Consider the following 57,671-nt stretch of genomic DNA (forward strand, 5'->3'; position numbering starts at 1 on the left):
TTTTACACAAGCAGCTGGCTATATTTTAATAAATATTCATAAAGAAGGCACTCCAGTGTCACAAATAGCAAATCTAACAGGAGTGAAAACAACCAGTTTGTCTCGTGTGTTAAATAATTTAGAGAAGCTAGGATTTATTTATAGAGAAGCAAGTGCATCTGATAAACGATCAGTCAAAGTTTATCTAACAGAATTAGGCAAAGAAAAGAGAGAAGTTGCAAAAAATGTCGTGCGTAATTTTAATCAATATTTAGAAGAGAACTTATCAGAGAAAGAGCGAGTTCAACTGATGAAATCTTTAACCAAATTAAATGAATTAGCGACTGCTTATCAAGAAGAAAACAGTACCATCGATCAATAGTAGACAACCATTATTGATAATAAAACAATTAAATAAATGAGTAGAAACATTAGAAAAGTAGCAGTATTAGGTTCTGGAGTAATGGGCTCTAGAATCGCTTGCCATTTTGCTAACATTGGTGTAGAAGTATTACTCTTGGACATTGCTCCAAAAGAATTACTACCAGCCGAGACAGCAAAAGGACTTACTTTGGAAAGTAAGATCGTGCGCAATCGAATTGTCAATCAGTCTTTAGAAACGGCTGTCAAATCTAATCCATCTCCTATTTATAGTAAATCTTTTGTAAAAAGGATTGCAACAGGAAATTTTGATGATAATATGTCAGAGATCGCTTCTTGTGATTGGATTATTGAGGTTGTCGTGGAAAGATTGGATATTAAAAAATCTGTATTTGAACGTGTCGAGCAATACCGTAAACCCGGTACTTTAATTACATCAAATACGTCAGGTATTCCGATACATTTAATGACAGAAGGTCGTTCAGAAAATTTTAAAGATCATTTTTGCGGAACTCACTTTTTCAATCCTCCACGTTATTTACCATTATTAGAAATCATTCCTACGCCACATACCAAGGTAGAAGTAGTTGATTTCTTATTAGAATTTGGAGATAAAATGCTAGGTAAAACAGTTGTATTGTGTAAAGATACTCCTGCATTTATCGGTAATAGGATTGGTGTCTATTCCATGTTAGCATTGACACATTTAGTTGAACCGCTTGGTTTGACTGTGGAAGAAGTAGACAAATACACTGGACCAGCAATGGGGCATCCTAAGTCCGCTACTTTTCGTACCGCTGATGTTGTTGGTTTGGATACTTTAGTAAATGTTGCCAATGGACTTGCTCAAAATGCTCCCGATGATGAAGCCAAAGGTGTCTTTCAATTACCATCTTTCATAACCCAAATGGTTGAAAATAAATGGTTAGGTGAAAAAACTAAAAAAGGATTCTACGAAAAAGTAAAAGATGCTTCCGGAAATTCGGAGATTCAATCTCTAAATCTCAAAACATTAGCATTTGGACCACAAGAAAAAGTAAAATCAGCAACTCTTGAAGCAACAAAACAGGTAGAAGATATCCGCAAGCGAATGAAGGTATATGAACAAGGTAAAGATAAAGCAGGAGAATTATTTCGTGCCATGCATTACCCTTTGTTTGAATATGTTTCCAATCGTGTACCGGAGATTACGGATGATTTTTTCCGTATTGATGATGCCATGCGCGCCGGATTTGGCTGGGAGATAGGTCCTTTTGAAGTCTGGGATGCCTTAGGAGTTAGAGAGACTATTGAGAAAATAAAATCAGAAGAAAAGCGCCTCCCTGGTCAACGTGGACAAGTAGCACCATGGGTTCATGATATGTTAGCCAGTGGTTGCGAGTCATTTTATAAGATTCAAAATGGTGTACGCCACTATTATGATATTACCTCCAAATCATATAAACCTATTCCAGGAACAGAAGATCTGATTGTTTTAGATCACATTCGCGATAGTAAGACTATTTGGAAAAACTCAGGAGTTTCTATTATTGACTTAGGCGATGGTATTATCAATTGCGAATTCCATACCAAGATGAATACTATAGGTGGCGATGTGATTCAGGGAGTCAATAAAGCAATTGATTTGGCAGAAAAAGAATACCGTGGATTGGTCATTTCTAATGAAGGGAAGAATTTTTCTGCAGGAGCAAATATCGGCATGATCTTCATGATGGCCGCTGAGCAAGATTACGATGAGCTCAATATGGCTGTTCGTGCCTTCCAAAATACCTCGATGCGTCTCCGCTATTCTTCCATTCCAGTAGTTGTAGCACCATTTCAAATGACATTAGGTGGTGGTTGTGAATTTTCTATGCATGCTGATTTTGTACAGGCGCATGCTGAAACCTATATGGGCTTAGTGGAGTTTGGTGTAGGTGTAATACCAGGAGGGGGCGGTACTAAAGAATTTGCTTTGCGTGCTTCAGATGAATATAAAGACGATCAAATAGTTCAAAATACATTAAAAGATCGCTTTTTGACCATTGGAACAGCAAAGGTGTCAACCTCTGCTGTAGAAGCTTATGAACTAGGTTATTTACAAAAAGGTAAATATGCCATCACGATGAACAAAGCAAGGCTCATTGCTGATGCCAAAGAAAAAGCCTTAGAATTAGCTAATGCCGGATATATTCAACCTGCGCAACGGACAGATATTAAAGTGTTGGGAAAACAAGGTTTAGGTATTGTATATGTAGGAGCAAGTTCAATGCGTGCAGGTAATTATATTTCAGATCATGATAAAAAGATTTCCGAAAAATTAGGAACTGTTTTATGTGGTGGTGAATTGTCGGAACCAACAGAAGTGTCTGAGCAATATTTGCTCGATCTTGAGCGTAAAGCTTTCTTAGAATTATGTGCCGAACGTAAAACCCTCGAACGCATCCAATTTATGTTAACAAAAGGAAAACCGTTGCGAAATTAAAATTTAAATCTCACATCTAAAAAAATTATGGAAGCATACATTGTAGCAGGATATCGTACAGCAGTCGGGAAAGCTCCTCGTGGAGGATTTCGCTTTATGCGTGCAGATGATTTGGCCGCGGATGTAATCAAACATTTGGTCGCATCAGTTCCAAATTTAAATAAAGAAGAAATTGACGATGTAATCGTTGGTAACGCAATGCCAGAAGCAGAACAGGGATTAAACGTAGGACGTTTAATCTCCTTAATGGGCTTAGAGACAGATAAAGTTCCAGGAGTGACTGTGAATCGTTACTGTGCATCAGGACTGGAGACCATAGCTACGGCAGTAGCAAAAATAAAAGCTGGTATGGCTGATTGTATTATTGCAGGCGGTGTTGAAGTGATGTCTGGAATGCCTTTTGGAGGATGGAAAATTGTTCCAAATCCACAAGTGGCCAAAGAAAACCCAGATTGGTATTGGGGAATGGGACTCACTGCTGAAGCAGTTGCCAAAGAGTACCATGTCTCAAGAGAAGATCAAGATGCGTTTTCTTTAAAGTCACATCAAAAAGCAATTGAAGCAATAAAAAATGGACACTTAAAAGATGGTATAGTTCCGATCACAGTAAAAGAAAACTATCTGAAAGATGGCAAAAAAATAGAAACAAGAGAATATATTGTCGATACAGACGAAGGCCCTCGTGCGGACTCTTCGATTGAAGCATTATCTAAGTTACGTCCTGTTTTTGCTGCTGATGGTGTTGTTACAGCCGGTAATTCATCCCAAACCTCAGATGGAGCCGCTTTCGTCTTGGTTGTTTCTGAGAAAAAAATGAAAGAATTAAATCTAAAGCCTATCGCTCGTCTAGTTAGTTATGCCGTGGCAGGTGTTCCCCCAAGAATTATGGGGATAGGACCTATTTTTGCGATACCAAAAGCCTTGGAAATGGCGGGGTTGAACAAAGAGGATATTGATCTATTTGAATTGAATGAAGCATTCGCCTCACAGTCTTTAGCAGTAATTCGTGAATTAGGGCTCGATGAGGAAAAAGTCAATGTCAATGGTGGTGCCATTGCATTAGGGCACCCACTTGGTTGTACGGGAGCAAAATTGACTGTTCAAGTGTTGAATGAGCTGAAGCGTAGAAATAAGAAATATGGTATGGTTACTATGTGTGTAGGAACTGGACAGGGAGCCGCCGGTATTTTCGAATTACTGTAGACCAACAAAAATCAATAGAACCATAGTACGCATGCAGCAGCTTGTTAAAGATGGGATGGATTACAGATCTCAGCATCGATTCAAATAAGTTATTGACAGAATAAGTAAATTCAACAAGAGTAAAAACATTTTTTTAAAAATAGAAGCAAAGAAAGAGGATCAAGTTCTTTAACCTTTGCTCTTTAATCAGAAAAATTATGAGTAACACAATTAAAGGCGGAGAATTTGTCATCAAAGAAACCTCTTACAACGATATTTTTATACCAGAAGAATTTGACGAAGAAGCAAAGATGATCCGTCAGACCTGTATTGATTTTTTAGATACAGAAGTTTTAAATAAATTGGACCGTATCGATGCTCAAGAAGAGGGTTTGATGCCAAGTTTGATGGATAAAGCGGGCGCACTAGGTATGCTAGGTGTATCCATTCCAGAAGAATACGGTGGCTTTGGCAAAAATTTTAATACTTCGATGCTGGTAGCAGATGCAGTAGGAGGAGGGTTCTCTTTTGCAGTAGCATTATCTGCACATACAGGTATTGGCACACTCCCTATTCTATATTATGGTAATGCCGAGCAAAAAGCAAAGTATATTCCTAAATTGACTACAGGAGAGTGGAAAGCTTCCTATTGTTTAACAGAACCTAATTCTGGTTCAGATGCCAATTCGGGTCGTACAGCAGCAAAGTTAAATGCTGCAGGTACCCATTATGTCATCAATGGTCAAAAGATGTGGATTACAAATGGTGGCTTTGCTGATATTTTTATTGTCTTTGCAAAAATTGATGATGATAAAAATTTGACAGCCTTTATTGTAGAGAAAGATTTCGGAGGGATCAGTATGAATCCTGAAGAACATAAATTAGGGATTAAAGGGTCTTCTACCCGTCAGGTTTTTTTCAACGATTGTGAGGTCCCTGTTGAAAATATGTTATCCGAACGCGAGAATGGATTTAAAATTGCCGTCAATATCCTAAATATTGGTCGTATAAAATTAGGAGCAGCAACGATTGGCTCATCTCGAATGGTGATCACGCAAGCTGTTAAATATGCCAATGAACGTGTACAGTTTAATTTGCCTATCTCAAAATTTGGAGCCATTCGTTATAAGTTAGCCGAAATGGCCACCCGTTTATTTGCTACCGAATCAGCAGCATATCGTGCAGGACAGAATATTGATGATGCTTACGAAACTTTAGTTGCCGGGGGTATGGATGAAGCGAAAGCAAAGTTAAAATCGGTAGAACAGTTTGCTATTGAATGTGCTATTATTAAAGTATGGTGTTCAGAGATGTTAGATTATGTTGTAGATGAAGGAGTACAAATATATGGAGGAATGGGATATTCAGCTGAGGCTCCTATGGAACGAGCTTATCGTGACTCCCGGATCAATCGTATTTTTGAAGGTACAAACGAAGTAAATCGATTATTGGTCGTTGATATGCTTTTGAAACGTGCCATGAAAGGTGAAATAGATCTAATGGGACCAGCAACAGCTGTTGCTTCAGAATTGTTGGCTATCCCTGATTTTGGAGAAGAAGATGAAACAGCATTTGCTGCAGAGAAAAAAATTATTGCGAATCTGAAAAAAGCAGGATTATTGATCGCAGGTGCTGCAGTTCAAAAATTAATGATGTCTTTATCTAAAGAGCAGGAGATTTTAATGAATATTGCCGATGTGATTGGTTATGTATATATCGCTGAATCGGCCTTATTAAGGGCAGAGAAATTGTATCATACAAAGGGATCAGAAGTAAGTGCTGATGCTACCGATATGGCTAAGATTTACTTGTATTCAACGGTAGATAAAGTCAATGTAGCAGCTAAAGAAGCACTAAATTCTTTTGCTGAAGGTGACGAATTAAAAATGATGCTAGTAGGACTACGCCGTTTTACTAAGTCGGAACCATTTAATGTGAAAGATGCTCGTCAACGTATCGCTAAGAAATTGATCGATGCAAATAAATATTGTTTTTAGGTTAAACATATGATTATAGGTTTGCAAGTCGTGGTATTTTTACCACGGCTTTTTTATTTGGTAACTTTTTCGTTTGTCTGTTGCCCACAAGGATAATATTTCTAAATTTGGGGTTTCAATATTAAAACCTATTTACATGTCATCTTCGAAATCATTCTCCTTAGCTGAGGATTGGGTAGTTGTTATTTTAGGCTTAGGAATTATTTTCTTAGCTATCTTTGGAGTTATTGTACCCCAACCAAGCTTTAGCTGGAGCAATTTTTCAGAACTTAAAGATCTCGTATTTTCAAATCATAACCTGCAAGCAATTGCTACACAATTTGGACTTGTTTTTATAGTGGCTATTCTGGGAGCGACATTATTAGGCAAATCAGTGAAAAATTTATTAATCGTATTTCCTACCGTTTATATCTTGACTATGCTAGCATTGATCCTCGCAGGGAATGCATTTGTCAAAGATTATAACCTAGAAGCAGTTATTTTTAGTTTAGCCATAGGATTAGCGATCAGCAATTTGTTTAATCTTCCAGATTGGTTTAAGAATGCGTTAAGTACGGAGCTTTATGTCAAGATCGGTTTGATCTTACTCGGCACTACCGTCATTTTTGGAGATATATTGAAAGCAGGTTTTTTAGGACTGATTCAAGCATTAGTCGTTGTGATATCGGTCTGGTATTTTGCTTTTTGGATTTGTAAAAAACTAAAAATTGATAAAGAAATGTCTTTGATGTTATCGAGTGCTGTATCCATTTGTGGTGTTTCAGCGGCTATTGCAACCTCTGGAGCAATTAAAGGAGATAGTAAAAAACTTTCCTATGTCATTTCACTTGTTTTGATCACTGCGATTCCGATGATGATTTTTATGCCTTATCTAGCCGAGCTTATGGGACTATCACAGCAGGTGACCGGTGCATGGCTTGGGGGATCTATTGATACCTCAGGTGCTGTCGCAGCATCAGGTAGTCTAGTTGGAGAAGAAGCTTTAAAAATAAGTACGATAGTAAAATTCTCCCAAAATGTTTTGCTAGGGATTGCTGCATTTGCCATTAGTATTTATTGGAGTTATTCCAAATCTGTCGATGACGAAACTAAAAAAGAAAAACCAACATTGAAAATTATTTGGGAAAGATTCCCAAAGTTTGTGCTCGGTTTTATTTTCGCATCCCTGCTTTTTTCCTTTTTAATCTCTCCCGAAACTAATGCCGAGATTAAAGGAAGTTTAAAATTTATTCAAGGACTTTGGTTTACACTAGCATTTACATCCATTGGATTAGAAACGAATTTCAAAGATCTCTTCCAGCAAGATAATAAAAAGCCCCTCTATGCATTTTTGATAGCGCAAACTTTTAATGTTATTGTTACGCTCATTATTGCACTCCTGTTATTTCAATAAGGCAGATTGAAAAATAGTTTTTAAGATTTATAAAGAAAAAGGAGAACCGACATTCAAGTTATCCTTTTCTATACCTTTAAATCATGTCAACTTATTCACCGTCTTATTGAATTTCTTTACTAAAACATGTAATGACAAGCGAAATAAGACGAATTGTTCAAAAATAAAGATGAATATATTGTTGATGGCTCACCGATATATCAATTCAGAATTATTTATTTTTTAAATTATGATATTTTGTAGTCCAGTTAGATAATATAATTTGGAATGTTTTCTTAATTTTTTATGGAATTCAGTATCTTCAAGCATCAATTTATCAAAGTAATATCCCAAGTATGAGTGAAAAGGAATTATTAATACAATATCGTATAACAGGAGATTTGGATCTTCTGGGAAAATTGTATGCTCCTTATATGTCATTATTGTATGGGGTATGTTTTAAGTATCTGCAAGATGTAGACAAAAGTCAAGATGCAGTTATGCAAATTTTTGAAGAGTTGATTCGAAAATTGCGTATTCATGAAGTTGATAATTTTAAAAGTTGGTTATACACCTTCTCAAAAAATTTCTGTTTAATGCAGTTACGCAAAGGAAAAGGAACTCACTATGTTGACATCGATGAACAAGTTGCAATTGGCAATGATTATCTAGATGAATCAGATCCTAAAGAATGGAGTGAAAGTCAATTTGAAAAATTAGAAAGTTGCATGCTGACTTTAAAACCTGAACAGGAGCGTTGCATCCGTTTGTTTTACTTGGAACAAAAGTGTTATAAAGATATTGTCGCTTTGACGGGCCTCGACATGAATCAAGTGAAAAGCTATATTCAGAATGGAAAGCGAAATCTGAAAATTTGTATGGAGAATAAGTAAAATGGAAAATAATTATCAATTATCCAGAATTCAGAACTACATCAGTGGTTTGATGAATAAAGAGGAAATGTTTCAATTAGAAAAAGAAGCATTAGAAGATCCTTTTTTGCAGGATGCCATTGAAGGTTATCGCATGCAAAAGGGAGTAGATGTGCGACAATTGAGTTTATTGCAGCAGAGACTAAACCGTCGCGTTGAACAAACTAAATCTACACGCAATGCTCAGTTTTACACTTGGCAACGATTGGCTATTGGATCCGCTGCGGGCGTCATTTTTGTCGTATTGATCGCATTTATCTATTTTAGAAATTTTACTTCACCTAGCAGTCGTACGACTGAGGTCGAATTAATCAACCCAGAAAATAAGATTGCTATTGAACCGTTGTTAACTGGTGGAGATGCCTCTCCGATAGGAGGATGGAATGCATTTGAACAGTACCTGCAAAAAAATACACAGGTAAAGGATCTGGGTGGAAAGATTGTAGTTCAATTTAGTGTTGATAAAAATGGAAAACTTACGAATTTTATTTTTGATGGACAGCCAAATGAAACTTTAAAGAAAGAAGTATTAAGGTTGATCGAGCAGGGGCCTAAATGGCAAGGTAATCAAGGGAAATTAATTATTCTTTTTCCTGCTGATGAGCATAATTTCAGTCAAGTCATAATACCGCCACACTGCTTCGGTGTGAAAGAGGAAAGCAAGTAATATCGAAATCTTAACAAAGGTTCAAGAAGATAGTTTTTTATATCACGAAAAAGGAAAACATTTTTTTTAGGATATTAAAAAACTATCTTTTTATTGTTGTACTAACGGTTTTATTCTTCCCAACGTATTTTATCAGCAATAGGAGATCGAATAGGTTCTCTAGCTTCCGTTTCGTGGTGGCCTAAATAGAATAACCCAATGCATTTTTGATGTTCTTCCAACTTTAGGAAGTTTCCTAAATGATTGATGAGCCCCGGAGTTGCCCAATATCCACCTAAGCCCAAGGAATGTGCTGCTAGCCACATATTCTCAATAGCACAGGCCGTAGCAGCCAATTCTTCCCATTCAGGCACATCGCCAGTATAATTAACGATCAATGCAATAGCAACTTTTGATTGTGTAGCCTTCTCACCCATGGTGATTTCTGTTTTTTCCAAGTATTTTTCTGCGGGTGTGACCGCCTTATAAATACGCGAAAGTTCAGTGCCTAGACGAACAAGACCTTCGCCCTTGAAAATAGTAAAACGCCAAGGTTGCGTTCTTTTATGAGTAGGAGCAGCATTCGCCGCTTCTAAAATCGTTAAGATATCTTCTTTATTAACATCTTGATCCGTAAAATTAGCTTGAAAAACAGATCGTCGACTTTGTATTGCTTTTAAAACTTCATTTGATTGCATATATATTATTTTCTTAAGCTTCTGATATGAGTATCAAGTTAATTATTATTTTTCTTCCCAAAGAGCGGCAACATGTAATATTGTTAAAACTGCTTTTTCCATATCTTGTTCCGACACCCACTCTTGTTTTCCATGAAACGCATGTCCACCTGCGAAAATATTAGGACATGGCAATCCCATAAAAGATAAGCGTGAACCATCAGTACCACCGCGTATGCTTCTGCGTTCTGCTCTCATACCCGCTCTCGTAATTGCCTCTATTCCAATTTCCATGATTTGAGGAAATTGATCCAAGATCTCTTTCATATTGCGGTATTGCTCCTTTATTTCAAAAGTATAGCTACAGTTTGGATATTGTTCAACTATATTTTTCGCGATAGATTCCAATTCCGCTTCATGTTTTTGTAAATTTGAGGTTTTGTGATCTCGAATGATAAAGTGGATTTCTGCTTTTTCAACTGTACCAGAGATATTTGTAGGATGCACAAATCCATCTTTCTTGTTGGTACTTTCTGGGGAAAGGCGATCTTGAGGCAAGGCAGCTATAACGGCACTTGCAATTTTTATAGCGCTTTGCATTTTGCCTTTAGCAAATCCTGGATGTACTGAGACGCCATGAATAGTCAATATTGCTCCATCTGCAGAAAATGTCTCATCTTCTATTGTACCTGCTTTCTCACCATCCATTGTATAAGCAAAATCTGCGGCTAATCGTTTCAAATCGGCTTTATCAACACCTCTTCCGATTTCTTCGTCAGGAGTAAATAAAATTTTGATATCACCATGCTTGATTTCGGGATGTTGCATCAATAACCGAGCAGCATCCATGATTTCAGCAATTCCTGCTTTATCATCAGCACCTAATAAGGTTGTACCACTTGCCGTGATGATGTTATTGCCAATTTGATTAGCTAAATCAGGATGATCAGCATATTTGATTATGATGTTATTGTCATCTGGTAATACCAGATCCTGACCTTGGTAGTTTCGGTGAACTAAGGGTTTTACATCTTTACCCGAAGAGTCCGGCGATGTGTCCATATGCGAACAGAAACATATCGTCGGTACTTTTTTATCTGTATTAGAAGGTATAGTTGCGTAGATATAACCATTATCATCCATTGCAGCATCTACAATACCTAAAGCTAACAATTCTTCAACAAGCAATTTGCCTAGGTTTTTCTGCTTCGCTGTTGATGGACAAGTAGGTGAACTTGCATCTGATTGTGTATCTATTTGAACATAACGTTGAAATCTTTCAGATACTGAAAAATCGTTGATGTTGTTGATCTCGAAGTTACTCATATACTTTTATTTCATTAATGTGATCGTACTGTACAAAATTACAAAAAATGTAACCATTAGCGAATTTTGACTTTTATAGTTTAGCATTTGTTAAATCATAATTTATTTTGTAAATTTATAAAACTTAAATTTTGATTTTCAGTATGTTGCGTTTGTTAAGAGCAATGTTTCTTCTCCTCGTTATTGTGCAGTTATTTTTACTCTTGAGTATAGATGATTCCTATCGGGAATTGGTCTATATTGGTCAATTGATTTACTTATTTATTCCCTTATGGGCATTTAGAACATCAAAAAACCGAAGATTTATGAAGAAATCCTTTCAGATATATGTAATTTTTTGTGGGCTTTACAATGTTTTCTTTGCCTTGGTCTTAATGGCAAAACATGTGCAGATAACTCCCTACTTCGGAGCAAATTTGCTCATAAAGTCTATCCTGCTAATGATTGGACTCGTCAGCATATATCAGTACAAAAATTGGTCTAGACTATTTTTTAGTTACATCAATCAAAGACATTTAAAAATGTAAGCAGAACGTAGTGTTCTGCTTCATCTTAGTTTTGATTATCTGCCCAGCCAAATACTTTTGACAATAAATCTGTACTTCTAGATCCACCAATATTTTCTCTGATTTGCAGTTCTTGATCCGCTACTTTTACAAATAAGCCATCAATTGCTTTTTGTGTCACGTAACTCGTCAAATCAGTTTCTACTTTTTTCGAAAATGGAAGGTTATTATAAGCACTAGTCAATTGATTCCAATATCCGGATACATTATTGGCGCCCATTGCTTTGTCGATAACCGGTGAAAATTTTGCAGTTAATTCATTAGATGTATTCGTTTTGAAAAATGTTGTCGCCGCATTTTGATTGCCACTCAATAAGATGTTGTAAGCATCTGTTATGGTCATTTTTGATAGGGAATTAGCAAAAACAGTACCCGCTTCACTTACAGCTGTTTCTGCAGCTCTATTCATGCTGCTTATAAATTGATCACACAAGGAACCCATACCGACTGCTCGCAGTGCTTTTTCAACTTTTTGTGCCTCCGATGGCATTAATATTCTAACAGCAGCATCACCCAAAAAACCATCCTTTGCAGACAAAATATTTACACTATTTTTCAAGCCCTTGCTCAATGCTTCTTTAACACCTAAAGTAGCTTCTTTTTTAGTAATATTTATTGGAGCATTTGCTGTAGTTGTTTTGGTAGTTGTACTATCTGTAGATTTTTTATTTTGATCAGTTATAGCACTTAGGCTTTTTTTTAATTTCGAAAGCCCCTTCGATTGTGCTTGAGAGTGAGTCGCAAATAATAACCCTGAGGCAATCAAGGCGTATGATAAGATATTCTTCATGTCTATTTTTTTTGTAAACTTACAAATTAGAACCTGAAATGACTCAAACGTTTAATAAGGAGACTTATTATTTATATTAACGCTTATCAATAGCAAGCTGGAATAAAACCAAATGTAACTTTAAAAGGAAAGGTAAGTAGCCACCAAAGTGTCAAATTGTGTCAGGTTTTAATCTGACACAATTCAAATCATTTATAATATCAGATCAATCGTCACAGGAAAGTGATCCGACGGAAATTTTCCTTGATAGGTATCCGTCAGTATAGCATAGTCTAAAACCTTTATTTGAGGTACAACAAAGATATGGTCAATGCGTTCTTTAGGTTTGATGCTTTTACCCCAACCATTAAAAGACGAGCTAGGTTCGTAACGGCGAGGGCTCACGGTATAGCTATCAACAACTGTTTTACTGTTTGCCAACGTGAAATAGGCTTCATTATGTTCATCAACATTAAAATCTCCGGTTAAGATCAGTGGCAGATTTCCTGCCAACTCTTTTGCTTTAGCCAAGATTAATTTAGCACTTTCTTTTCTCGCTTCTATACCTACATGGTCAAAGTGGGTATTCATAAAAATAAATGATTTTCCACTTTTTTTATCTTTCAAGACCACCCAAGTACAGATCCGTGGTAATGCGGCATCCCATCCTTTATTCGGTTGCTTAGTATCAGTAGCTGACAACCAAAAGGTACCACTCTTCTTTGCTTCAAAGCGATTTTGATTATAAAATATAGAAGAGTGTTCTCCTTTTTCCGCACCATCGTCACGACCAACACCCACAGATTTAAAATCCGGTAGACGATCCTGTAGGTCCTTTACTTGTTCTATAAATGCCTCCTGTATTCCAAAAATTTCAAACTGATGATATTTGATCAGATTGGCAACAGCATCTTTACGCTCATCCCACATATTTCCGGTATCATGATCATTTTTCTGTCTGATATTATAGGTAGCTACACGCATTTGTTGTGCGATGGAATAGGATAAACCTGTAATTAAGATAAAGAATGTAAAAATAAGTTTTTTCATTAGCATATAGTTTTATGTGTGTAAAGGTCAGGAGTATTTTTATAAACATTTACACGAAGGTTATTATTCAGAAGTTGCGGTCAAGGCATGATAATTAGCCTCAGTCCATTTTAAGCAATGAATGGATCATAGTCAGAATTCATTATTATAAGTTAATGACTATGATCCTTTATACATATTACTTCAGTAAAGTCTTTAACAATTCAGGCTCGTTGGTCGTGATATAATCAATCTTTTGGTCAAGTAGTGATTTCATATCAGATTCCGCATTGACTGTCCAAGCGTTAGTGGTTAATTTCAATGCCTTTGCCTCTTGCAACCAAGTTGGATGTTTCGTGAACACACTCAGGTGATAGTCGATACCTGTCAGCCCATCTTTTTTGATTTGGTCAGGAGCAATATCGCCATTTAAATAGGATACTTTAGCTTTCGGATCCAATTCATGAATCTTTTTACAGGCATCATAACTGAACGCAATATATTCTGTTACTTTTTCAGCTTTTAATTCTTTTACTAACGCAACAGCCTTTTCAGTAGCTTCCAGTGTACGCTCTAACCCTAATTTGTTTGTTTTTAATTCCAAGATTAATTTTAGTCCCTTAAGTTTTAAACCAGCCTTAATAAATTCTTCAAGCGTAGGGATTTTTTCACCATTCGGATGTGTTTTAGCTAATAAATCTTGATATGTGGATGTGGCTATATCAATTCCATAAAAATCGTTGTCATGATTGACCACGAGAATATTATCTTTTGTTAAGTGTACATCGTATTCAGATCCCCAAAGATTAAGCTCTTTAGCTGCCTTTAAAGAAGCGATCGAGTTCTCTGGTAGCTTAGTGTTTTTAAATGCTCCACGGTGAGCAATAATTTTTGTTTGTGCTGTTAATTCGGAAATTCCCATAACGGCCATAGCGGCAAGGATTACTAAAACTTTTTTTTTCATCAGATATATTACTTCGTGAGCTCGTAAGCTCGGTTTGTGACTTAAAAAGGAACGATCATGTGTCTTTTATTTATCTAGACCTTTAAGCGTGATTAGCTCATGATGGTTTCATGCTATAAATCATTTGGCTATTGCCATAATGTTAAATCATGCACCATTCATGACAGATTAAGCAGATTTTTAGTTTGAAATCTCTCCAGTTTCTGGTGAACACTCTTACTTTATAGATTTTTGAAAATTAAATTTAAACAAAAAAAATGGTACCTAGATAATGATCAATCAATCATCTAAAGTACCATTTTTTTATAATCTCCTAATTAAGGAAATATTAAGTTTTATGTATCTTATCTTTTACCTTCCCACTCCGCGTAAAACTCATCTAAAAAAGAAAGCATAAATGCATGTCTTTTTTCGGCAATTGCTTGAGCAGCTTTTGTATTCATTTTATCCTTTAGCAATAAAAGTTTCTCATGAAAATGATTGATTGTAGGTGCTTCAGAATGTTTGTAGCTTTCTTTATCCTGATATTCTTGAACAGCAATATTAGGGTTGTACATTTCTCTGTTTTTGTGTCCGCCATAATTAAACGCTCTGGCAACACCAATTGCACCGATTGCATCTAGGCGATCAGCATCTTGAACGATTTCAAGTTCCTTTGAGTGGAAAGCGATTTCTCCTAGACTTGCTTTAAATGACATGTTTAAAATAATTTTTTGAACATGGTCAATAACCTCCTTATCTAGATCCAATGATGATAAAAATTCACCGGCAACACGCGGACCAATGGATTCATCTCCATCATGGAATTTACTATCCGCGATATCATGAAGTAGAGCAGCTAATTCACAAATTTGGTAATCCGCATCTTCCGTTTGAAGAATTAATTTTGTGTTGTTCCATACGCGTTGGATATGAGACCAATCATGACCAGATTCAGCAAATTTTAATCTGTCCTGTACAAATGCAACCGTACTTTCAATAATCTTATTCATAAATTACTTTTGGTTTTTCTCGAGTTCCCTCGTACAATTCGTATTCTAATAGACGACAATCCAGTTTACCGTTATAAAATTCTACCTTTCTGGAAGCACGTAATCCAATTTTCTTTGCAAGATCAGGATTTCCAGTAAAAATATAACCTCTATAACCCTTGCAGTTTTGTTTTAGAAAGTCACCTACACGTTTATATGTTAATTCCAGTTGACTATGATTACCAAGGCGTTCACCATATTCTGGGTTAAATATAGCAATTCCTTTTTCTTCTTGCGGTACAGTTGTATCTGCAAAATCACAAACTTGAAAATCAATCAGCTGATCTACACCCGCTGTCTTGGCATTCATGATCGCAATATCTACTGCCTGCTGCGAAAGATCCGAAGCTACAATTTTTGGATTTGCTTTTTTGTTGACCTGTTCTTTCAGATTTCTTCTCTCTTGAAAAAACACCTCTTCGTCATACCCTATAAAGTGCATAAACGAATAGTTCATGCGGTAAAGGCCTGGACGACGATTGGTCGCGATCAATGCCGCTTCGATTGCCAAAGTACCTGAACCGCACATTGGATTGACAAAAGACGACTGACCATCCCATTTAGAAGCTAAAATTGTGCCAGCAGCTAATGCTTCTAGCATCGGTGCTTTTCCGGGATGTTTACGGTAGCCATGCTTTGCTAATGTTTCACCAGATGAATCGATGAAAACCTCGGCACGATCATCTTTCCAATACAAATGCACAACAGCTTTATTACTGTCAGAACCTGAGTTAGGACGGATGTCTTTCTTTTCTTTGATACGATCTACAATAGCATCCTTAACCTTCAAATTTGCAAATAATGGCGTAGTGATTGTTTCATTATCCACATTCGAAGTCACAGAGAAATATCCATCAAAAGCAATCAGTTCTTCCCAAGCGATGTTTTTCAATTCATCGTATAGCTCTTGAGGGTTTGATGCCTTAAATTCTTTGATAGAATATAAGATCTGCGAAGCCGTACGCAAGTTTAAATTTAATTTAATCGTTTCATTCAAAGTGTTAAATAATTCTACACCAGTAGAGAATGAACGTTTGATCTCGAAGCCAAGTTCTTCGACTTCTTGTTGCAAATAAGGAGAAAGTCTCTTATTGCAAGTGATGATGATTTTATTGGGGGTGTTGAAAACTTCCATAATATTTGTACAAAGTTAGTTAATCTCTTACTCAAAAAATGCTTATTTTTACGGTTTAATATTTTTGATTATGGAAATTAGAGGAAAAGTACACGAAATAGGTGCTACGCAACAAGTAACAGAGTCATTTAAAAAGCGTGATATAATCGTGGCTTACGCTGAGAATCCGCAGTTTGTTGAATATATTCGCTTTGAAGCTACTCAAGATAGAACATCAATTTTTGATGGTTTAACAGTAGGTGAAGAAATTGAAGTTTCTTTCAATTTACGTGGTCGTCCTTGGACAAATAAAGAAGGTGTAACAACATACTTCAATTCATTAGTTGCTTGGAGAGTTACAAAATTGGCCAATACTGCCGCTTCAGCTCCTGCTCCAGGTTATGCTGAAATGCCAGCTCCAGTTGACTTGTCAGGTTCAAATGACGATGATGATTTACCTTTCTAGTCCTGCGACAATCTAAAATATAAAAAAGCTTCAATTGATTCAATTGAAGCTTTTTTATTAGCCTGAAACGTATTTACCTAGCGGTATCTTACGAATACTATAAGTGAGTAGTATACTGATCAAAAGTGTAATAAAAGTCGCTAATGGAATCTTTAAAAACGTTCCAACTGGTAATATCGGATGTACATAATTTAGTATAAGAATATGACAGAGGTATATACCAAAGCTATATTGGTCGATCCAAATGGCCCATTTAGGAAGTGTCCTACTTTTTGATACGGATTTGATAAAAATAAATAAACTAGCTGCTATAAGAACAGTATTAGGTGATAAGTACCCATATAAAAGAGGGCGAAACTCATGCGCATTCAAACTCATTGTATAGGTAAAATAGGAAGTACCCCATGCGGTAATGATAAAAATACCCAAAAACCACCATTTCAAGGAATCAAAATCTTTTATGTTCAAATAATAACCTAAAATTAAGTATCCCGTGTAGCTAGAGAAAAATGTGAGATCTAATTTAGGCAGATAAGTAGGTAAGTTTTTATTAAAAATAAACAAGGAGACAAACCATAAGATCAGAAATATTTCCAGTTCTTTTGTTGTTGCATGTTGCACTATTTTTTGAAGAAAAGGAATTGCTAGATAAAGACCTATGATCATGTATAGATACCACAAATGTGCATTTGCACCATTTTTAAGTCTATAGACAATCGTTTCAATCAATTCATCTTTCCCTAAATGAATTACATCCGTATTGTAAAAGATGTAAATTATAGTCCAGAAAATAAATGGATAGCAGAGTTTAAGTAATCTTTTTTTATAAAATTCACTTGTATTTTCCTCCTTTGTCAATAGGAGAGCTCCTGAGAGCATCACAAAAACAGGGACAGAAAAGCGTGTAAAACTATTGATTAGGTTGGCATATTTCCAATCAAAACCAGCTATATCAGAGCCATTGAGATAACCCGATGAGGCATGTATCGCAATAACTGCAATAGTTGCAATAATACGTAGGATGCTGATATAGCTGAGTTTGTGTGGCATCTTATCCGTTAGTCTGCAATTGGAATACGATTCTTTTGCACATACTGTACCAAAAATACCAAAGTAAGTAAAGCGCCAATTGTCGCCATACCAACACCTACCAAAGAGGGTGTATTGTAAGCCAGTCCATAGATAATCGGAATACCCCCTAAATAGGCACCTAAAGTATTTCCTAAATTAAAGGCAGCCTGACCACCTGCAGCAGCCAATGTCTCTGCTCCTTTAGCAGTTCTAATTAACATCATCTGCGTTGGAGGACCAATAGTAAATGAAACTAAGCCAGTAATAAAGGCCATGATATACGCAGACCATTGAAATGGAGAGATAAAAAAAACAATGACTAGACATATTGCCATGGAACTAAAACTAGCAATGGCCGCTTTTGTTGGAGAAATGGTATCTGCCAATTTTCCACCTAGAAGATTGCCAAAGAACATGCCAATACCAATTAAAACCATAATGAGTGGCACCCGATTCGCTTCAAGTCCAGATACATTGGTAACTAATGGAGCGATATAGCTGATCCAGGCAAAAAGCCCTCCAGTCCCGATGGAAATAATAGCCATCAGCAACCAAGCCTCACTCTTTTTAAAAAAACTGAGTTGTGCGATGATGTCATTGTGTTTAGAAGATTCAATTTTTGGCAACCACAGATATATCATCATAAATGTAAGCAGACCAAGAGCACTGATGACACCATAAGTAATGCGCCATGAGTAATGATGACCGATATATGTTCCGAGCGGTACACCAGCCAAGTTTGCAATGGTCATTCCCGTAAACATGATCGATATAGCTTGAGCCTCTTTTCCTTTCGGAGCTAATCTTGCAGCAACAACAGACCCTACACCGAAGAATGCACCATGGGGTAAGCCTGACATAAACCGAGAAAGTTGAATCGTAAAGTGAGTTGGTGAAATGGCAAATAATCCATTAAAAATGAAAAATAGAACCATTAAAAACAGCAATACATTTTTAGGCGGGTATTTTCCAGATAATAATACTAACGTTGGAGCTCCAACAACAACCCCTATCGCATATAATGCTATTAAATGGGCAGCGGTTGGAATGTCGATGTTCAAATCCTTTGCTATATCAGGTAAGATTCCCATCATCGAGAATTCTGTCATTCCTATAGCAAGACCTCCAAAGGCCAATGCAATAATTCCTTTATTCATATTTTTTGCTCAGATAGTGACGAGCGCGTCATTAATGATAGAAAAAGCCATTTAATGATTAAATGGCTATGTGTATGTTTAGTTTGTTTTATTGCCAACGCTTTTGCGGGACACAAATTACGTCTTTAGTTTTCCGTAAAATGATAGGGCGCTGATCATATTTATTTTCTAAGACCAAAGAGTCCTTTGAATGGGAAGCAACTTTAAACCGAGGTAGATACTGTCCCTGACGGTAGCAGCCCGATAATTTTTGTTTTCCATTTTCTTTAACATAAATACCGTCCACAATTACGCTGTCACCACGGACAACATAGAGACCTTTAGCATATTCAACCCAGGAACCGTTATTGTAGCAACTATCTGCAATTTGTTTTGTTTTCGAATGAACATACATACGCGCATAGATCGAATCACAGGTAAAACGAAATTCCGTAAGTGTGTATTGCAGCATTTGGTCCTGATGAGGAATACTATCTTGCTTCCATTCTCCTTGCAAATAACTTGCGCCTTCACTCTGCATTTCCGAATTAAACTTACAGCTCCCAAACAGCAAAAGCATACCTATTGTAACGAATAGGTATGCTTTTATATTTTTACTTTTAGTTAGATAGGACATCATAAGCTTATTTTAAGCTCCCGACCATATCTTCAGGTTTTACCCATTCATCAAATTCTGCAGCAGTTACATAACCCAATGCAATAGCTGTTTCTTTTAATGTTGAATTATTTTTATGCGCTGTCTGAGCAATTTCTGCAGACTTATAGTATCCAATTTTAGTATTTAAAGCCGTTACTAACATTAAAGAGTTATCTACTAATTCCTTAATACGAGCGTAGTTTGGTTCGATACCGCTAGCACAGTGCTCTTCAAATGATATACATGCATCACCGATTAATCGAGCAGATTGTAAGAAGTTAGCCGCCATCAATGGTTTGAAAACGTTCAGTTCATAATGACCCTGCGTACCACCTATTGTGATCGCAACATCATTGCCCATTACTTGAGCAGCAACCATAGTTAAAGCTTCACACTGAGTTGGATTTACTTTTCCAGGCATGATAGAAGAACCCGGTTCATTTTCAGGGATGATGATCTCACCAATACCTGAACGTGGACCAGAAGCCAACATGCGGATATCATTAGCGATTTTATTTAAAGAAACTGCTAATTGTTTCAATGCACCATGAGACTCAATGATGGCATCATGAGCAGCTAAAGCTTCAAATTTATTCTCAGCCGTGATGAAAGGATGACCCGTAAATTGTGCAATATATTTTGCTACCAGTACATCATATCCAGCAGGAGTGTTTAATCCAGTACCAACTGCTGTACCTCCCAGTGCCAATTCCGATAAATGTGCCAATGTGTTTTTGACAGCTTTTATACCGTAGCTTAATTGAGCAACATAGCCAGATAATTCTTGACCTAATGTCAAAGGGGTAGCATCCATTAAGTGCGTACGGCCAATTTTGACAACTTTCATAAACTCAGCAGATTTCTTTGCTAAGGTATCACGAAGTTTTTCAACACCTGGTATGGTCACCTCAACTACAGCTTTATAGGCTGCGATGTGCATACCAGTAGGATAAGTATCATTTGAAGATTGTGATTTATTTACATCATCATTCGCTTTTAAAACAGGCTCACCTTCTCCAATTTTGAATCCAGCTAATACCTGAGCACGATTTGCAATGACTTCATTTAAATTCATGTTCGATTGCGTACCCGAACCTGTTTGCCAGATTACCAATGGAAATTGATCATCCAATTGACCAGCTAAGATCTCATCACAAACAGCTGCGATAGCATCACGTTTCTCAATAGGTAATACACCTAATTCAGCATTAGCATAAGCTGCAGCTTTTTTTAAGTAAGCAAAACCTTCGATAATTTCATGAGGCATAGATGCTGCAGGACCGATTTTGAAGTTGTTGCGTGAACGTTCTGTTTGAGCTCCCCAGTATTTATCTGCTGGAACTTGAACTTCACCCATGGTATCTTTTTCTATTCTAAATGACATAGCGTTTGATTTTTTTGATGTAACAAAGTTAAGTAAAAATATAGAGAACAGCCATTCAAAGAGTTCATCTTAATTGAATTTGAATGTCATAATTTCTTCAAATCTCCCTAACCATTCAATCGTTTTGTTAATTGTTCATTGATATGGTGAAAAATTTGAATGGGTTTTAAAGTGCGCCAAGGAAGATCATTAAGATGTCCGCCAAAATTGATATAATAGTCGATGTTATTTTGCATAAATTCCGTAACAACATGCTGTCTAAAATTGACAGCAGCTATCCAGCCATCCTCAATATCCTGAAACCACTCTTCATAATAAGTGTCATCAGAAGCATGGAAATTAAGTAGATTTTCACCTATCAATATAAAATGATTGATTCCCTCGGCGATCATTAAATCAATCAATTCACGTTTCAAGATCATGATATCGTTGTCAATTGCATCATTCCATTCGCCGATAAGCTCGATGATACCATACTGCTTCTCATAGTCCACAAATAGTACTTTTAAATACAGCGTATGTGAACCAAAATCATCCCATTGGGGATGTAAAAGGAAATTATAAATCTGTTTATCGTATTCAAATTCATTATATATTGTTCCATAAAAAGGAGATTGTTCATCTTCCGATGCAATATAATCATGTCTCCAATTGTAAAAAGGTTCAATTTCGTGCATTTTGGCAGATTATTTGATTGTTACAAAGACAAAGTTGAGAAAACTTTCAGATATTAACCACTTTTAATAACTTTTGTTTTAACATAAAAATCACGTCATTTATTGTGGTATTAATGAATAAAACTTAGTATTTTTGAAGCATCTTTTCATATGCAAGGAAGTATAAAACGGAATATTTTTGTAGCAGCAACATACGCAGGAGTTTTACTCGTGGGTCTATTGCTTGGGCAGAAATATGCCGATGAACAAGGTAATAAACAATCGACTTCTATTCTAGCCGGTGGATTAACTGGAAATTCTGAGAAAGTTCAATATTTAGTTAACTTAATTTCAGATAATTATGTGGATAAAGTGAGTCTAGATACCATTCAAGATGAAGCCATTCAACATATCATCACCCGATTAGATCCGTTTTCTACATATCTTAAACCCAACGAACGTTTAGCGCAAGCAGAAGCCCTTGAAGGAACCTTTGATGGTATTGGTGTTGAATATTTTAATCTCAACGATACACTGCTAGTTGTGGGTATGATCGCTGGTGGTCCAGCAGAAAAATCAGGAATGAAAATTGGCGATCGTTTAATTAAAATAGCCAATCGAAATATTGCCGGTGTTCGTGTTACCGAGCACGTGGTCGATAAATTAATTCGTGGTAAGAAGGGTTCTACCGTTGATATCATGATCAAACGTAATGATGAAATTCTAACTACACCTTTAAAAGTTGTACGTGATCAAGTATCCGTAAGTACATTAGATGCCTCCTACATGATAGCACCTAAAATTGCTTATGTAAAAATCCGACGCTTTGGGCATCAGACTTCCGAAGATTTTAAAATTAAATTGCGTGACCTGAAAAAAAGTGGCGCCCAAGATCTGATTTTAGACCTTAGAGGTAATGGTGGTGGTTATGTACATACCGCCATTGAAATGGCCAGCATGTTTTTCAAAGAGAAACGCCTGTTGATGTATACTGAAGGAGCAAACGAGTTACGTCGTGACTACTTCTCTACCGAGCCGGGCAACTTTAGTGACGGTCGTATTGTTGTTCTTATTAATGAAGAAACAGCCTCGGCAAGTGAAATTGTGACCGGAGCTCTACAGGATTTGGATAGAGGTACCGTAGTCGGTCGCAGATCTTATGGAAAAGGATTGGTTCAAGAGCAGTTTGACTTTGCAGATGGATCTGCAGTCAACCTGACTGTTGCTCGCTATTACACGCCATTAGGACGGTGTATTCAAAGAAAGTATACTCGGGCAAATTATGATCAGTCTAAATATATGACCACATTTGATCTTTGGACATTGGATACAGAGTATAATACACATGAAATGTATACCACTAGCAAAGGCAAAATGTTATTTGGAGGAGGAGGTATACAGCCTGATATTGTAATCCCTATAGACTCCAATGAAATAAGTGCCAAGTATAGAGAGATTTATCATTCCAATAGTATACAAGAGTTTGTCTATGATCGTTTTACAAAGAAATTGCCAGCATACTCAATAGAAAATTTCTTAAGTGGTTATAATTTACCAGATCAAGAATTTAATGATTTTATTTCCTTTTTATCTAGAAAAGGTATTGCGGTCAATAAGTTAGAGGCAGATCGCCTTCATCAGATCATTCAGTCTGACATCGAAGCTTTGGTCGGGCGGTATTATTTTGGTAGAGAAGCTTATTTTAAGATCAAGAACAGGAAAGATCAATTTGTTGCAAGTGCCTTACGTGCATTAGGTATTCAGATCAGCTAGTTTTTCAATTTTAGATCACTCCAGATCGGATAGTGATCAGATAGCTTTCTTTTGACCACGTGATAATTTAATACCTCAAATGCAGGGCTGGCAAAAATATAATCAATCTGAAAGATCGGCAACATTTCATAATGTGTGACTCCCCAGCCGGCACCTTTTTCTTTAAAGGCATTATGAAGACCTTTGCTCACTAGATTTACAGAATAACTCATTGGTGTATCATTAAAATCTCCCATCACGATGTACGGAGAAGTACAGGCGTTCATATGTCTTTTTAAAGAACTAGCTTGCTCACTTCTGAATTCAAAAGCATTTTTTAGCTTTCTGCCCAAACGTCTTGAAGCTTGATTGTGGGTTTCATTTTTACTTGATGGATTTTGAATAAATTCTTTATCTTCATTTTGAAGCGCAAATGATCTGAGATGAACATTGTATACGCGAATTGTACTGTCATTTTTCTTAATATCAGCATAAGAAATTCGATTGATACCATAGTCATTGTCTAAAATATTTCCTGAATTCACAATCGGATATTTCGAAAAAATAGTCATACCATAAGCCTCATAATCATTCTTAGAACTTTCAGCAAAGTAATGATAGTCATACCCCAGTTTGATTTTAAATTCATTGGAGATGACGTATTTTCCTTTTATTTTACTGTAATATTCCTGAAAACATACGATGTCAGGTTTGATACTATCCAATATTGTCAAGGCATCATTTTTAAAGTTTTTCTTAGCATCGTGTATATCCTTAAAAAGATGAGCATTGAAACTTAAAACACGAATATAATCTGTTGTTTTTGCAGTAATTGGAGCGGTGGACCTGGGGTTCCAATGTTTGGTTAATAAAGGCCATCCGATTAGGATGGTCAGCAAAGAAAAGATTAGCATTTTTGGCTTTCGTAATAACCAATAAGCAATAAAACCGATGTTTATAAGGAGAATAGGCAGGTATCCTAGACCAAAAAAAGCAATTGGCCAAAATGTTTTAGGATTGATGAAAGCGGCTGAATAACTAATCAATAAGGCAACAATGGCAAGAATGTTGAAAATGAAAACCGTCCTGCTCAAATAACCCAATCTTTTTTTTACGAGTGCCCGCCTAGCCATCTATCTTATTGTTATTGCTTGCTTTAAATAGAATTTCTTTTTCGTGAGTACTTAAACTATCGTATCCGGATAAAGATATCTTATCCAATATTTGGTCGATCTGATCCTGATTGGGTAAATCATATCGGTGTTGAGGCATTGATCGTTCACCATGTCCGACTACTACTTTTAGTTTTGAACGTTTTTTATCTTTCTTTTTAAATATTTTAGACCAATCCATACCAGATTGCAATGCATAAGTGTACCCCATGCCAAATATAACAGCGCAAAAATAACTGATAGCAGCTGGTTTATTTGTCAGTATGAAGAATAAGAATTGTATGGCAAAATACACAATAGCAATGGTCTTTAATTTTACATTTCCAAATAATAGAAGCCTCAGTTCATATTTAGGAACTAAAGTCGCTATTGATGCTAAAATGGCCGCAATAGTGATCGAACCTGTATTTAAATAAGGATTAGGTAAATTAGAAAAAAGTGCAAGATGTGAAAAGATCAAAAAGATCAGTCCCGCAAGCAACCCAGAAAAGATATAAATAAACAGAAATTGTCGTTTATTTAGAAAATTGAAGAAAATATTCCCTAACCAATAGAGCCATAAACAATCAAAAGCAACATTAAATAGTCCCGTATAAAGAAAATTGTAAGTCAGTAGAGACCAAGGCTGTTGAATAAAAGCTTGAAAATTTGTTGGTAAACTTAATTGATCGACCGTCCATTGAAAAAGAGGTGTAGGTATAATCTTCAATTCAAAAAGAATATCAAAAAGATAGATCAAGATAAACAGAGCAACATTTCCACTGATAATAAATGGAATAGGGGATCCTGAACCGAAGGTTGTCCTGATAAAGTTTTTGAACGAATTTTCCCTCATGTTATAAAGATAATTAATATATTCCTTTTTTAATACCCCAAGCTTTTAGCAATAGGTAACCAAATAATGCTCCTCCAACGTGCGCTAAATGGGCAATAGACCCTCCTGAATTTGAAAATCCTAAATAGATTTCAATCAAGATCATGATTGGGATAAAATATTTCGCCTTTATCGGTACAGGTATAAAGATAAGTGCAAGCTTGAGATTGGGGAATAAGTAGGCAAAAGCTAACAACAAACCATAAATAGCACCAGAAGCACCTACCAATGGCGTATTATAGATTGAAACTAAAGTTCCTAAACCTGCCTGAGATATATTAGGGCTATCGCTATATACCATGCCCGAGATCATATCAAACTTTAGACTACTGCCTGGATTAACTACACCAGCGATTTGATACACTTCAAATGCCTGTACGCCAAATTGAAGAACCAGAGCTCCAATTCCAGTTAATAAATAAAAATTTAGAAAACGCTTTGATCCCAATACCTGTTCGATGATCGGACCAAACATCACTAGTGAAAACATATTAAAGAAAATATGTGTAAAACCTCCATGCATAAACATATAGGTAATGATTTGCCACACATTGAAAAAAGGAGAGTCAGGATAATAGACCCCAAAAAGTCTCGTTGAGTTTTCAAAGATCATCGAACCAACAAAACAAACCACATTTATGATAAGTAAGTTTTTAGTTACTGTAGGTAAATTTGAAAGAGGGTTAGCGCTATTCATAAATTTAAATTAGTTTTTACTAAACTTTTCTAGGAGTTCCTGTAAGGTAATGGTAATAACGATTGGTTTTCCGAAAATAGAAATATTTGGAGATTCGCAAGCAAATAATTGATCAATAAGTTCTGATATCGCATTGTTATCCAAGAAAGTTCCTGGTTTTATTGCAGCATTGCGTGCTAGGCTTTTCGCTAAATTTTCGCGTTTTTCAATTTTAAAATCGCTCAAATTGTTTTTATAGTCTTCTAAAATCTGTTCAATGATTTTACGTTCATCAATTCCAGTCCCTAGATCTGCAGGAATACCGTCAATAATGTAACTATTTTTACCAAATGAACGAATTTGAAACCCTAAACTTTGGATATCTTCCAAAAGATCTTGCATCAATTCATTATCTGATGGATTTAAGTCAATACTTTGTGGGAATAAACTTTGTTGGCTCAATCCTTTGTGTTGGTCGAGCTGTGATTTGAATTGTTCAAACAAAATACGTTCGTGTGCCGCCTGTTGATCGATGAGCATGACTCCAGAATGAATCTGCGAGACAATAAATCTATTGTGGATTTGAAAAAACTGCTTGGTAGTTACTTGACTATTAACCCCAGGTAGTTGATGAATAGAACGCTCTTGCTGCTCATGTTCAAGCGGCAACTGCATGGATTCATCTCGCTCTGTGATTTGATATAAAGTATCCCAATTTTGTGGAATGGCCGATTTTTTCTCAAAACCTGCCATATAGTTATCAGCACGTGAAAATGTTGTTTTAGTGACTTGATCCGGTTCAAAAGGATTAAAATCAGGGTTGAAACTAACGGTAGGCACAATGATTTCATCCAAAGGTTTTGGAGTAATCATGTTCGAAAAACCTGTTTCTTGCTCAAAATCCAGCGATGGTGCAATGTTATAGCGACCGAGGGATCTTTTGACAGCAGATCGGATGATGGCATAAATAGCTTTTTCATCTTCATATTTAATCTCGGTCTTCGTTGGATGAACATTAATATCGATTTTTGAAGGATCAATATCAATAAATAATACATACAAAGGAAAGGTCTCTGCAGGAAGAATTTCCTCAAAGGCATTCATAACAGCATGATTCAAATAATGATCTCTGATAAATCTTTTGTTGACAAAGAAAAATTGCTCACCCCTTGTTTTTTTAGCAAATTGAGGCTTACCGACAAAGCCATTCACCTTAATAATAGAAGTATCCTCTTCCACAGGTACTAATCGCTGATTGTATGTATTCCCAAAAAGATGAACAATACGCTGTTTTAAGGTCTCCGCTGGTAAATGAAACATTTCATTTCCATCACTATGTAGAGTCAAAAAGATCTCCGGATTAGCTAATGCTATCCGTTGAAATTCTTCTATAATATGGCGCATTTCTACCGAGTTACTTTTTAAAAAGTTACGGCGTGCGGGTATATTGAAAAAAAGATTTTTAATAGAAATATTGGTGCCTGCAGCTACTGCTTCAGGAGCTTGAGTGATAATTTTTGAACCTTCGATCTCGACAACAGTACCCAATTCATCCTCAAAGCGACGTGTTTTCAATGTTACATGTGCAATGGCTGCGATAGAAGCCATCGCTTCTCCACGAAATCCCATTGTACGAATGGCAAACAAGTCTTCTGCTTTACGAATTTTGGAAGTAGCATGTCGTTCAAAACAAAGACGTGCATCCGTCACGCTCATTCCACAACCATTATCAATCACTTGAATTAATGATTTTCCAGCATCTTTGATGATCAATTGTATCTTGTCAGCTCCAGCATCTATAGCATTTTCAATCAATTCTTTAATAGCAGCGGCAGGTCTTTGTACGACTTCACCTGCTGCAATCTGATTGGCAACATTATCTGGTAGTAATTGAATAATATCCGACATATGATGCGAAGTTACGAAATTAATGAGGAATGATTTTAATTCCGTTAGAAAGTTGTCGTATAAATTACATTACTTATCAACTTTCATGCTTTAAATTTGATACACCAACTAGGTGTATCAAATTTAATCTGGATTATTTCATTTCCAACTTTAGGAATCGGGCCGTTTCGCTATCCTTATTTTTGATTAAGCCTTCTGGTGTACCAGAAAATAATACTTTACCACCATCTTTACCTCCTTCAGGACCAATATCGATGACCCAGTCGGCGCACTTAATCACATCTAAATTATGCTCAATGATCAAGATGGTATTACCACGGTCAACCAAGCGGTTGATCACACCCATCAACACATTCACGTCTTCAAAGTGTAAACCAGTTGTTGGCTCATCCAAGATATAGAAGGTGTTACCGGTATCTTTTTTAGAGAGCTCAGTCGCCAATTTAATCCGTTGAGCTTCACCTCCAGATAGCGTTGTCGATGACTGTCCCAATGTAATATATCCTAAGCCAACATCCTGCAATGTTTTTATTTTACGATAGATAGAAGGGATGTTTTCGAAGAAAACAACAGCCTCATCCACACTCATGTCCAATACATCGGATATGGATTTACTTCTGAAGCGTACTTCCAAAGTTTCTCTGTTATAGCGTTTTCCATGACATGTTTCACAAGGAACCTGAACATCAGGTAGAAAGTTCATTTCAACGACTTTCATTCCCCCACCTTGGCAGGTTTCACAGCGTCCACCCTTGACATTAAAGGAGAATCTTCCGGGTTTATAGCCTCTTATTTTCGCTTCAGGTAGTTGAACAAACAAGGTTCTGATATCTGAAAATACACCTGTATAAGTAGAAGGATTTGATCGTGGTGTACGACCGATCGGACTCTGGTCGATTTCAATCACCTTATCAATATGCTCTAATCCATCAATACTCTTAAAGGGGAGAGGGATACCTTTAGCACGGAAAAAATGTTTATTTAGAATAGGATATAATGTACCTGTAATCAAACTTGATTTTCCAGAACCGGAAACACCAGAAACTAAAATCAATTTTCCTAATGGAAAATCTACAGAAACATTTTTCAAATTATTTCCTGTAGCTCCTTTAAGTGATAATGTTTTTCCATTACCAGTTCTTCTTTCAGAAGGGATGGCAACCTCTTTTTTACCGTTTAAATAAGCAGCTGTCAACGATTTTGATTTTAAAATATCTTTTGGTTTGCCCTCAGCCACCACCTGACCACCATTTACACCTGCAGCAGGTCCCATATCGATGACATAGTCGGCATTCAAAATCATGTCTTTATCATGTTCAACAACTAATACCGAGTTGCCAATATCACGTAAATTTTTTAAAGAATTGATCAGTCTTTCATTATCTCTTTGATGGAGACCAATACTCGGTTCATCCAAGATATACAAGACATTGACGAGCTGAGAACCGATTTGTGTCGCAAGTCGGATACGTTGAGCTTCTCCTCCAGAAAGTGATTTTGAAGAACGATCTATAGTCAGGTAGTTTAATCCCACATCCAATAAAAATCCTAAGCGCGACTGTATTTCTTTTAATATTTCAGTTGCGATGATCTGTTGGCGTTCATCCAAAGAAGCATTTACATTTGAAAACCATTCGTACAGGGATTTGATATCCATATGCGCCAGTTCATAGATGTTTTTACCTGCAAATTTAAAATGCAACGATTCTTTCTTCAATCGTGCTCCTTGACAAGTTGGACAGACTATTTTCGAACGGAAATCATCTAAAGAAGACATGTCGTCGCTAGATTTGCCTGATTGCTCTTCAAGCATTTTGAAAATACCAGAAAATTCGATCCGATAATCGCGCACATCATAACTACCATATGAAACAGCTACTGAAATAGGTTCCTCTGCACCAAATAGTAACGTATCGAGTTGTTCTTCTGTTAATTTCTCTAAAGGAGTGCTCAGAGAAAAATCAAGTTTTTTAGCAACCGCTTTTAAAACTTGAAAATTCCAAGTTTCCTTTGCAGGGCCTAATGGCGCTAAACCTCCTTTTTGAATACTTAATTTACGATCAGGAATAACGGTGTTTTTATCAATTTCAAAGATATAACCTAGACCATCACATTTTGGACAAGCTCCATATGGCGAATTAAAAGAGAAGGTATTCGGTTGTGGCTCATCATAAGAAATACCCGATTCAGCATCCATTAAGTAGCGGCTGAAAAATTGTTCATCATTTTCCTGATTAGCCACTTTGATAATTCCTTTCGCTGTTTTCATCGCTTGCATAACAGATGTCTGCAGGCGCTTTTTATCATCGGCAGTTACTTTAAGTCGGTCTACTACAATCTCAATATCATGTATTTTATACCGATCCACTTGCATCTTTGGCGTGAGATCTACAATTTCACCATCAACGCGAACTTTTACATAACCCTGCTTACGGATTTGTTCAAATAATTCGCGGTAGTGACCTTTACGGCCCTTGATAACAGGAGCCAAAATATTGAGAGCTTGTCCATCAAAATCAGTCAGAATGCGATCCACAATTTGATCATCAGACATGCGCTGCATGCGATTGCCCGTTATATAAGAAAATGCCTCACTCGCACGTGCAAATAGCAGACGCATAAAATCATAAACCTCAGTAATGGTACCGACTGTCGAACGCGGATTTTTGCTCGTCGTTTTTTGTTCAATAGAAATAACAGGGCTCAATCCGGAAATTTTATCGACATCAGGTCGCTCCATGCCACCCAAAAACTGACGGCTGTATGCACTAAATGTCTCCATATACCGCCTTTGACCCTCTGCATAGATCGTGTCAAAAGCTAATGACGATTTACCACTACCACTTAGTCCCGTGATAACAACCAATTCGTTTCTAGGAAATGAAATGTCAATATTCTTGAGATTGTGTACACGTGCTCCAAATACTTGAACTTCATTTTGTTCACCTAAATCTGGTGTGATTTTCTTTGTCATGTAACCCCTGTTTTCTTCCAAACGCAGATGAATTTCTGCAAACATGCAAAATTACTTATTTTTAATGAACTTTAACAGTGCTCATATCTTTATTATTGTCACGACATTGCAAATCTATAGCTTAAATAATGGGTATAATTTGTACTTTGCCATTTCACAACTTATATGAAGAAATTAGACGTAACTAAACAAGAAAAAGAATCCTTAGAAGAAGCGATACAATTTTGGGAAAAGGAGAAAATAATCGATGCATCAACCGCTAGTGCTATGGTCAATAGTATTGATGTAAAAAGCTTTGATTGGAAACGCTTAGCACGCTATGCTTTTTGGGTTGCGCTGGCTTCTTTGGTGTTTGCCGTATTTTCTTTGATGACAGATACAGCCTTTCTCAAATTTGTCGATACACTTTATGAAGCACCAAATATTTTGTTTTGCTTATTCTTTGCTGCACTAGCCGTTTTATTTTATACATTAGGATTTCGTTACAAAACAAAATTTCCCAATAAAAATCTATCTATTGAAACCATGATGCTCATCGGAGTATTCGCAACAGCAGCATGTATTGGGTTTTTAGGTAAAGTGCTGGACAAAAATAGCATGCATTATTCTTTACTATTTTTATTGTCGGTACTCATCTATGGATACCTCGCCAATCGCCTTAAGTCAAAACTGATATGGGTTTTTATGCTCATCGCTTTAGGGATTTGGTTTGCAACAGAAACAGCCTACCATAGCGATTGGGGATTTAAGTTCTGGGGAATGAATTATCCATTGCGTTTTACCATTTTTGGTTTTGTCTTAACATTAGTAGCTATATACATACAACCACGATTTAAGCAATTGATGGAATTTCAGTCCCTCAGCTATCTCATTGGGTTATTGTATCTGATGGTTTCATTGTGGTCCCTTTCTATTTTTGGCAACTATTCGGATTTTTATGAGTGGACATTAGTACGACAATATCATATATTCTACTGGGGATTATTATCTACTGCAGTATCGGCAGGTTTAGTGATCTATGGTTTAAAGATGAAAGATAATACCACCAGGGAAATCGGTTTCGTATTTTTTGTATTGAATGTCTATACCCGTTATGTCGAGTATCTATGGGATAATATCAATCGTGCTATCTTCTTCCTCATCTTGGCGATCTCCTTTTGGTTTGTGGGCCGTTGGGCAGAGAAATTGTGGCAAAAACGCGAAGAAGGTATTGATGGATAGGTACACTAATTTTTGATCGACCCAAGGGCAATCCGATCAGAATGAAATTGTAAATCCAACTCCTCGGGAAGAAGTTATTTGCAAGCTTACATCATGTTTGAGGTATTTTCGAAGCCGTGTAATAAATACATCCATGCTACGGCCATTGAAAAAATCACTGGTGCCCCACACTTCTTGTAAAATTTCTTCCCGTGTCACAAGAGAACCCGAGCGCTTACTTAGAAATAATAAGAGCTTGGCCTCCCTTTCTGTTAATTTAAATTGTTCGAAAGGATGAGACAAGATTAAGCGTTGTGGAAAAAACTGATAACTGCCCAATGTTATCGAGATCGTGAGCTCTTTCTTTTTATTCCGCTTTAAGATATTTTGGATACGCAATACCAACTCTTCTGGATCACAGGGTTTTGTGATGTAGTCATCGGCACCTATTTTTAGACCGGTTAATTTGTCAATTTTTTGCTCTTTGGCAGTTAAGAAAATAAAAGGAAACTCAGGGAAACGTTCCTTTATTTCTTGCGCTAATGTAAACCCACTTTTAAGAGGCAACATTACATCAATGATTAACAAATCATAAGGAAGTGTATTTTCATACAGCGAAAATTCAGCAGGACTTTGCATCCAATGAACTTCATATCCCGAAAGTTGTAGATAATGCTGCAGCATAAAGCCAAAATCAGGATCATCCTCGATTAACAAAAGCTTAGTTTTCATGTGGTATCGAAATATTAAATGTGGTTCCTTGATTCTGTTTACTACTGACTTGAATATTTCCTTGGTGGCGGTTCACGATATTGTTGATTAGATATAAACCCAATCCTAAACCTTTAGTATCATGAATGTTATTTTTTTGTATGCGGTAGAATTTTTCAAAAATATGAGGAATCTCCTTCTGAATTATCCCAATTCCATTATCACGCACTTGAATCTTGCATAGGTTCTGATCATTTGTGATGGATATATGCAATTGCGTAGCACCATACTTGATACTATTATCCATCAGATTCACCAATATGGTGTTAAAATCAACATCATTGAGCGGAATAACCACCTTTGTAATATCGTTCATTTCAAAGTGGATATCAGGATGTGCTAGCTTAAAATCGGATAGCAATGTTGCTATCTGATGATTAGCGATCACGATATTAGAAATTTCTTTTTTTGGTTCATTCAGGGGCTCTAAAGTCTGTTCTAGGCGCTCCAATTGTCTGGTCATGACTGCTATTATAGTAGGGTCGGGATGTTTTTCTAAAGTTTTTAAAGCGACTTTTAGGGTTGCAATAGGTGTTTTAAGTTCATGCGAAATATTGTCAACAGTGTCATGTAACTGCCCAATTTTCTTCTGTTGCTTTTTAAGATTTTGATAGGTCTTATAAAATAAGAACAGTAGGGCTATTAGGATCAAAAGTGTATTCAGTAGTAAGAATGCCAATTCTTTGAAAACAACCCAATTGATATTAACCACTTCAAAAGTTGATTTTCGAAGCACAAGAAAACTATATGGTTTATCCTCTTGTTCAACGGTTATTGCCGATTCCTCTTTTGTCAATTGTTTCACCGTTCTTTCCGTAGCCCATGTTCCCGAAGATAGCTCTAATGGATGCATGAGATTTCCGTTCGTTTTATACACCACAATCGGATTATTCAATAGCTTTTGCTCGGTGTTTTTGAAAGTGATCTGTAGAATTTCTTTTTGTAATTTTACTTCAAGACCTAATGGAGAGAATATACTATCCACATAATGAGTCAGTACATGTTGAGCCCGCTTTGCTTTTTCTGAATAACTGTTTTCTAGTTGAGCAAGTGTAATGTTCCCTTGGACCAAATTGATATAATGAGCCGTAGCATCTTGGTTATTTAATAGATCGTTATCAAATAATGCATCTGTATCATCAATTTGTCCTAATTTTTCTTTTGTCTTTGAATAGATTTCCCGTTTCTTCAAATGAAAAGAATTCATTAATAAATATGTCTGGATACCAATGAGGACTAGAAAGAGGATAACGAAAATATAAATATAGTTTTTAGACTTCAGTTCCATATACAAATATAAGTTCCGCTTTTGAATAAATGGAACCTTAACCTTCCATTAACCCTTCATTAACCGAAGTTTTCCCTGACATGAGACACTTTTGTACCATCAATTAAAAAAGCATGAAGTATCTTATTATTTTTTTATTATTACCTTTTATTGGACAGGCTCAAGGGAAGCGTTTAGCTGTTAAAGTCTGTGATCAAAGCGAACGTGCATTGACAGATGTTACCGTTGTATTATTAGATAGTGCAGGGAAATTAATATACACGTCCCAGGTAGATACAGCAGGTAGATTCGACTATACTATTGCAGAGAAAAATCTATACAGGCTGGCGATATCTCACTTAAACTACGAAAATCAAGAACTCTACTTTCGTTCCGATACCGTGCAAAAATTGGTGTTGATCAAGCTCAGTCCAAATGAAACCAAACTTGAAGAAGCACAAGTGACCGGCAAGCGTCCTCGAGTCATTCGAAAGATTGATCGATTGGAGTTTAATGTGCAAGGCAGTAATTTATCCGGATTGAATAGTTGGGATATTTTAAAGCGGACACCTATGGTGATGCTCACGGGGAGTAATATTGCTGTCCGTGGAGATAAGAAAGTTGCAGTCATGATCAATGAAAGAAAGGTGATGCTGACAGGAGAAGAGCTGAAGACACTCTTAGAGAATACTGCGGGATCAGATGTGCAAGCTATTGAGGTCATCACCAATCCACCTGCAAAATATGAAGCAGAAGGGAGCACAATCATCAATATCAAAATGACCAAATCACAACTTTATGGATACCGGGGAGTGGTGTTGGCTTTGGCAGAGCAAAGTAACTATGCAAAACAGCTCTTTGGACTGACACAATATTATAAAAATGAAAAAATTAATCTGCGTGCTACCTACAATTATGGGAGAGGGACATACGCGCGATATGGGACTGATTTTGTATACTATCCCAATGAACAAACATCATGGGAAAGTATCATGACTCGCATCGATCAAAATAATAGTCAAAACAGTTATGTGTTCTCTTTCGATTATACACCTGATACCTCTTTGACTATCGCTATAGGATTAAATGGTTATTACGGACCCAAGTCTGCTGGAGTCTATCGCGTACCGACTTCTATCTATAATAAGGATGGTCAACTGGAGTCTTCTTATTTAACGAAGAATGACCATGTAGATTCTCGGAAAACCAATAACCTGTATTTACAGGTTAACAAAAAGATAAATTCCAATTGGAATGCGAATTGGTCGTCATATTTTACAACAAATCGAAGATCTAATCTGCAAGATGTATGGACCGATTTAAATTTTAAAGACCAGGAACCGACAAGCACACGGTTTGTAAGTGATAATGCGAGTCAAAATCAGCTGTTATCAACACAACTCGATTTTTCCGCAAATTTAAATAAGGTCGCTCTAGAATTTGGAGGAAAATTTAGTACTGTAAAAACAAAAAGTGCTTTATTGTTTTTCGATGATGAACGAGGTAGTTTTCAGGAAAGAGCTGATAAGAGTAACGTTTTTGATTACGATGAGCAGCAATTTGCCGCTTATGCGTCTATGGAATATAAATGGGGTAAATGGAGCTGGAAAGGAGGATTACGTTTAGAAAATACGGCATTGAATGGTATCGTTTCTGAACCTGCAGACCACAATCATCAAAATTATTGGGCACTCTTTCCAACATTCTATGCCCAATATCATACAGATCAGGAATATCAGTGGGGATTTTCCTATGGCAAACGAATCAGCAGACCAGCATACTCCTGGTTAAATCCTGCGAAGTCTTATTATAATTTGTTTTCTTACTTTCAGGGAGATCCACGGTTGCGAGCCACAATTATTCACAATCTTAATATCATGTTTACAAAAGAGAACTGGAATGTGGACTTGTTCTATCGTTATGAGCAGTGGCCATCCATGGAGATTTCTATTCAGGATAATATCAATCATCAATTGATCTATCAGTATACAAATATTAAAAAAGGGCAAGGTGCCGGTGTAGATTTGAGTAAAAGTTTCCAGCTGTTGAAAAACTGGAGTTTAAATACACAATTGGAAGGAATGTATAATGTAAACTACTATCAAGGAAGAGATCTTGAGTTATACCGCAATCAGGTGTGGATGGCCAATGGTAATGTCAGCTCAACTTTCCTGCTGAATAAAAATGTCGATTGGAATTTGGAAATTGGCAATACCTTTGAGTCGCCTACCATACAGGGGCCTTTTAAGATTTCTGGTTACTCAAGTACCTACCTATTGACCAATCGGAAGTTTTTTAATAAAAAATTTGAAGTAAACTTTTCCTTTATGGATATTTTTAAAACTGATAAGCAGCGAGTATCATCACAATATGCTGACCAGAATAATTATTATAACGATTATCGCGATACACGTAAAGTAAATGTAACACTTCGTTATCATTTTGGTAATCAAAAAATTAAAAATAGTGCCAATGTGCCGAAAAAAACAGAGGAACAAGGGAGGTTATAAGATAAATGAGTAAATATTAAAACCCAGATTTGCACAGAAATCTGGGTTTTAATATCGCTGAAAACACTTTAATTTATTTTCAGGGAATAGGTGATATCAATACCACCTGCCGCAAGCATGTCATGCACGGAACAGTATTTTTTAACCGCTAATTCTGCTGCTTTTTGGGCTTTGATCTCGTCAATATTACCTTTTAAATAGAAGCTAATGTGAATATCCGTAAAGATATTTGGAATTTCTTCTCTTCGTTTTCCTTCGACTTCCACTTGTATATCTTCAATCTCTTGGCGCTGTTTGGTCAAGATCGAAGATAGGTCAAATACACTACATGAACCTAAAGCCATTAAGACTAACTCCATTGGCCGCACGCCTTTCCCTTCACCTCCAATAGCTTCTGAGCCATCTATATGAACTTTGACATTAGACAATTCACTTGCGGCTTCAAAGTGTACCGCTTTGTTTTGGCGATTTAATGTTACTTTCATGTTTTTGTACCTCGTTGTATACACAAACTTAGCTAATTTTGCTTTGATTAACAATATAATCGCATGGATTACAAAAACCAATTTATATGCTTTTAACGTGAGCTATATCAGCTTCATCGTCATATTCTTTTCCATATTTTCTTGTGTTTTGTGCTATCGAGTTGATAGGATCTATAGGCGATTGATAAACAATAAAAAGGGTGATCATAATTATGATACACCCTTTTACCAAACCATTTAGTATTAATATTATGGAAGTTTTACACCTCTAAAGTCAGAAATATTCAACCTGGGAACCTGAGCTCCATATGTTTTGTTTATAGCTTCAATAAATACATTTGCCATCAATGCATTTCCAATGGGAGTTAAATGTATGCCATCCAAAGAAAAACCGTTACCTGTAATGTATTTTGCACTTACAGCCAGACCATCGATCCTAATCCCGTTTTTTACTGCCGTTAAAAAGGCATTAACATCTGCAACAGCTAATCCTTTAGACGCGGCTACCGATTTAATTGCCTTATTGAAGTCATTGACACGTGCCACAACTTGTGCAGCTTCAGTAACATCCAAAACATAACTATCTCCGACACCATTTCTTGGATCAAGACCGTAAGGATATGGATTTACGACACCTGTCTTTTCATCAGGTATATCTGTGCGCCCCAGCAATCCTGCTGATGAAAAAGGTAAAATGAAGTAATCTGCATTTGTAGCAGCACGAGTTCCATTTTTTGTTTTGATATAGATATCTTTAACTCCAGCAGTTGGATTGGCAGCATTCACCCCTGCTATTAAAAGTTCACGTGTCACCGTTGTAAAATAAGGTACTGCTGTAACATCTGGTATGGTAGCTAATACTCCTTTTCGATCGCCCGTGGTGAGTTCAGTCACATATTTATTTAAGAGACCTGTAAATGTTGAAACTTCTGTTAAGACAGTGGTTGGATCTGGTTCTTTAGTAGTTGGATTAATTTTTACAACACCGCCATTTGTTGCCCAACCTAAGGCATCATTATTTCCAAGAGAAAAAGTGAAAAATGTATGATTTTGCGTTGTAGAGTAGGTGAAATAATTCATCGTTGGTGGAGTACCATCTGGCAGTAGACGTTCGAAGTACATATTTCCTGCAGCGGTACCTATACCTGGTGCAAAAGCCATATCCATACGCATGCCCGGTACACCTAAGTTATTGATAGGCTCTGTATATTTTATTAATAATTTTGGGGTCGCCGAACGATAAGCTAATTTATCCGCAACCTGTTCCGTAACTGGCTGGCCATTCACGAGTGCTTTTAGACGGATATAACCTGAACCATTGGAGTGCTCTTCACTAAAAAATGGAGACTTAAACTCTCCGCCACCAACTTTTTGAAGTTGCTCAGCAATAAGTAAAGGGAAAGCTACTTTTTGCCCCTCTAGATATAAGCCTCCATCAGCAAATCCTGCAGATAGCGAGTTTCCAATAGCAATATATTTGCTAAAATCAGCTTTTGTTCCTGCAGAGGGGGTAAATTCGTCTAGAGTTGGTTTACATGCTGTGATACTCAGTATAGCTAATGCAACTCCTATATATAGATTTCTTCTTTTCATGATCATAACATTTTAGTATAAATGCTTAAAATTTGTAAGTCAAACCAATGCCTGGTGCGTAGATATTCGTTGTATACGTTCCCGATAGATGGCTGTCGACATTATTCGCTTCACGGGGTAATATTCTTTGGTATGCAAATGAACCTGTCAAATCAAATTTAGGGGACATTTTGTAGGTGAAACCACCAGCTACCAATACGCGGTTATTATCTGGAGTTTCCGGATATACATAATCTTTCCTTACAGGAGTTGCAATATATCCACCACCTATCCGAAGTTGTAATTTCTCTGATGGTAGGTATTCAATACCCGCTTTTATAGAACCTGCCTTTGTATAATTCTTTGGAGAATGTGTATCTGGAGTATTTGCTCCGCTATAATCAAAATTTAATTCCTTATAGACGTCATAATTGATCACAGTTCCATCTACAGCCATTTTCACCTTCTCACTGATAGGGAAAGTTACACCTACGGCAAAAGTAGAAGGAAGAGGAAGTTCTGCACTAAATTTGCTATCTCGCGGAAATGTTCCTTCTGCCGCTTCAGGTACAGTGAATTTCGCATCGCCATCTTTTAGTTTTGTCAACACTTTCGAACGGTAGCTCATTGAGATGGCAAATTCTTCATTTAAATTATAATGCACCCCGACATTATAGCCTGTACCAGTTCCCGTTCCCTTTAATTCTGCTAATCCAGATGTTCCATCTTGGAAATAAACAGGAATAGCACTTTGTAAATCGACAGATCCAATATTGTAAACAAATCCACCACCAATACTAAAGTTGTCCGTTAATTTGAAACTCACAGTTGGTTGTATATAGATCGCACGTAATGATAAACTTACTAAACTGTATTTACCTGTCCATTCTGTTCCCCAATCCACTGCACCACCGTAAGGTGTATAGATACCTATACCAGCTTTCCACCACGTGTTTTTAGGACCTACTGTCGCAAATACAGAAAAGGGAGGTGTGATCTGATTTCTAGTGTGATCAACTACTGAACTTCCTGTTGCTTGAAAAGCAGATTTGAACATAACACCATTTCCGTTAACAGAGATAGCATTGTGACTCATTTTTGAAAGTGCTCCTGGACTATAAAAAATAGAAGATTCATCTATAAAGTAGGCAGAGCCTGCACCGCCCATACCCACAGATTTTGGACTCTGAAGATTAACTTGAGATCCCTGTGCAAAAAGTAAGGAGGGGGATGCACAAAGTAGGGTAATTAGTAACTTCTTCATATACATCATATTTGGTTTATCGTTTGTGTTTCAATTACAATGCTAACATAGTAATTTTTTGTGGTTTTTTGATATTTTTTTGGCAAATATTGATAAATATTTATTTTGAATGAAAGACCACTAATTATTGTGATTTTTGTGGCAACATTAGACATAAATCATTAAATTGCTAAAAAATTAATTATGGCAACAGTAACATTCAAAGGCGGAGCAGTAAATACAGTTGGAAATTTACCTGCAGTAGGAAGTCAAGCTCCAGATTTTAAATTAACAGCAGGTGATTTATCCGATAAGTCATTGGCAGATTATAAAGGAAAGAAAGTAGTATTAAATATTTTTCCAAGTGTCGATACCGGAACATGTGCAGCGTCAGTTCGTGCGTTTAATCAAGCAGCGTCAGGTTTAGAAAATACCATTGTATTGTGTATTTCTAAAGATTTACCATTCGCTCAAGGCCGTTTCTGTGCGGCAGAAGGTTTGAATAATGTAGTTACATTATCAGAGTATAAAGACAATAATTTTTCAGAAACCTATCAATTACGCTTTTCTGATGGTCCTTTAGCAGGATTATTAAGCCGTGTAGTCATTACATTGGATGAAAATGGAAAAGTATTGTACGAAGAGCAAGTTGCAGAAGTGACAGAAGAACCAAATTACGAAGCAGCATTAGCTTCATTGAAGTAGTCGTATCCATAAAATAAAGAGGATGGCAGGTGAAACATTCTCTTTTGTAAAATTACAATAACAATAAAAGGGTGATCACCATGATCACCCTTTTATTGTTATTTTGTTTTTTCTAATGCTTGCAATATATCTTGGATAATATCTTCTTGATCTTCTAAACCAACAGACAAGCGTACGCTGCCAGGTTTAATTCCGAGATTTAAACGTTCATCCTCCGTTAACTTAGAATGTGTGGTTGATGCGGGATGAGTAGCAATTGATCTTGCATCTCCTAAATTAGAAGTATATAAGATCATGTTTAATTCATCTAAGAATCTAAATGCCCTTTCTTTTCCACCTGCAACCACAAATGTGACAATGCCACCTCCAGCTTTCATTTGCTTCTTCGCTAATTCATATTGTGGATGTGAAGGAAGAAAAGGATATTTAACATCTTCAATTTCAGGATGTGTCTCCAAAACAGTCGCCAAGGCGAGCGCATTGCTACAATGTCTATCCATACGTAATCCCAATGTATCTAAACTTTTGGAGATGACCCATGCATTGAAAGGTGATAGGGAAGGGCCTGTATGACGGATGAAAAACATTAATTTATCGATCAATTCCTGTTTACCGACTACCAATCCACCAAGTACGCGGCCTTGACCATCCATGTACTTGGTTGCCGAATGAATGGATAAGTCAAAACCATACTTTAAAGGCTTTTGTAAATACGGCGTTGCAAAGCAGTTGTCAATGGCCAATATAATATGGGGATACTTTTTCTTCAAAGAACCTAACCACTCCAGATCAACCAATTCAAGACCTGGATTAGATGGTGATTCTAAGAATATAATTTTTGTATTCGGTCGAATTGCTTTTTCCCACTCTTCAGGATCGACTGCATCCACATAGGTTGTTGTCACTCCCCAACGTGGAAACAATTGTGTAAACAATTGATGTGTGGAACCAAAAATAGCACGAGAAGAAACAATATGGTCTCCACTTTCAATAATGCCCGCAAAAGAAGCAAACACAGCTGCCATTCCCGAAGAAAAAGATAGGCCTGCCTCTGCACCCTCTAGGATACAAACTTTATTAATAAGTTCAGAAGTATTAGGATTTGCATAACGTGAATACACCATTCCTTGCTCTTCTTCAGCAAAAATAGCTCTACCCTGCTCAGCACTATCAAAGATAAAACTTGAGGTTAAATATAGAGGTACCGAATGCTCACGTGTTGCAGAACGATCGGCTTGTTCGCGTATGATTTTAGATTGATCTTTGTTCATGATAACGTAAAGGTACAAGTTGTAAATTTTATTTTTTATATTTAATCCAATAAAATTGTATAAAAAATAATCATCAGAACAACTGAAGTTTTTAAATTATTTCAGATTGTAATCTGAAATAATTGCCTATCATACAGTTAAATCGATTGACGTGCTATTTATGTTCATTTATCTAAAATCGGTGAAGTCTAAATTAATACTATTAAAAAGCTAGGATAAGTATGATTTGTAATAGAAGATGGGAGTATTTATGTTTTATTATGGATATTAAAGAAGCGGAAATGTGCGGTCACCGTTCCGCTTCTTTAATCTGGATCATCTCATTTTTTATTTCTGCGGCATATGTTTAGCCATTTGATCCATAGAAAATCCTAGACCTTTAGCAATACCAAGACCAAGATTCATATCAGCCCTAAACCAATGGCACAACTGGCGCATGATAATTTCATCTCTTTTTGGACCTTCGATTCCAGACATTGCACCAACAATATTTTCAATAAGATGTTGTTTTTGCTCTTCATCTAATAAACGGTACAGATCACCTGGTTGCGTATAGTGATCGTCTTCACCAGGGGCGTTGCGGTCATAATGATCGGCCACGACACTATCCAATTGTAATGCAGGCTCTTTGTAAGCTTGATCTTGGTAGTTGCTATCAAAACTGTTGGGATAATAATTTGGAGCAGAGCCTTGATTTCCATTGACAGTCATCTGACCATCACGTTGATAATTATTGGTCATAAAAGGACATTGGTTTACCGGAATTTGCTCATAATTACCCCCCAAACGGTAACGTTGTGCATCAGGATAAGATAGAATGCGACCCTGCAGCATTTTATCTGGAGAAAAACTAATACCATCTACCACATGTGCTGGAGCAAAAGCAACTTGTTCCACATGAGCAAAGTAATTATTAGGGTTTTGGTTTAGTTCCATTTCTCCAACTTCAATAAGTGGATACTCTTTTTGCGACCATACTTTTGTTAAGTCAAATGGATTCCAGCGGAAAGTTTTAGTTTCCGATACGGTCATAACTTGAATATAAAGTTTCCATTTTGGAAAATCACCCTTTTCAATTGCGGCATGCAGATCACGTTGCGCATAGTCCATATCTTTAGCACGCATCTCATCTGCCTCAGCAGCAGTGAGATTCTTGATGCCCTGCTGTGTCCTAAAGTGAAATTTAACATACACCAATTCATTTTTTGCATTGATCATCGAGTACGTGTGACTTCCGTAGCCATGCATATGTCTATAGCCATACGGTGTACCACGATCCGACATTAAAGTCGTCACTTGGTGCAGAGACTCCGGATTTAGTGACCAGAAGTCCCACATCATGGTTGGCGATTTGCAATTCGTATAAGGATCTCTTTTTTGTGTATGGATAAAGTCAGGGAATTTTTTTGCATCTTTAATAAAGAAAACAGGAGTATTGTTGCCTACTAAATCATAGTTTCCATCTTCTGTATAGAACTTGACTGCAAATCCACGCGGATCGCGTTCCGAATCTGCAGATCCTCTTTCTCCACCCACAGTGGAAAAGCGAATAAATAATTTCGTTTGCTTGCCAATTCCATTAAAAAGTTTTGCTCTTGTATATTGGGAGATATCATGCGTTACTGTAAATGTGCCATATGCGCCAGAACCTTTGGCATGTACAATTCTTTCTGGGATACGCTCTCGATTAAAATGAGCTAATTTTTCATGTAGAAAGTAATCCTGTAAAAGCACCGGACCTCTAGGTCCAACCGTCATCGTGTCTTCATAGTTGACAACAGGAGCTCCCGATGCTGTTGTAATTTTTTTGTGGCTGTTATTTTCCATTGCTCGTATTATTAGTTTCTATCTCTTTGTTGTTAGACAAATTTAGACGAAATGGACGGGCTTATCTTATTGATAATCTTGATGACGTATCAATATTAATGATCAATGAATTATTTTTTAAATTACTTTAATCAATCGATTGCTTAAGATAAATGGTTTTATCAAATTTTTATTACTCCAAAATAAAACTATATTTAAGATTTAAAACCTATTCTCTAGATATATGTTAACATTTCTTTTCTCTAGTTTACTCTTTGTACATGGTAGTATTTTGCCATCTGAACCTGTAAATCCTCCGAAACCATATGGGGCTATACCTTCCGAACGACAACTGAAATGGCATGAAATGGAGACTTACTGCCTAATTCATTATACACCAACTACCTTTCAAAATAAGGAGTGGGGATACGGTGATGCCGATCCGGCTATCTTTAATCCAACTCAATTTGATTCGAATCAAATTGCAAGAGCAGCAGCTTCCGCTGGTTTTAAGGGCTTGATTTCTGTTGCTAAGCATCATGATGGCTTTTGTCTGTGGCCCACTGCAACCACAACATATAGTGTGGCAGCTTCACCTTGGAAACAAGGTAAAGGTGATATGGTCAAAGATTTTATGTTAGCAACGCATGCCAATAAGATGAAATTTGGTGTATATCTTTCCGCATGGGATCGCAACGATATGCGCTATGGTACTGTCGAATATGCGGAGGCTTATCGGGCACAACTGACGGAATTGATGTCTAATTATGGAGAATTGTTTACTTCATGGCACGACGGAGCCAATGGAGGTGATGGTTATTACGGTGGATTGAAAGAGAAAAGAACCATCGATCGCAATACCTATTATGCATGGGAAGAAAAAACTTGGCCTATCGTACGCAAGTTGCAGCCCATGGCCATGATCTTTAGTGATGTTGGTCCCGATATGCGATGGGTCGGAAATGAAAAGGGATTTGCAGGAGAAACCTCATGGGCAACTTTTACACCAGAAGGCTTAGATGGGCAAAAACCAGTTCCCGGATTAGTTAATGAAAAAACATTGACATCTGGAGTTCGAAATGGAAAATATTGGATTCCTGCTGAATGTGATGTTCCGCAAAGACCAGGCTGGTTTTATCATGCAGAACAAGATGCTCAGGTGAAAACACCAAATCAGCTATTTGAAATCTATTTAAAATCTGTCGGGCGTGGTGCGAATATGAATCTTGGGCTGGCTCCTATGCCATCAGGTCAATTGCATGACAATGATGTCAAATCTTTGGCGGCATTTGGAAAAAAGGTCGATAAAACTTTTAAAACCAATTTAGCAAAAGATGCTCAAATTAAAGCATCTGCTATTCGTGAGCACTCCATTCAAGAGTATGGAACATCGTATATCCTCGATGATGATCGCTATAGCTATTGGGCGACAAACGATGATGAGCATCAAGCTTCATTAGAAATAAAGTTGAATGGTAAACAAACCTTTGATATTATTCAGATACGAGAAAATATTAAACTCGGTCAACGACTTGATAGTGTTTTGGTAGAGCAAAAAGTGAATGGCCAATGGGTGACATTGACAAAGGCTACAAGTATTGGCGCTAATCGATTGATGAAATTGGAAAATCCGGTTACGACCGATGAACTGCGGGTTCAGTTGTTTGCTCCAGTCGCTATTACGGTAAGTGATTTTGGATTATATAAAGAGTATAATGAAGACTTTGAATTTGAAGGTGCAGGATTTAAAAAATTAAATGCAAGGGAGTTTACAGTTAATTCTTTTTCCCAATCAGCAAAGGCACTTGATGGTAAGAGCGAAACTTTTGCCTCCGTACAAGCATATAAAAAGGGATTTGTTTTCGAATTGAAAAGTGATGTCTTAGGACTCGGTTACTTACCGCGTCAAGATGGACAAACAGCGGGTACAGCGACCAAGTATAAGATCTATACCAGTCACAACAAGCAACAATGGGAAATGGTGAAAGAGGGTGAGTTTTCCAACATTAAAGCAAATCCCATTTTACAACAGATCATTTTTGATGATGTCTTAAAGGCAAAATACATCAAATTTGTTCCAACTGAAACGTTAACGAAAGATGTCTTCACAGTAGCAGAATTTGAATTATATTCTAAATAAAAAATGAAATTTACAACTAAATCAACCTTATTGGCTCTGTTATCGATCACCTCTCTCCAAGCGTATGCACAAAAAAGAGATGGTCTAACGATGTGGTACGATAAACCAGCTACTCGATGGGAAGAAACGCTGCCATTAGGAAATGGATTGATAGGAATGATGCCAGATGGTGGAATTAAGTCCGAATCCTTGGTGTTAAATGAGATTTCTATGTGGTCGGGCTCAGCTGAAGATCCCAATAATTATGATGCATATAAAAGTGTTAGCGAGATTCAAAAATTATTGATAGCAGGGAAGAATAAAGAGGCTGAGGATCTGGTGAATAAGAACTTTGTCTGTAACGGACAGGGGTCTGCTTTTGGAGCAGGTGCGAATGCACCATATGGTTGTTATCAGAATTTTGGATTTTTAAAATTTAATTTTGAAGTGGATGCACAGCATATTTCTAATTATGAACGATCATTAAATATTGGAAACGCTACTGCACATACTTCTTTCACTTCTTCGGGAGTAGACTACAAGAGAACTTATTACACTTCTTTTGATCAAAATGTAGGCGTGATACATTTAACTGCTTCTCAGAAAAAAAGTATCAGTTTTGCTGTTGCTCTGGAAAGATCGGAAAATATTGATTCTTATGAGATTAAAAATGGTGAAATTGTTTTATTAGGTTCTTTACCAGATGGTAAAGGAAGCAAAAACTTACAGTTTGCCGGTAAGGTTAAGATCAGCTTTAAGGGAGGGAGATTGACGGATAATGGAAAACAGTTAATTTTGACAGGTGCTGATGAAGCTACAGTCCTTTTCGCAGCAAGTACAAATTATTATGGTACCGATCCACAAACGGTTGTCGGTAAGGATATCTTAGCTGTTGAAAAAACAGCTAATAGTACACTATATAGCAATCATAAAAAAGCTTATGCAAAGAAATTTGATCGTGTTACTTTAAACATTGCAGATCATCAGCTTAAGGTCGATACGCCGACTCCGCAACGTTTACATCAATTTTTTGAAAATCCAGCTTTGGATAATGGATTGGCGGCATTGTACTTTCAGTTTGGTCGTTACTTGAGTATTTCAAGCACAGCTCCAGATCACAAAAATGCATTACCTCCAAATTTACAGGGTTTATGGGCGCATCAGATCCAAACACCTTGGAATGGAGATTATCACTTAAATATCAATGCACAAATGAATCACTGGGGAGTTGAAGTCAGTAATCTTTCTGAATATCATAAACCCTTTATAGCAATGATCAAACGTATTGCAAAGACAGGTGAAAAAACAGCTAAAGCTTATTACAATGCACCAGGATGGGTTGTTTATATGATGACAAACGTCTGGGGTTACTCAGCTCCAGGAGAAAATGCATCTTGGGGATCGAGTACAGCTTCAGGATGGTTGTGTAATCATCTTTGGGAACACTACCTATTTACGCAGGATAAAGCCTATTTAAAAGAAGTATATCCTGTATTAAAAGGAGCAGCTGAATTTTACGATTATATCTTAGTGAAAGATCCAGAGACAGGCTGGCTGGTTACTTCACCGTCCGTTTCTCCAGAAAATGGATTCCGTCTTCCTAATGGTGAAGTCGCTTCCGTAGTAATGGGGCCTACGATCGATAATCAGATTGTTAGAGAGCTGTATGGTAATTTAATTCAGGCAGATAGTTTGTTACAGATGAACGATCCTTTTATCCACAAGTTAAAGGAAAAATTAAGTCAAATTCCACCAGCGGTAGTGGTGAGCAAAAGCGGCCGTGTTCAAGAATGGTTAGCCGATTACGAAGAAGTAGAGCCACAGCATCGTCATGTATCACATTTGTATGGCCTGTATCCGGCTAATTTTATCTCGCCTCAAAAAGATAAATCTTGGGCAGACGCAGCTCGTAAGACGCTAGAAGTAAGAGGAGATCAAGGCACAGGATGGTCACGCGCTTGGAAGATTTTATTTTGGGCGAGATTGCAGGATGGCGATCATTCCCTAGAGATATTAAGACAATTGCTAAAACCCGCATTTGTTAATGAAACGACTTACCAAGGAGTTGGAGCAGGTACTTACCCAAATTTGTTCTGTGCACATCCTCCATTTCAAATAGATGGTAATTTTGGAGGTTCAGCAGGAATTGCTGAGATGCTTCTTCAAAGCCACGCAGGCTTTATTCATTTACTACCTGCTCTACCCAAAGCGTGGAAAGATGGAGCTGTAAAAGGATTAAAGGCTAGAGGTAACTATACGGTGGATATGACATGGAAAGATGGCAAGGTGATCCACTATGAGATTGCTGGACCCAAAAATACGGTCCTTAAAGTATTAAATGGTTCAGAATATCAAAATTATACAATAAAATAATTAGTAAATAAATTTATGTAAATTGGTTGTAGATTTAAGTGTAATCTACAACCAATTTTTTTATGAACCTATCCGTTTTTCGTTGCATTATTTTTTTTATCATCTTTTTGGGTGCTTGTGACTCAGATACAAAACAAGTACAAAAGAAAAAAGGTGGTGTGATCTCCAAGAACATCCTTACTTTCAAGCAGCACTAAATAAAGTGGAACACGTGAAAAATTTCTATGAAAACATACCCGTTTTTCCCGAAATAACGTCACGGAATTTAAAAGGTGATTCACTAAAATTTGATCAATTTCTTGATGGAAAGATGATTATTGTCGCGATCTGGTCGAGTAAGGGTAAGAATTCGAAAATGGATTTGCCAGTTTTGTTAAAAAAAGAAGCTGCATGAAGTAAAATGGGGGTGCAGGTTGTTTATTTGACCGATGATGAAGATGATGAACGTTGGCGAAAAAGTAACCATCTTATAGGACTTGGGTCAAACAGCTATTTGTTAAATGTGACGGATCGTGATTTTATTAAAAACAGCTATGACGTTGTTGCTACACCTCGTTATTTGTGGATAGATCCCAAAACACGAGCGATTATTGAGCTGGTCGGGGGCAGATCCAACTTTGCCTGATTTCATGAAAAAACTAAAAAATAAATTATAAATGGATTTACGATTATTGTCTATTATATTGTTTAAATTTGAATAATTAAACAATATCTGTTTTTTTTAGTTTTTTTTGATCATGAAAGTTGTTCAATTTACCGTTCCTGTTCCAAATCAGGGCTCTGTTTGTGTACAAGAGGATCTGTTGGTGGAGTTCTACAGTAACTATCATCGGCATAAAGAAATTCAACTCACATACATCTTAAAAGGAGAGGGTACTTTTTTGATTGGCAATTTTACGCATCAATTCAAACAAGATGAAATTTATATTGTTGATGCCAATGAACCACATATGTTTCAACGTTCGGAATTGATCCCAGATCCCTTATTAAAAGAACAAATTCATGCCATTCATATTTTTTTCGATTACAACAGATTCAGAGATTTTTTGCAATTACCAGAATTGGAAGAAGTTCGTTTCTTTCTGGAAAATATCAATGTAAGTAAAAAGTTAGATGCAGGATCAAACCCTGCGATCAAACGAAAATTCTTACAGATTAATGAAGCAGACGGAGTAGAACGGTTAACTGCATTTGTCAGTTTAATCGATTACCTTACTGAAAAAGTAGATCTTTGGACATCGCTATATACTGGGATTCCACAGAAAAAGTATTCTGATGCAGAAGGGATACGTATTAATGAGATTTTTCAATATACATTTAAGCATTTTGAGCAAAAGATATCGCTAGAAGATATTTCGGGAGTTGCTCATATGACCCCGCACGCATTTTGTAAATATTTTAAGAAACATACGCGAAAGACTTATATCACCTTTCTTAACGAGATTCGTATCGAACAAGCCTGTAAGATGTTGATCCATGGTCTATCGGAAAATGTATCGGATATCGCTTTTAAAACAGGTTTTAATAATGTGGTCAATTTTAATCGCGTTTTTAAAAAAATCACTAAACTCTCTCCAAGTGAATACTTAGTACAACATAAAATAAAAGACATGAACTAATACTCATAAATACCCTATATTCATGAATATCAAATTAAAACCCTTATTTTTAAGCTTTTTCCTTTTATTTCTTTTCTTTCCAAGTTGTTTTGCACAACGTTATGCCATAGATACATTGCAGTATCAAGGAACCGATCAAAAGGTAGTGAACCTCGTAATTTTAGGCGATGGTTATACACAAGCACAATTGACAGATTTTGAAGAAGATGCCAAACGTTTCACGGATTATTTCTTTCAGACAGAACCTTTTCGTCAATACAGTAATTATTTTAATGTGTTTGCAGTCAAAACACCTTCACCAGAATCTGGTGCAGCACATGCCTGTAGCGCGAGTGACTGTGTGCATGGCCATACAGATTTGAGTAAATATCCTGCGCGATTTAATAAGTTTACAAAAAAATATCCCGTTCCTGTTGCCTCTCCCAATACCATATTTGGAAGTAGCTTTGATAATGGAGGATTACATCGATTGGTCGTTCCCCAGAAATATCGGGTCATCGATCAGGTGTTGAAAGATCATATTCCAAATTATACACAAGTTGTAATTTTGGTCAACTCTCCCTTTTATGGAGGTTCTGGTGGTAAGTATGCGACTGCTACAGTTAACTTTATGAGCAATGATATTGCAGTACATGAGATCGGTCATTCATTCTCTATTCTGGCAGATGAGTACTGGGCTGGTAATCAGTATGCCATAGAGGGACCCAATCGTAGTCAAGAATCCGATCCAACAAAAGTGCCTTGGAAGCATTGGGTGGGTACGCAAGGTATTGGCGTGTATGCTTATGGCGGAACAGGATCAAAGTCTACTTGGTTTAGACCTCATGAATTTTGTAAAATGCAATATTTGGTAGCTCCATTTTGTGCGGTATGTCAAGAAGTTTTTGTGGAAACGATACACCAGAAGACGAATCCAATCGTCGCGACCTTGCCAGTAGAGAGTAAACTAATAGATGCAGATAGTAGTATGTCTGTTTTTACGCTAAAATTATTAAAACCATCTCCCAATACATTGGATGTGAAATGGTATCTCAACGATCTTTTAATTGATCAAAACATCGATTCGATTTATTTGAATGTAGGGATGCTTCAATTGGGAGACAATCAATTAAAAGCGGTTGTGAAAGATACAACGTCTTTAGTTCGGATCGATGACCACCATAGCCATCAATACGAAGCAGTATGGTCGATTACCAATAATAAAGATCGTGAACTTAGCGCCCCATTATCCAATTGGGGAGATACGTTGGAGACCTGTTTTAATGGTGGACAGGTATTGACTATCAAACAGGCAAGTCGCGGATTAACGTACAATTGGTATCGTGAAAATCAAGTAGATGTTCCTTTTGCTTCTGGACCTAATGTGAGTGTGAATGAAGTCAAAGAATCAACTAGTTATTTCGTTGAAAGTGTGTGGAAAGGTAAGACATCTCCTCGAAGCAAAGTATTAGTTAAAGTTTTTGATATGATTGAAAAGCCTAGTGGTGCGAAGGTGAAGTTAGATAAGAAATTAGGTAAAATTCGTATTTCTTTAGATGAAAAATATGATGATCGTTACAATTATTTATGGTGTAACGAAGATGGTACATTGTTGTATGAATGGGATGAGTTTAATGGCGAATATGTGCGTCCTAAAGGAAATAACAATGAATTTGTCTTGAATAAGGCAGATAATAAATCTAAAGTATATGTGCTAAAAGTTAATAAATTAACAACATGTCGTAGTGAAAGATTGGAAATCAATATTTCTAAATTTTAATGTTTAGAAGTAATAAGTATCTTTAAAGTTATTGTTGTATAACTAACCTTAGATATTTTATGAAAAAGAATGCCCAATTTAATTTGAGCATATCTTCTTTATTATTCATCTTTTTATTAGCCGCTGCTTCATCATGTCAAAAGAATAAGAAAATTTCAGATGAATTAGAAGAAAATGTGTTCGCCGTAAAATTCAAGATTAAAGATTTTGAAAGCGTGGTAACGCCACTGCAAAAGACCAGTGCCGTCAAGAAATTAGCCTCTGGAAAAGTCGCAGGAAGTGCACAAGAAGAGATTCTCTTTCAGTGGACTTTTGATTTAGGTAACACTGATCCTGCTATAGCAATTAATCCTTTACCTATCATTGATTATAATAACGGTAAAGTTGATTATAGCTTTACAGCTGGATGGCCAACGACTGGCAAATCAATCAACTTCAAAGGAGCACAGTCAGTTCTGATAAAACTGCCCGTCCAAAAAATTGAATCTCTTCATATCTTGAGCATGGATGTGAATAGCTCGGGAACTGGGCCACGGGCAATATTGATTGACTATTCAACCGACCTCGGAAAGTCTTTCTTTACACTTTCAGATACCCTCCATTATCCAATTGAATTGACAAATAATGGTGTCGCCAAATTTGCCGTGAACCAATCACTGACTGGAATATCTACCGTAGAAAAAAATGATGTTTGGATTCGTCTGCGTTTATTTGAAGGCAAAAGACCTACTGGCAGCATCTACAATCCCACGACTGGCACCTTTAAAATGGACAATTTAGTGATAACAGGAGTGGTCGATGGATCAGTATTGAAAAATAAACTCTATTATCATATTTATAATTCTGAAAGTCATGCGTTGGTTAAACAAGGAGGAATCTCTGCTCAGGAAACCTTTGAGATCGACCTGCCTTTAGGAACTTATTATTTGAGTGTAGTGACTAAAAACTCCAATAGTCCCATTGTTTTTGCGAATAGTGGTCATCGAAATGGTTTTTATATGAGTAATTCATTTCAGGAAAAAGAAGTGGAAATCTATGCTGCAAGAGATACATTTGAGGTGAGCAAAGCAATGGAAAGAGTGTTGACATTAGATCGGATCTTTAGCGAGATTAATGTCGAATTTACGGATATCGAAGATTTAAGTAATATTGACAGTATCCGTATTCAGCAAAAACATCCTAGCTTTTATTATTACCCTTTTAGTAACAGCAGCAATACCCAAATGGATGCCAGTGTCCTGCTGATAGAACCACAATTTACAGCAAATAACAAGAAGTTTTATTTTAATCAATTTATGGGATTTCATGAAACAGATCAATCCATTAAGTATGAACTGAAAGTATTTGCTGAAGGCACTGTAATTCGGACATTCGAGCTGAGTACTGATGTTAAAAACAATATGCAAGTTCTTTTTAAAGGATTACTCTTAGCCGGGTTAGATCCTATTCAGGGATTTACAATCCGAAAAAATGAAATCTGGAATGGCAAGCTAGATGTCGATTTTTAAAAATGAAGAGACCCGCATGGGCTAGGTTGTTCTCAAAAGAAACCAGTTAAAAAAGGGTGTAACTGCAATGCCCCCAGAAAGTGTCTAACTTTTGGGGGCATTGCACACTTCAAAGAAGCGACATCCTTTTATCAATTACAAAACCTTTTTTAATAAAGTATTCCAACCCACAAGGTCAGAAACAAATTTTTCCAGATCAGCAATTGCTACACGCTCTTGTTGCATCGAATCACGGTGACGAATAGTAACCATGTTATCTTCTAATGATTGATGGTCAACTGTAATACAGATCGGTGTACCAATAGCATCTTGACGACGGTAACGTTTACCTATTGAATCTTTTTCATCATATTGAACATTGTAGTCTAATTTCAAAACAGACATAATCTCACGCGCTTTCTCCGGAAGACCATCTTTCTTGGTTAAAGGTAAGATAGCTGCTTTTACCGGTGCTATTGCAGGAGGGAATTTCAATACAACACGGGAATCTTGTTTTTCATCTGTAGAAAGATCTTCTTGGACCAATGAATTACATAATACCGTTAAAAACAAACGATCTAAACCAATCGATGTCTCTACCACGTAAGGGATATAATTTTGATTGATCTCGGTATCAAAATATTGCATTTTTTTACCAGAGAACTCTTGGTGTTGTTTCAAGTCAAAATCTGTACGGGAATGAATACCTTCTACTTCTTTAAATCCAAATGGAAAATTGAATTCAATATCCACTGCTGCATTAGCATAATGTGCTAATTTATCATGATCGTGGTAACGGTAATTATCTGGGTTAAACCCTAAAGCTAAATGCCATTTAAGACGAGTTTCTTTCCATTTGTTGTACCATTCCATTTCTGTACCTGGACGAACAAAAAATTGCAATTCCATTTGTTCAAATTCACGCATACGCATGATAAATTGACGCGCAATGACTTCGTTACGGAAAGCTTTACCGATCTGAGCGATTCCAAAAGGAATTTTCATACGGCCAGTTTTTTGCACGTTTAAGAAGTTAACAAAGATACCTTGAGCAGTTTCAGGACGTAAGTATACTTGTTCAGCACCATCGGCCATTGCTCCCATCTGTGTAGCAAACATCAAGTTGAATTGACGAACATCAGTCCAGTTTTTTGTTCCAGAGACAGGACAAACAATATTATGATCTTCAATAATTGTTTTCAAACCAGCAAGGTCGTCAGCGTTTAAAGCAATGTTTAAAGCTTCTAATAAAGCAGCTGCTTTATCCGTTTTACCATCCGCTTCGTAACGGGCTATTTTATCTTCGATCAACTGATCAGCACGGTAACGTTTTTTAGAATCTTTATTGTCGATCATGGGATCGTTAAATCCATCCACGTGACCTGAAGCTTTCCAAGTCGTTGGATGCATAAAAATAGCAGCATCGATACCGACAATGTTTTCATTCAATTGCACCATGGATTTCCACCAATAGGTCTTCAAGTTATTTTTCAATTCAGAACCTAATTGACCGTAGTCATAGACAGCACTTAAGCCATCATATATTTCACTCGATTGGAATACAAAACCATATTCCTTGGAGTGTGATACTATACTTTTAAAGAAGTCGTCTGTTTGTTTGCTCATAAGTAGCAAATATAAATATTAGTATTTAGATTTTAGATAGTAGGGCTTAGATATTGCGATTTAGATTTTAGTACGACATGAATGCATACTTCCATCTGTGTGAAAAGCCTCTTTTGCAGCAATTGAAATGATTCCTGCAAAGGGGGGGGCAAAGTTGCCGATATCACATGTGTTTTCTGTGAACCAGCAATAGGGTTATCTGCTCTCTATTGTATTAGATCACGGATTTGTTGTGAGGCATTTTTATTATCTACCTTCTTAACAATATGTGCAATATTTCCTTGTTCATCAATGACAAATGTTGTACGCGCTGTCCCCATGTATTTTTTGCCGTACATGTTTTTCTCGACCCATACGCCGTAATCATTGACAATTTTTTGGTCTTCATCCACCAGCAGTTGAAAGGGTAGTTCATGCTTGTTGATAAATTTTTGATGCGATGCTTCTCCATCAATACTGACACCTATAACTTCGAAACCTTCCTTTTTTAGAGACTGGTAATTATCTCTAAAATTGCAAGCTTCTGTCGTGCAGCCTGGCGTATTATCTTTTGGGTAGAAATACAAAATTACTTTTGTGCCCATAAAATCTGACAAAGAAATGCTTTCTCCATTTTGGTTTTTAGCCGTTATTGCAGGTGCTTTTTGTCCTACTTCTAGTGTTGCCATATGGTATTATTATTAGTCTTACGTACTAAGATACTGATTATCTCGTGAAATTGGCTTCATAAACCCTTACATTGTCTTTCCAATCTTTGACCTCCAGTTTAAAGTTGTGTTTTCCAGCACTTAAATTAGATTCAAAAGTATGCCAAATATGACGGTTTTTAGGGTCATACTTCATCAGTACCCATTCGCCATCGATATAGGCATTAAAGGATTGAATACCGGATAAATTATCTGAAATGGTAAAGTCGATCTGTTTCTGGGCAGAGACATTTTTATTATTCACTAAATTACGAGCCGTAATCGTTGGTGCGATTGTATCGACTGCAATATAGAAATCGCCAAAACTGCGTACCGATCCTGTCACTAAGCCATTTTCATATTTTCCTCCTTGAGATCCACCATCAATGGACATAAGCATTGCTTTGCTGTAAAGTTCCTTTGTGAGCTCTGCAGTTGGTCTAATGCTTAATGTGTACGAACCAAATACAGGAGTAAATTTATTATGAATACGCTGAAGTTGCGAGTAGGCATTGACAGGTTTGGGACCTTCGCTATATGTAAAATTCAGATTGTCGTACAAGGTGTTTTTAGGAACAGTCACCTTTACATTATCAGATTGAAAAACATTGTCAAGTAGAAAATTGAAGTACTTCCCTGCGTTTGATGGAGTATTTTTCACCACGTAGGTAGCATCCCTTTGCACTTCAAAATTTATTTCTGTTGCATTACCCTGTACATCTTTTACAACGTAGCGAACTTGATGCACTTGGTCATCTTGGAGTTCCATAACACCATTATTTTCTAATTGATAGTAGATGTCTATCGGGTTTCCAGGCTGCTTGAAACTTTTTTGTACGCGAACATTCGATTTTTTCCAGTAGGGGTAATCGATGTACGAATGGATAGCACGTGTTTTATCAAATGGAATTGCTTCGAATAGGACAGTGCTGATATTTTTGTTGTCCAAAAACAGTTCAATCGAGTATACTCCATAGGTAAAGGAAATACCTTTGCGTTTATCCACGGTGTTAATCCCTAAACCAAATCTGCCATTAACAGGAATGGGAGAGTTACCAGAAAGACTATAGTTGCCATTTGCAAGCGCTTTTACAGTCTGGTGTCTTCTTGGTGTATTTTCATTGAAAATGGGGTCTGCAAGATCATAAACCGTTAGACCTCGAATAATGGGTTTAATATCATCGGGAAAGGTAAGTCCGAATAATTGAGTGTTAAAAGGAAGTTGCTGCTTTGTGTCGCGGATTTCAAAATGAAGATGTGGTCCTGCCGAACCACCCGTATTACCAGAGTTGGCTAAAAGCTGACCTTTTTTTAAATTAAACTGCCCTGGTTTTAGGAATAAATCAACATCAAAGCGCTTTTGTTTATATTGTTCTGCTTTTATAAAAGCATTTAGTTCATTGTTGAAGCTTTCTAAATGTAAATATACAGAAGTATACCCGTTAGGATGATCGACATAAACCGAGTTTCCGCCACCACCAATTTGTACACGAATCCGTGACACAAAACCATCTGCTACAGCATAAACAGGTATATTAATTTTCTGCTGTGTGCGGTAATCATCGCCACCATGAAAATGAGTAGCCCTCAATTCGCCAAATGAACCAGATGCCTGTGGAGCGATATCCATAGGCCGTCTAAAGTAATTTTGTGGATATTGACGATGTTTGATGATATCTTGTGCTTGTATCGTTGTCGTAGCTAGAGTAAGCAGACTGATTATAAAACTTAATTTCTTCATAATCGCTTACTTAATAACACAACTAAACATTTGCTCTTGACCGATATATCCAACTAAAATATCACCAATAATTACTGGTCCCACGCCTGCAGGAGTTCCTGTATAAATTAAGTCTCCTTTTCGTAAAGTAATGAACTTGGATATATATACAATTAGATCTTCGTAAGAAAAAATCATATCTTTTGTATTTCCCTGTTGTACAAGCTCAGTATTCTTGACTAATGAAAAATCAAGATTTTTAAGATCACCTAAATTTTCTTTAGGTATCAGTGTAC

47 protein-coding genes (2 of these 47 only partly in view) are annotated in these 57,671 nt (G+C 36.7%); 19 read left to right on the forward strand and 28 right to left on the reverse strand.

Annotation, left to right across the window (positions count from 1 at the left end):
* The 7 genes from B3P23_RS08025 to B3P23_RS08055 form a co-directional block, all read left to right on the forward strand.
* A protein-coding gene (locus B3P23_RS08025; RefSeq protein ID WP_094773212.1) for a MarR family winged helix-turn-helix transcriptional regulator crosses the window boundary here: on the forward strand, window positions 1-361 show its 3' portion. It extends 89 nt beyond the left edge of the window; 361 of the gene's 450 nt are visible here — the last part of the coding sequence; its start codon lies off the left edge, out of view; it ends in the stop codon at window positions 359-361.
* Window positions 362-397: 36 nt separating this feature from the next.
* Complete coding sequence (locus tag B3P23_RS08030; protein ID WP_293925318.1) at window positions 398-2,824, forward strand: 3-hydroxyacyl-CoA dehydrogenase/enoyl-CoA hydratase family protein; 2,427 nt, start codon at window positions 398-400, stop codon at window positions 2,822-2,824.
* Between the two features lie 27 nt (window positions 2,825-2,851).
* Window positions 2,852-4,027, forward strand: coding sequence for an acetyl-CoA C-acyltransferase (locus B3P23_RS08035; protein WP_293925319.1), 1,176 nt, complete (start codon window positions 2,852-2,854; stop codon window positions 4,025-4,027).
* A 197-nt stretch (window positions 4,028-4,224) separates the two neighbouring features.
* Window positions 4,225-6,003, forward strand: a complete 1,779-nt coding sequence (locus tag B3P23_RS08040; protein WP_094773215.1) for an acyl-CoA dehydrogenase family protein — start codon at window positions 4,225-4,227, stop codon at window positions 6,001-6,003.
* A gap of 136 nt (window positions 6,004-6,139) precedes the next feature.
* The gene (locus B3P23_RS08045; protein ID WP_248755535.1) at window positions 6,140-7,396 is read left to right on the forward strand and encodes a YeiH family protein; all 1,257 of its coding nucleotides are present in this window, start codon (window positions 6,140-6,142) and stop codon (window positions 7,394-7,396) included.
* Window positions 7,397-7,731: 335 nt separating this feature from the next.
* Window positions 7,732-8,268: an RNA polymerase sigma factor gene (locus B3P23_RS08050; protein WP_045755211.1), complete on the forward strand. Its 537-nt coding sequence runs from the start codon at window positions 7,732-7,734 to the stop codon at window positions 8,266-8,268.
* Window position 8,269: 1 nt separating this feature from the next.
* Window positions 8,270-8,974: a hypothetical protein gene (locus B3P23_RS08055; RefSeq protein ID WP_293925320.1), complete on the forward strand. Its 705-nt coding sequence runs from the start codon at window positions 8,270-8,272 to the stop codon at window positions 8,972-8,974.
* A 110-nt stretch (window positions 8,975-9,084) separates the two neighbouring features.
* Here B3P23_RS08055 and B3P23_RS08060 read toward each other — a convergent pair whose 3' ends face one another.
* The 7 genes from B3P23_RS08060 to B3P23_RS08090 form a co-directional block, all read right to left on the reverse strand.
* Entirely contained in the window at window positions 9,085-9,651 is a 567-nt protein-coding gene (locus B3P23_RS08060) for a nitroreductase family protein (protein ID WP_293925321.1), read from the reverse strand.
* 45 nt (window positions 9,652-9,696) lie between these two features.
* Complete coding sequence (gene pepT / locus B3P23_RS08065) at window positions 9,697-10,956, reverse strand: peptidase T (RefSeq protein WP_094773218.1); 1,260 nt, start codon at window positions 10,954-10,956, stop codon at window positions 9,697-9,699.
* A 552-nt stretch (window positions 10,957-11,508) separates the two neighbouring features.
* Entirely contained in the window at window positions 11,509-12,312 is an 804-nt protein-coding gene (locus B3P23_RS08070) for a DUF4197 domain-containing protein (protein WP_293925322.1), read from the reverse strand.
* A gap of 192 nt (window positions 12,313-12,504) precedes the next feature.
* Window positions 12,505-13,341 carry an endonuclease/exonuclease/phosphatase family protein gene (locus B3P23_RS08075; protein ID WP_045752401.1) on the reverse strand — a complete coding sequence of 279 codons (837 nt, stop codon included), beginning with the start codon at window positions 13,339-13,341 and terminating at the stop codon, window positions 12,505-12,507.
* Window positions 13,342-13,519: 178 nt separating this feature from the next.
* Window positions 13,520-14,284, reverse strand: a complete 765-nt coding sequence (locus B3P23_RS08080; protein WP_094773220.1) for a glycerophosphodiester phosphodiesterase — start codon at window positions 14,282-14,284, stop codon at window positions 13,520-13,522.
* 344 nt (window positions 14,285-14,628) lie between these two features.
* The gene (locus B3P23_RS08085) at window positions 14,629-15,276 is read right to left on the reverse strand and encodes an HD domain-containing protein (protein ID WP_045753849.1); all 648 of its coding nucleotides are present in this window, start codon (window positions 15,274-15,276) and stop codon (window positions 14,629-14,631) included.
* On the reverse strand, window positions 15,269-16,450 hold the full coding sequence (locus B3P23_RS08090) for a THUMP domain-containing class I SAM-dependent RNA methyltransferase (RefSeq protein ID WP_045753848.1): 1,182 nt from the start codon (window positions 16,448-16,450) through the stop codon (window positions 15,269-15,271). Before B3P23_RS08090 ends, B3P23_RS08085 begins: the two co-directional genes overlap by 8 nt.
* 70 nt (window positions 16,451-16,520) lie before the next feature.
* Here B3P23_RS08090 and B3P23_RS08095 point away from each other — a divergent pair, with 70 nt between their 5' ends.
* Complete coding sequence (locus B3P23_RS08095) at window positions 16,521-16,895, forward strand: DUF3127 domain-containing protein (protein WP_021187916.1); 375 nt, start codon at window positions 16,521-16,523, stop codon at window positions 16,893-16,895.
* Window positions 16,896-16,952: 57 nt separating this feature from the next.
* Here B3P23_RS08095 and B3P23_RS08100 read toward each other — a convergent pair whose 3' ends face one another.
* From B3P23_RS08100 to B3P23_RS08120, 5 genes are all read right to left on the reverse strand, one after another.
* Complete coding sequence (locus B3P23_RS08100; protein ID WP_293925323.1) at window positions 16,953-17,945, reverse strand: acyltransferase; 993 nt, start codon at window positions 17,943-17,945, stop codon at window positions 16,953-16,955.
* 8 nt (window positions 17,946-17,953) lie between these two features.
* Window positions 17,954-19,123, reverse strand: a complete 1,170-nt coding sequence (locus B3P23_RS08105; protein WP_094773222.1) for an MFS transporter — start codon at window positions 19,121-19,123, stop codon at window positions 17,954-17,956.
* Window positions 19,124-19,211: 88 nt separating this feature from the next.
* The gene (locus tag B3P23_RS08110; protein WP_228115802.1) at window positions 19,212-19,742 is read right to left on the reverse strand and encodes a fumarate hydratase; all 531 of its coding nucleotides are present in this window, start codon (window positions 19,740-19,742) and stop codon (window positions 19,212-19,214) included.
* A gap of 4 nt (window positions 19,743-19,746) precedes the next feature.
* Window positions 19,747-21,144, reverse strand: a complete 1,398-nt coding sequence (fumC, locus tag B3P23_RS08115) for a class II fumarate hydratase (protein ID WP_094773224.1) — start codon at window positions 21,142-21,144, stop codon at window positions 19,747-19,749.
* A gap of 107 nt (window positions 21,145-21,251) precedes the next feature.
* Window positions 21,252-21,821 (reverse strand): hypothetical protein, encoded by a 570-nt coding sequence (locus B3P23_RS08120; protein WP_045753843.1) that lies wholly within the window; start codon window positions 21,819-21,821, stop codon window positions 21,252-21,254.
* 150 nt (window positions 21,822-21,971) lie between these two features.
* On the opposite strand from B3P23_RS08120, the gene B3P23_RS08125 reads away from it, so the two are divergent.
* Complete coding sequence (locus tag B3P23_RS08125; protein WP_045753842.1) at window positions 21,972-23,573, forward strand: S41 family peptidase; 1,602 nt, start codon at window positions 21,972-21,974, stop codon at window positions 23,571-23,573.
* Here the strand turns inward: B3P23_RS08125 and B3P23_RS08130 are convergent.
* The 5 genes from B3P23_RS08130 to uvrA form a co-directional block, all read right to left on the reverse strand.
* Window positions 23,570-24,685 carry an endonuclease/exonuclease/phosphatase family protein gene (locus tag B3P23_RS08130; RefSeq protein WP_045753841.1) on the reverse strand — a complete coding sequence of 372 codons (1,116 nt, stop codon included), beginning with the start codon at window positions 24,683-24,685 and terminating at the stop codon, window positions 23,570-23,572. The genes B3P23_RS08125 and B3P23_RS08130 overlap by 4 nt on opposite strands.
* A complete protein-coding gene (locus tag B3P23_RS08135; protein WP_293925324.1) occupies window positions 24,678-25,559 on the reverse strand; it encodes a rhomboid family intramembrane serine protease in 882 nt (293 codons plus the stop codon). Before B3P23_RS08135 ends, B3P23_RS08130 begins: the two co-directional genes overlap by 8 nt.
* A gap of 13 nt (window positions 25,560-25,572) precedes the next feature.
* On the reverse strand, window positions 25,573-26,295 hold the full coding sequence (locus B3P23_RS08140) for a rhomboid family intramembrane serine protease (protein WP_045753839.1): 723 nt from the start codon (window positions 26,293-26,295) through the stop codon (window positions 25,573-25,575).
* A gap of 9 nt (window positions 26,296-26,304) precedes the next feature.
* Window positions 26,305-28,182: a DNA mismatch repair endonuclease MutL gene (gene mutL / locus B3P23_RS08145; protein WP_045753838.1), complete on the reverse strand. Its 1,878-nt coding sequence runs from the start codon at window positions 28,180-28,182 to the stop codon at window positions 26,305-26,307.
* 133 nt (window positions 28,183-28,315) lie between these two features.
* Window positions 28,316-31,156 (reverse strand): excinuclease ABC subunit UvrA, encoded by a 2,841-nt coding sequence (gene uvrA, locus B3P23_RS08150; protein WP_293925325.1) that lies wholly within the window; start codon window positions 31,154-31,156, stop codon window positions 28,316-28,318.
* A gap of 165 nt (window positions 31,157-31,321) precedes the next feature.
* On the opposite strand from uvrA, the gene B3P23_RS08155 reads away from it, so the two are divergent.
* Window positions 31,322-32,377 carry a hypothetical protein gene (locus B3P23_RS08155; RefSeq protein ID WP_045753837.1) on the forward strand — a complete coding sequence of 352 codons (1,056 nt, stop codon included), beginning with the start codon at window positions 31,322-31,324 and terminating at the stop codon, window positions 32,375-32,377.
* 36 nt (window positions 32,378-32,413) lie between these two features.
* Here B3P23_RS08155 and B3P23_RS08160 read toward each other — a convergent pair whose 3' ends face one another.
* Both B3P23_RS08160 and B3P23_RS08165 read right to left on the reverse strand, forming a co-directional pair.
* Window positions 32,414-33,088: a response regulator transcription factor gene (locus B3P23_RS08160; protein WP_248755545.1), complete on the reverse strand. Its 675-nt coding sequence runs from the start codon at window positions 33,086-33,088 to the stop codon at window positions 32,414-32,416.
* Window positions 33,078-34,319, reverse strand: coding sequence for a sensor histidine kinase (locus tag B3P23_RS08165; protein WP_293925326.1), 1,242 nt, complete (start codon window positions 34,317-34,319; stop codon window positions 33,078-33,080). Before B3P23_RS08165 ends, B3P23_RS08160 begins: the two co-directional genes overlap by 11 nt.
* 209 nt (window positions 34,320-34,528) lie before the next feature.
* On the opposite strand from B3P23_RS08165, the gene B3P23_RS08170 reads away from it, so the two are divergent.
* Window positions 34,529-36,904 carry an outer membrane beta-barrel family protein gene (locus B3P23_RS08170; RefSeq protein WP_293925327.1) on the forward strand — a complete coding sequence of 792 codons (2,376 nt, stop codon included), beginning with the start codon at window positions 34,529-34,531 and terminating at the stop codon, window positions 36,902-36,904.
* Window positions 36,905-36,972: 68 nt separating this feature from the next.
* On the opposite strand, the gene B3P23_RS08175 is transcribed toward B3P23_RS08170, so the two are convergent.
* The 3 genes from B3P23_RS08175 to B3P23_RS08185 all read right to left on the reverse strand — a co-directional run bounded on the left by B3P23_RS08175 (window position 36,973) and on the right by B3P23_RS08185 (window position 40,225).
* Complete coding sequence (locus B3P23_RS08175) at window positions 36,973-37,389, reverse strand: OsmC family protein (protein WP_045753833.1); 417 nt, start codon at window positions 37,387-37,389, stop codon at window positions 36,973-36,975.
* 249 nt (window positions 37,390-37,638) lie between these two features.
* Complete coding sequence (locus B3P23_RS08180) at window positions 37,639-38,982, reverse strand: G-D-S-L family lipolytic protein (protein WP_293925328.1); 1,344 nt, start codon at window positions 38,980-38,982, stop codon at window positions 37,639-37,641.
* A 25-nt stretch (window positions 38,983-39,007) separates the two neighbouring features.
* Complete coding sequence (locus B3P23_RS08185) at window positions 39,008-40,225, reverse strand: OmpP1/FadL family transporter (protein ID WP_045755450.1); 1,218 nt, start codon at window positions 40,223-40,225, stop codon at window positions 39,008-39,010.
* A gap of 183 nt (window positions 40,226-40,408) precedes the next feature.
* Between B3P23_RS08185 and tpx the strand changes: the two genes are divergently transcribed.
* Window positions 40,409-40,909: a thiol peroxidase gene (gene tpx, locus B3P23_RS08190; RefSeq protein WP_293925329.1), complete on the forward strand. Its 501-nt coding sequence runs from the start codon at window positions 40,409-40,411 to the stop codon at window positions 40,907-40,909.
* Between the two features lie 98 nt (window positions 40,910-41,007).
* On the opposite strand, the gene B3P23_RS08195 is transcribed toward tpx, so the two are convergent.
* Window positions 41,008-42,180, reverse strand: a complete 1,173-nt coding sequence (locus tag B3P23_RS08195; protein ID WP_094773228.1) for a trans-sulfuration enzyme family protein — start codon at window positions 42,178-42,180, stop codon at window positions 41,008-41,010.
* 327 nt (window positions 42,181-42,507) lie between these two features.
* A complete protein-coding gene (locus B3P23_RS08200; protein WP_293925330.1) occupies window positions 42,508-44,007 on the reverse strand; it encodes a catalase in 1,500 nt (499 codons plus the stop codon).
* A gap of 223 nt (window positions 44,008-44,230) precedes the next feature.
* On the opposite strand from B3P23_RS08200, the gene B3P23_RS08205 reads away from it, so the two are divergent.
* The 7 genes from B3P23_RS08205 to B3P23_RS08235 all read left to right on the forward strand — a co-directional run bounded on the left by B3P23_RS08205 (window position 44,231) and on the right by B3P23_RS08235 (window position 53,364).
* Window positions 44,231-46,126 carry an alpha-L-fucosidase gene (locus B3P23_RS08205; protein ID WP_293925331.1) on the forward strand — a complete coding sequence of 632 codons (1,896 nt, stop codon included), beginning with the start codon at window positions 44,231-44,233 and terminating at the stop codon, window positions 46,124-46,126.
* A gap of 3 nt (window positions 46,127-46,129) precedes the next feature.
* The gene (locus tag B3P23_RS08210) at window positions 46,130-48,478 is read left to right on the forward strand and encodes a glycoside hydrolase family 95 protein (RefSeq protein ID WP_293925332.1); all 2,349 of its coding nucleotides are present in this window, start codon (window positions 46,130-46,132) and stop codon (window positions 48,476-48,478) included.
* Window positions 48,479-48,689: 211 nt separating this feature from the next.
* The gene (locus tag B3P23_RS08215) at window positions 48,690-48,872 is read left to right on the forward strand and encodes a hypothetical protein (RefSeq protein WP_052627636.1); all 183 of its coding nucleotides are present in this window, start codon (window positions 48,690-48,692) and stop codon (window positions 48,870-48,872) included.
* 6 nt (window positions 48,873-48,878) lie between these two features.
* The gene (locus B3P23_RS08220) at window positions 48,879-49,103 is read left to right on the forward strand and encodes a hypothetical protein (RefSeq protein ID WP_293925333.1); all 225 of its coding nucleotides are present in this window, start codon (window positions 48,879-48,881) and stop codon (window positions 49,101-49,103) included.
* Between the two features lie 112 nt (window positions 49,104-49,215).
* The gene (locus B3P23_RS08225; RefSeq protein ID WP_045754457.1) at window positions 49,216-50,097 is read left to right on the forward strand and encodes an AraC family transcriptional regulator; all 882 of its coding nucleotides are present in this window, start codon (window positions 49,216-49,218) and stop codon (window positions 50,095-50,097) included.
* A gap of 22 nt (window positions 50,098-50,119) precedes the next feature.
* On the forward strand, window positions 50,120-51,856 hold the full coding sequence (locus B3P23_RS08230) for a M64 family metallopeptidase (protein WP_293925334.1): 1,737 nt from the start codon (window positions 50,120-50,122) through the stop codon (window positions 51,854-51,856).
* Window positions 51,857-51,915: 59 nt separating this feature from the next.
* The gene (locus B3P23_RS08235; RefSeq protein WP_293925335.1) at window positions 51,916-53,364 is read left to right on the forward strand and encodes a hypothetical protein; all 1,449 of its coding nucleotides are present in this window, start codon (window positions 51,916-51,918) and stop codon (window positions 53,362-53,364) included.
* A gap of 135 nt (window positions 53,365-53,499) precedes the next feature.
* Here B3P23_RS08235 and B3P23_RS08240 read toward each other — a convergent pair whose 3' ends face one another.
* The 4 genes from B3P23_RS08240 to B3P23_RS08255 all read right to left on the reverse strand — a co-directional run.
* Window positions 53,500-54,969, reverse strand: a complete 1,470-nt coding sequence (locus tag B3P23_RS08240) for a glycine--tRNA ligase (RefSeq protein WP_094773236.1) — start codon at window positions 54,967-54,969, stop codon at window positions 53,500-53,502.
* Window positions 54,970-55,175: 206 nt separating this feature from the next.
* On the reverse strand, window positions 55,176-55,637 hold the full coding sequence (bcp, locus tag B3P23_RS08245; RefSeq protein WP_094773237.1) for a thioredoxin-dependent thiol peroxidase: 462 nt from the start codon (window positions 55,635-55,637) through the stop codon (window positions 55,176-55,178).
* Window positions 55,638-55,674: 37 nt separating this feature from the next.
* Window positions 55,675-57,396 carry a M23 family metallopeptidase gene (locus B3P23_RS08250; RefSeq protein ID WP_293925336.1) on the reverse strand — a complete coding sequence of 574 codons (1,722 nt, stop codon included), beginning with the start codon at window positions 57,394-57,396 and terminating at the stop codon, window positions 55,675-55,677.
* A gap of 6 nt (window positions 57,397-57,402) precedes the next feature.
* On the reverse strand, window positions 57,403-57,671 hold the end of the coding sequence (locus B3P23_RS08255) for a fumarylacetoacetate hydrolase family protein (protein ID WP_293925337.1). It continues 343 nt past the right edge of the window; only the last 269 of its 612 coding nucleotides appear in the window; the start codon falls outside the window, past its right edge — the gene reads right to left on this strand; it ends in the stop codon at window positions 57,403-57,405.

It is taken from the genome of Sphingobacterium sp. UBA6320 (genome assembly GCF_002440335.1).
In the GTDB taxonomy this organism is placed as follows: domain Bacteria; phylum Bacteroidota; class Bacteroidia; order Sphingobacteriales; family Sphingobacteriaceae; genus Sphingobacterium.

Bases quoted from the DNA above. Each gene is read 5' to 3' on its own strand.
- B3P23_RS08100 (WP_293925323.1), bottom strand. From the start codon at position 17,945: ATGCCACACAAACTCAGCTATATCAGCATCCTACGTATTATTGCAACT.
- B3P23_RS08235 (WP_293925335.1), top strand. From the start codon at position 51,916: ATGAAAAAGAATGCCCAATTTAATTTGAGCATATCTTCTTTATTATTC.
- B3P23_RS08075 (WP_045752401.1), bottom strand. From the start codon at position 13,341: ATGAAAAAACTTATTTTTACATTCTTTATCTTAATTACAGGTTTATCC.
- B3P23_RS08135 (WP_293925324.1), bottom strand. From the start codon at position 25,559: ATGAGGGAAAATTCGTTCAAAAACTTTATCAGGACAACCTTCGGTTCA.
- B3P23_RS08105 (WP_094773222.1), bottom strand. From the start codon at position 19,123: ATGAATAAAGGAATTATTGCATTGGCCTTTGGAGGTCTTGCTATAGGA.
- B3P23_RS08175 (WP_045753833.1), bottom strand. From the start codon at position 37,389: ATGAAAGTAACATTAAATCGCCAAAACAAAGCGGTACACTTTGAAGCC.
- B3P23_RS08130 (WP_045753841.1), bottom strand. From the start codon at position 24,685: ATGGCTAGGCGGGCACTCGTAAAAAAAAGATTGGGTTATTTGAGCAGG.
- bcp (WP_094773237.1), bottom strand. From the start codon at position 55,637: ATGGCAACACTAGAAGTAGGACAAAAAGCACCTGCAATAACGGCTAAA.
- B3P23_RS08040 (WP_094773215.1), top strand. From the start codon at position 4,225: ATGAGTAACACAATTAAAGGCGGAGAATTTGTCATCAAAGAAACCTCT.
- B3P23_RS08125 (WP_045753842.1), top strand. From the start codon at position 21,972: ATGCAAGGAAGTATAAAACGGAATATTTTTGTAGCAGCAACATACGCA.
- B3P23_RS08055 (WP_293925320.1), top strand. From the start codon at position 8,270: ATGGAAAATAATTATCAATTATCCAGAATTCAGAACTACATCAGTGGT.
- B3P23_RS08070 (WP_293925322.1), bottom strand. From the start codon at position 12,312: ATGAAGAATATCTTATCATACGCCTTGATTGCCTCAGGGTTATTATTT.
- B3P23_RS08210 (WP_293925332.1), top strand. From the start codon at position 46,130: ATGAAATTTACAACTAAATCAACCTTATTGGCTCTGTTATCGATCACC.
- B3P23_RS08160 (WP_248755545.1), bottom strand. From the start codon at position 33,088: ATGAAAACTAAGCTTTTGTTAATCGAGGATGATCCTGATTTTGGCTTT.
- B3P23_RS08220 (WP_293925333.1), top strand. From the start codon at position 48,879: ATGGGGGTGCAGGTTGTTTATTTGACCGATGATGAAGATGATGAACGT.
- B3P23_RS08180 (WP_293925328.1), bottom strand. From the start codon at position 38,982: ATGAAAAGAAGAAATCTATATATAGGAGTTGCATTAGCTATACTGAGT.
- uvrA (WP_293925325.1), bottom strand. From the start codon at position 31,156: ATGACAAAGAAAATCACACCAGATTTAGGTGAACAAAATGAAGTTCAA.
- B3P23_RS08230 (WP_293925334.1), top strand. From the start codon at position 50,120: ATGAATATCAAATTAAAACCCTTATTTTTAAGCTTTTTCCTTTTATTT.
- fumC (WP_094773224.1), bottom strand. From the start codon at position 21,144: ATGTCATTTAGAATAGAAAAAGATACCATGGGTGAAGTTCAAGTTCCA.
- B3P23_RS08095 (WP_021187916.1), top strand. From the start codon at position 16,521: ATGGAAATTAGAGGAAAAGTACACGAAATAGGTGCTACGCAACAAGTA.
- pepT (WP_094773218.1), bottom strand. From the start codon at position 10,956: ATGAGTAACTTCGAGATCAACAACATCAACGATTTTTCAGTATCTGAA.
- B3P23_RS08030 (WP_293925318.1), top strand. From the start codon at position 398: ATGAGTAGAAACATTAGAAAAGTAGCAGTATTAGGTTCTGGAGTAATG.
- B3P23_RS08200 (WP_293925330.1), bottom strand. From the start codon at position 44,007: ATGGAAAATAACAGCCACAAAAAAATTACAACAGCATCGGGAGCTCCT.
- B3P23_RS08240 (WP_094773236.1), bottom strand. From the start codon at position 54,969: ATGAGCAAACAAACAGACGACTTCTTTAAAAGTATAGTATCACACTCC.
- B3P23_RS08120 (WP_045753843.1), bottom strand. From the start codon at position 21,821: ATGCACGAAATTGAACCTTTTTACAATTGGAGACATGATTATATTGCA.
- B3P23_RS08050 (WP_045755211.1), top strand. From the start codon at position 7,732: ATGAGTGAAAAGGAATTATTAATACAATATCGTATAACAGGAGATTTG.
- B3P23_RS08185 (WP_045755450.1), bottom strand. From the start codon at position 40,225: ATGAAGAAGTTACTAATTACCCTACTTTGTGCATCCCCCTCCTTACTT.
- B3P23_RS08140 (WP_045753839.1), bottom strand. From the start codon at position 26,295: ATGAATAGCGCTAACCCTCTTTCAAATTTACCTACAGTAACTAAAAAC.
- B3P23_RS08035 (WP_293925319.1), top strand. From the start codon at position 2,852: ATGGAAGCATACATTGTAGCAGGATATCGTACAGCAGTCGGGAAAGCT.
- B3P23_RS08090 (WP_045753848.1), bottom strand. From the start codon at position 16,450: ATGGAAGTTTTCAACACCCCCAATAAAATCATCATCACTTGCAATAAG.
- B3P23_RS08085 (WP_045753849.1), bottom strand. From the start codon at position 15,276: ATGAATAAGATTATTGAAAGTACGGTTGCATTTGTACAGGACAGATTA.
- tpx (WP_293925329.1), top strand. From the start codon at position 40,409: ATGGCAACAGTAACATTCAAAGGCGGAGCAGTAAATACAGTTGGAAAT.
- B3P23_RS08155 (WP_045753837.1), top strand. From the start codon at position 31,322: ATGAAGAAATTAGACGTAACTAAACAAGAAAAAGAATCCTTAGAAGAA.
- B3P23_RS08080 (WP_094773220.1), bottom strand. From the start codon at position 14,284: ATGAAAAAAAAAGTTTTAGTAATCCTTGCCGCTATGGCCGTTATGGGA.
- B3P23_RS08205 (WP_293925331.1), top strand. From the start codon at position 44,231: ATGTTAACATTTCTTTTCTCTAGTTTACTCTTTGTACATGGTAGTATT.
- B3P23_RS08250 (WP_293925336.1), bottom strand. From the start codon at position 57,396: ATGAAGAAATTAAGTTTTATAATCAGTCTGCTTACTCTAGCTACGACA.
- B3P23_RS08060 (WP_293925321.1), bottom strand. From the start codon at position 9,651: ATGCAATCAAATGAAGTTTTAAAAGCAATACAAAGTCGACGATCTGTT.
- B3P23_RS08110 (WP_228115802.1), bottom strand. From the start codon at position 19,742: ATGATGTCCTATCTAACTAAAAGTAAAAATATAAAAGCATACCTATTC.
- B3P23_RS08170 (WP_293925327.1), top strand. From the start codon at position 34,529: ATGAAGTATCTTATTATTTTTTTATTATTACCTTTTATTGGACAGGCT.
- B3P23_RS08195 (WP_094773228.1), bottom strand. From the start codon at position 42,180: ATGAACAAAGATCAATCTAAAATCATACGCGAACAAGCCGATCGTTCT.
- B3P23_RS08225 (WP_045754457.1), top strand. From the start codon at position 49,216: ATGAAAGTTGTTCAATTTACCGTTCCTGTTCCAAATCAGGGCTCTGTT.
- mutL (WP_045753838.1), bottom strand. From the start codon at position 28,182: ATGTCGGATATTATTCAATTACTACCAGATAATGTTGCCAATCAGATT.
- B3P23_RS08045 (WP_248755535.1), top strand. From the start codon at position 6,140: ATGTCATCTTCGAAATCATTCTCCTTAGCTGAGGATTGGGTAGTTGTT.